Source organism: Streptomyces pilosus, from assembly GCF_014649835.1.
Taxonomy (GTDB): domain Bacteria; phylum Actinomycetota; class Actinomycetes; order Streptomycetales; family Streptomycetaceae; genus Streptomyces; species Streptomyces pilosus.
The window spans coordinates 55,294-109,811 of the sequence record NZ_BMTU01000020.1 but is presented as its reverse complement, the minus strand read 5'-3'; the positions used below and the strand labels follow the sequence as shown (position 1 = coordinate 109,811).

The 54,518-nt window shown below is 72.4% G+C and carries 50 protein-coding genes and 1 tRNA gene (1 of these 51 running past the window's edge); 21 read left to right on the top strand and 30 right to left on the bottom strand.

Features of this window, described 5'->3' with window-relative positions; all coding sequences use genetic code 11:
* The 4 genes from IE118_RS32080 to IE118_RS32065 all read right to left on the bottom strand — a co-directional run.
* Nucleotides 1-256: thiolase family protein (locus IE118_RS32080; RefSeq protein ID WP_506417152.1), on the bottom strand; the 256-nt coding region annotated here is incomplete at its 3' end.
* A 41-nt stretch (nt 257-297) separates the two neighbouring features.
* Nucleotides 298-1,440: an acyl-CoA dehydrogenase family protein gene (locus tag IE118_RS32075; RefSeq protein ID WP_189561619.1), complete on the bottom strand. Its 1,143-nt coding sequence runs from the start codon at nt 1,438-1,440 to the stop codon at nt 298-300.
* Between the two features lie 43 nt (nt 1,441-1,483).
* Complete coding sequence (locus IE118_RS32070) at nt 1,484-2,509, bottom strand: LLM class F420-dependent oxidoreductase (RefSeq protein ID WP_189561618.1); 1,026 nt, start codon at nt 2,507-2,509, stop codon at nt 1,484-1,486.
* Nucleotides 2,509-3,726 carry a CaiB/BaiF CoA transferase family protein gene (locus IE118_RS32065; RefSeq protein WP_189561617.1) on the bottom strand — a complete coding sequence of 406 codons (1,218 nt, stop codon included), beginning with the start codon at nt 3,724-3,726 and terminating at the stop codon, nt 2,509-2,511. The genes IE118_RS32070 and IE118_RS32065 overlap by 1 nt, the downstream gene beginning before the upstream one ends.
* Nucleotides 3,727-4,025: 299 nt before the next feature.
* On the opposite strand from IE118_RS32065, the gene IE118_RS32060 reads away from it, so the two are divergent.
* Nucleotides 4,026-4,739 carry a TetR/AcrR family transcriptional regulator gene (locus IE118_RS32060; protein ID WP_229847041.1) on the top strand — a complete coding sequence of 238 codons (714 nt, stop codon included), beginning with the start codon at nt 4,026-4,028 and terminating at the stop codon, nt 4,737-4,739.
* Between the two features lie 370 nt (nt 4,740-5,109).
* Here IE118_RS32060 and IE118_RS32055 read toward each other — a convergent pair whose 3' ends face one another.
* Nucleotides 5,110-5,529, bottom strand: a complete 420-nt coding sequence (locus IE118_RS32055; RefSeq protein ID WP_189561616.1) for an SRPBCC family protein — start codon at nt 5,527-5,529, stop codon at nt 5,110-5,112.
* A 136-nt stretch (nt 5,530-5,665) separates the two neighbouring features.
* Nucleotides 5,666-5,908, bottom strand: coding sequence for a DUF5133 domain-containing protein (locus IE118_RS32050; protein ID WP_189561615.1), 243 nt, complete (start codon nt 5,906-5,908; stop codon nt 5,666-5,668).
* Nucleotides 5,909-6,464: 556 nt separating this feature from the next.
* On the opposite strand from IE118_RS32050, the gene IE118_RS32045 reads away from it, so the two are divergent.
* Nucleotides 6,465-9,461, top strand: a complete 2,997-nt coding sequence (locus IE118_RS32045; RefSeq protein WP_189561614.1) for a carbohydrate binding domain-containing protein — start codon at nt 6,465-6,467, stop codon at nt 9,459-9,461.
* A 169-nt stretch (nt 9,462-9,630) separates the two neighbouring features.
* Here IE118_RS32045 and IE118_RS32040 read toward each other — a convergent pair whose 3' ends face one another.
* From IE118_RS32040 to IE118_RS32025, 4 genes are read right to left on the bottom strand one after another with little or no spacing between them, the layout of a single operon-like run.
* Nucleotides 9,631-12,012, bottom strand: coding sequence for a beta-xylosidase/alpha-l-arabinosidase (locus IE118_RS32040; RefSeq protein WP_189561613.1), 2,382 nt, complete (start codon nt 12,010-12,012; stop codon nt 9,631-9,633).
* Complete coding sequence (locus IE118_RS32035; RefSeq protein WP_189561612.1) at nt 12,009-12,827, bottom strand: carbohydrate ABC transporter permease; 819 nt, start codon at nt 12,825-12,827, stop codon at nt 12,009-12,011. Before IE118_RS32035 ends, IE118_RS32040 begins: the two co-directional genes overlap by 4 nt.
* Nucleotides 12,824-13,780, bottom strand: coding sequence for a carbohydrate ABC transporter permease (locus tag IE118_RS32030; RefSeq protein WP_189561611.1), 957 nt, complete (start codon nt 13,778-13,780; stop codon nt 12,824-12,826). The genes IE118_RS32035 and IE118_RS32030 overlap by 4 nt, the downstream gene beginning before the upstream one ends.
* Before the next feature lie 10 nt (nt 13,781-13,790).
* Nucleotides 13,791-15,095 carry an ABC transporter substrate-binding protein gene (locus IE118_RS32025; RefSeq protein WP_189561610.1) on the bottom strand — a complete coding sequence of 435 codons (1,305 nt, stop codon included), beginning with the start codon at nt 15,093-15,095 and terminating at the stop codon, nt 13,791-13,793.
* Nucleotides 15,096-15,233: 138 nt separating this feature from the next.
* On the opposite strand from IE118_RS32025, the gene IE118_RS32020 reads away from it, so the two are divergent.
* Nucleotides 15,234-16,265, top strand: a complete 1,032-nt coding sequence (locus tag IE118_RS32020; RefSeq protein ID WP_189561609.1) for a LacI family DNA-binding transcriptional regulator — start codon at nt 15,234-15,236, stop codon at nt 16,263-16,265.
* 214 nt (nt 16,266-16,479) lie between these two features.
* Entirely contained in the window at nt 16,480-17,025 is a 546-nt protein-coding gene (locus IE118_RS32015) for a hypothetical protein (protein ID WP_189561608.1), read from the top strand.
* 153 nt (nt 17,026-17,178) lie between these two features.
* Here the strand turns inward: IE118_RS32015 and IE118_RS32010 are convergent, their stop codons facing one another.
* The gene (locus tag IE118_RS32010) at nt 17,179-17,523 is read right to left on the bottom strand and encodes a deoxyxylulose-5-phosphate synthase (RefSeq protein WP_189561607.1); all 345 of its coding nucleotides are present in this window, start codon (nt 17,521-17,523) and stop codon (nt 17,179-17,181) included.
* A 149-nt stretch (nt 17,524-17,672) separates the two neighbouring features.
* Between IE118_RS32010 and IE118_RS32005 the strand changes: the two genes are divergently transcribed.
* Entirely contained in the window at nt 17,673-18,410 is a 738-nt protein-coding gene (locus tag IE118_RS32005) for a nitroreductase family protein (protein WP_189561606.1), read from the top strand.
* 47 nt (nt 18,411-18,457) lie between these two features.
* On the opposite strand, the gene IE118_RS32000 is transcribed toward IE118_RS32005, so the two are convergent.
* Entirely contained in the window at nt 18,458-18,802 is a 345-nt protein-coding gene (locus IE118_RS32000) for a DUF6343 family protein (RefSeq protein WP_189561605.1), read from the bottom strand.
* A gap of 151 nt (nt 18,803-18,953) precedes the next feature.
* On the opposite strand from IE118_RS32000, the gene IE118_RS31995 reads away from it, so the two are divergent.
* Nucleotides 18,954-19,358, top strand: a complete 405-nt coding sequence (locus IE118_RS31995; protein ID WP_189561604.1) for a DUF2267 domain-containing protein — start codon at nt 18,954-18,956, stop codon at nt 19,356-19,358.
* A 13-nt stretch (nt 19,359-19,371) separates the two neighbouring features.
* The gene (locus IE118_RS31990; protein ID WP_189561603.1) at nt 19,372-20,013 is read left to right on the top strand and encodes a dienelactone hydrolase family protein; all 642 of its coding nucleotides are present in this window, start codon (nt 19,372-19,374) and stop codon (nt 20,011-20,013) included.
* 62 nt (nt 20,014-20,075) lie between these two features.
* Here IE118_RS31990 and IE118_RS31985 read toward each other — a convergent pair whose 3' ends face one another.
* The 6 genes from IE118_RS31985 to IE118_RS31960 all read right to left on the bottom strand — a co-directional run bounded on the left by IE118_RS31985 (nt 20,076) and on the right by IE118_RS31960 (nt 24,614).
* A complete protein-coding gene (locus IE118_RS31985) occupies nt 20,076-21,080 on the bottom strand; it encodes a polysaccharide deacetylase family protein (protein WP_189561602.1) in 1,005 nt (334 codons plus the stop codon).
* Nucleotides 21,081-21,105: 25 nt separating this feature from the next.
* Entirely contained in the window at nt 21,106-22,122 is a 1,017-nt protein-coding gene (xynA, locus tag IE118_RS31980; protein ID WP_189561601.1) for an endo-1,4-beta-xylanase XynA, read from the bottom strand.
* Between the two features lie 291 nt (nt 22,123-22,413).
* Nucleotides 22,414-23,037 carry an Rv1733c family protein gene (locus IE118_RS31975; protein WP_189561600.1) on the bottom strand — a complete coding sequence of 208 codons (624 nt, stop codon included), beginning with the start codon at nt 23,035-23,037 and terminating at the stop codon, nt 22,414-22,416.
* A 43-nt stretch (nt 23,038-23,080) separates the two neighbouring features.
* Nucleotides 23,081-23,881 (bottom strand): rod shape-determining protein, encoded by an 801-nt coding sequence (locus tag IE118_RS31970; protein WP_189561599.1) that lies wholly within the window; start codon nt 23,879-23,881, stop codon nt 23,081-23,083.
* Complete coding sequence (locus tag IE118_RS31965; protein ID WP_189561598.1) at nt 23,878-24,246, bottom strand: TraR/DksA family transcriptional regulator; 369 nt, start codon at nt 24,244-24,246, stop codon at nt 23,878-23,880. Before IE118_RS31965 ends, IE118_RS31970 begins: the two co-directional genes overlap by 4 nt.
* A gap of 41 nt (nt 24,247-24,287) precedes the next feature.
* A complete protein-coding gene (locus IE118_RS31960) occupies nt 24,288-24,614 on the bottom strand; it encodes a TraR/DksA family transcriptional regulator (protein ID WP_189561597.1) in 327 nt (108 codons plus the stop codon).
* Nucleotides 24,615-24,887: 273 nt separating this feature from the next.
* Here IE118_RS31960 and IE118_RS31955 point away from each other — a divergent pair, with 273 nt between their 5' ends.
* From IE118_RS31955 to secD, 4 genes are read left to right on the top strand one after another with little or no spacing between them, the layout of a single operon-like run.
* Nucleotides 24,888-25,883, top strand: a complete 996-nt coding sequence (locus tag IE118_RS31955; RefSeq protein ID WP_189561596.1) for a HAMP domain-containing sensor histidine kinase — start codon at nt 24,888-24,890, stop codon at nt 25,881-25,883.
* A complete protein-coding gene (locus IE118_RS31950) occupies nt 25,880-26,566 on the top strand; it encodes a response regulator (RefSeq protein ID WP_189561595.1) in 687 nt (228 codons plus the stop codon). Before IE118_RS31955 ends, IE118_RS31950 begins: the two co-directional genes overlap by 4 nt.
* Nucleotides 26,563-26,985: a hypothetical protein gene (locus IE118_RS31945; RefSeq protein WP_189561594.1), complete on the top strand. Its 423-nt coding sequence runs from the start codon at nt 26,563-26,565 to the stop codon at nt 26,983-26,985. The genes IE118_RS31950 and IE118_RS31945 overlap by 4 nt, the downstream gene beginning before the upstream one ends.
* 43 nt (nt 26,986-27,028) lie before the next feature.
* Nucleotides 27,029-29,353, top strand: coding sequence for a protein translocase subunit SecD (secD, locus tag IE118_RS31940; protein ID WP_189561593.1), 2,325 nt, complete (start codon nt 27,029-27,031; stop codon nt 29,351-29,353).
* Nucleotides 29,354-29,468: 115 nt separating this feature from the next.
* Here the strand turns inward: secD and IE118_RS31935 are convergent, their stop codons facing one another.
* Nucleotides 29,469-31,373, bottom strand: a complete 1,905-nt coding sequence (locus IE118_RS31935; protein ID WP_189561627.1) for an ABC transporter ATP-binding protein — start codon at nt 31,371-31,373, stop codon at nt 29,469-29,471.
* A 282-nt stretch (nt 31,374-31,655) separates the two neighbouring features.
* Between IE118_RS31935 and IE118_RS31930 the strand changes: the two genes are divergently transcribed.
* From IE118_RS31930 to IE118_RS31920, 3 genes are all read left to right on the top strand, one after another.
* A complete protein-coding gene (locus tag IE118_RS31930; protein WP_189561592.1) occupies nt 31,656-32,753 on the top strand; it encodes a mechanosensitive ion channel family protein in 1,098 nt (365 codons plus the stop codon).
* 145 nt (nt 32,754-32,898) lie between these two features.
* Nucleotides 32,899-35,118: an NADP-dependent isocitrate dehydrogenase gene (locus IE118_RS31925; protein WP_189561591.1), complete on the top strand. Its 2,220-nt coding sequence runs from the start codon at nt 32,899-32,901 to the stop codon at nt 35,116-35,118.
* 213 nt (nt 35,119-35,331) lie between these two features.
* A complete protein-coding gene (locus IE118_RS31920) occupies nt 35,332-36,129 on the top strand; it encodes an N-formylglutamate amidohydrolase (protein ID WP_189561590.1) in 798 nt (265 codons plus the stop codon).
* 174 nt (nt 36,130-36,303) lie between these two features.
* Here the strand turns inward: IE118_RS31920 and IE118_RS31915 are convergent, their stop codons facing one another.
* Genes IE118_RS31915 through IE118_RS31905 form a run of 3 tightly spaced genes read right to left on the bottom strand, consistent with a single transcriptional unit; the run spans nt 36,304 to nt 38,899 of the window.
* Complete coding sequence (locus tag IE118_RS31915) at nt 36,304-36,819, bottom strand: hypothetical protein (protein ID WP_189561589.1); 516 nt, start codon at nt 36,817-36,819, stop codon at nt 36,304-36,306.
* A gap of 14 nt (nt 36,820-36,833) precedes the next feature.
* The gene (locus IE118_RS31910; protein WP_189561588.1) at nt 36,834-37,409 is read right to left on the bottom strand and encodes an RNA polymerase sigma factor; all 576 of its coding nucleotides are present in this window, start codon (nt 37,407-37,409) and stop codon (nt 36,834-36,836) included.
* A 59-nt stretch (nt 37,410-37,468) separates the two neighbouring features.
* The gene (locus IE118_RS31905; RefSeq protein WP_189561587.1) at nt 37,469-38,899 is read right to left on the bottom strand and encodes a S8/S53 family peptidase; all 1,431 of its coding nucleotides are present in this window, start codon (nt 38,897-38,899) and stop codon (nt 37,469-37,471) included.
* A 165-nt stretch (nt 38,900-39,064) separates the two neighbouring features.
* Here IE118_RS31905 and IE118_RS31900 point away from each other — a divergent pair, with 165 nt between their 5' ends.
* Nucleotides 39,065-41,632 (top strand): CHAT domain-containing protein, encoded by a 2,568-nt coding sequence (locus tag IE118_RS31900; protein WP_229847043.1) that lies wholly within the window; start codon nt 39,065-39,067, stop codon nt 41,630-41,632.
* 88 nt (nt 41,633-41,720) lie between these two features.
* Here the strand turns inward: IE118_RS31900 and IE118_RS31895 are convergent.
* Nucleotides 41,721-41,794: transfer RNA gene (locus IE118_RS31895), tRNA-Pro, on the bottom strand.
* Nucleotides 41,795-42,011: 217 nt separating this feature from the next.
* Between IE118_RS31895 and IE118_RS31890 the strand changes: the two genes are divergently transcribed.
* Entirely contained in the window at nt 42,012-43,181 is a 1,170-nt protein-coding gene (locus IE118_RS31890) for a Gfo/Idh/MocA family protein (protein WP_189561585.1), read from the top strand.
* Nucleotides 43,182-43,275: 94 nt separating this feature from the next.
* On the opposite strand, the gene IE118_RS31885 is transcribed toward IE118_RS31890, so the two are convergent.
* Complete coding sequence (locus tag IE118_RS31885) at nt 43,276-43,881, bottom strand: TMEM175 family protein (RefSeq protein ID WP_189561584.1); 606 nt, start codon at nt 43,879-43,881, stop codon at nt 43,276-43,278.
* A gap of 54 nt (nt 43,882-43,935) precedes the next feature.
* A complete protein-coding gene (locus tag IE118_RS31880) occupies nt 43,936-44,970 on the bottom strand; it encodes a LacI family DNA-binding transcriptional regulator (protein ID WP_189561583.1) in 1,035 nt (344 codons plus the stop codon).
* Between the two features lie 109 nt (nt 44,971-45,079).
* Here IE118_RS31880 and IE118_RS31875 point away from each other — a divergent pair, with 109 nt between their 5' ends.
* From IE118_RS31875 to IE118_RS31865, 3 genes are all read left to right on the top strand, one after another.
* Nucleotides 45,080-46,258: a phytanoyl-CoA dioxygenase family protein gene (locus IE118_RS31875; RefSeq protein ID WP_189561582.1), complete on the top strand. Its 1,179-nt coding sequence runs from the start codon at nt 45,080-45,082 to the stop codon at nt 46,256-46,258.
* Between the two features lie 19 nt (nt 46,259-46,277).
* A complete protein-coding gene (locus tag IE118_RS31870; protein ID WP_189561581.1) occupies nt 46,278-47,054 on the top strand; it encodes an SDR family oxidoreductase in 777 nt (258 codons plus the stop codon).
* Nucleotides 47,055-47,145: 91 nt separating this feature from the next.
* Complete coding sequence (locus tag IE118_RS31865; protein WP_189561580.1) at nt 47,146-48,150, top strand: Gfo/Idh/MocA family protein; 1,005 nt, start codon at nt 47,146-47,148, stop codon at nt 48,148-48,150.
* A gap of 76 nt (nt 48,151-48,226) precedes the next feature.
* Here the strand turns inward: IE118_RS31865 and IE118_RS31860 are convergent, their stop codons facing one another.
* From IE118_RS31860 to IE118_RS31840, 5 genes are read right to left on the bottom strand one after another with little or no spacing between them, the layout of a single operon-like run.
* Nucleotides 48,227-49,246: a Gfo/Idh/MocA family protein gene (locus IE118_RS31860; RefSeq protein ID WP_189561579.1), complete on the bottom strand. Its 1,020-nt coding sequence runs from the start codon at nt 49,244-49,246 to the stop codon at nt 48,227-48,229.
* Nucleotides 49,247-49,272: 26 nt separating this feature from the next.
* Nucleotides 49,273-50,175, bottom strand: a complete 903-nt coding sequence (locus IE118_RS31855; RefSeq protein ID WP_189561578.1) for a sugar phosphate isomerase/epimerase family protein — start codon at nt 50,173-50,175, stop codon at nt 49,273-49,275.
* Between the two features lies 1 nt (nt 50,176).
* Nucleotides 50,177-51,088 (bottom strand): ATP-binding cassette domain-containing protein, encoded by a 912-nt coding sequence (locus IE118_RS31850; RefSeq protein ID WP_189561577.1) that lies wholly within the window; start codon nt 51,086-51,088, stop codon nt 50,177-50,179.
* A 5-nt stretch (nt 51,089-51,093) separates the two neighbouring features.
* Nucleotides 51,094-52,173: an ABC transporter permease gene (locus IE118_RS31845; protein ID WP_189561576.1), complete on the bottom strand. Its 1,080-nt coding sequence runs from the start codon at nt 52,171-52,173 to the stop codon at nt 51,094-51,096.
* Nucleotides 52,173-53,192 (bottom strand): sugar ABC transporter substrate-binding protein, encoded by a 1,020-nt coding sequence (locus IE118_RS31840; RefSeq protein WP_189561575.1) that lies wholly within the window; start codon nt 53,190-53,192, stop codon nt 52,173-52,175. The genes IE118_RS31845 and IE118_RS31840 overlap by 1 nt, the downstream gene beginning before the upstream one ends.
* Before the next feature lie 316 nt (nt 53,193-53,508).
* Here IE118_RS31840 and iolC point away from each other — a divergent pair, with 316 nt between their 5' ends.
* Nucleotides 53,509-54,501: a 5-dehydro-2-deoxygluconokinase gene (iolC, locus tag IE118_RS31835; protein ID WP_189561574.1), complete on the top strand. Its 993-nt coding sequence runs from the start codon at nt 53,509-53,511 to the stop codon at nt 54,499-54,501.
* A gap of 14 nt (nt 54,502-54,515) precedes the next feature.
* On the top strand, nt 54,516-54,518 hold the 5' portion of the coding sequence (locus IE118_RS31830) for a Cgl0159 family (beta/alpha)8-fold protein (RefSeq protein ID WP_189561573.1). The gene runs 873 nt beyond the window's last position; the window shows 3 of its 876 coding nt (coding positions 1-3); the start codon lies at nt 54,516-54,518; its stop codon lies beyond the right edge, outside the window.

Genomic DNA, 54,518 nt, shown 5'->3' with positions numbered 1-54,518 from the left:
CCGCCACCGTGTCCGGCAGTCCGGCCGCGATGGCGGCGATGCGGGCGATGTCGGAGCCCTGGTCGCCGACCGGACCCACCACACCCAGGACGATGTCGTCCACGGCGGCCGGGTCCAGGCCGGGGAAGCGGTCACGGATCTCGTGGATCAGCCCGACGACCAGGTCGATGGGCTTGGTCCCGTGCAGGGCGCCGTTCGCCTTGCCGCGCCCGCGCGGGGTGCGGATCGCGTCGTACACGTACGCTTCGGTGCTCACAGATACGCCTTTCGGCCGGAGGGAGGGCGTGCGGGAAGGACTCAGCCGAGAACCGAGCGGCCGATGATCTCCTTCATGATTTCCGTGGTGCCGCCGTAGATCGTCTGGATGCGGCCGTCGAGGAAGGCCCGGGCCACCCGGTACTCCGTCATGTAGCCGTAGCCGCCGTGCAGTTGCAGGCAGCGGTCGACGACCCGCTTCTGCAGTTCGGTGGCCCACCACTTGGCCATCGAGGCGTGCGCGGCGTCCAGCCGTCCCGCGCCGTGCTCGGTGACGCAGCGGTCGACGAAGCTGCGCGTGACCGCGCACTCGGTGGCCATCTCGGCGATCTCGAACCGGATGTGCTGGAGCCGGGCGAGCGGACGGCCGAACGCCTCGCGCTCCTTCACGTACGCCACGGTGAGTCCGAGGACGTGCTCGGCGGCCGCGGCGGCGCCCACCGCGATGGCCAGCCGCTCCTGTGCGAGGTTGGCCATCAGCGCGGCGAAGGCCTGGTGCTCCCCGCCGAGCAGGTTCTCCTTGGGCACCCGCACGTCGTCGAAGAACAACTCGGCGGTGTCCTGCGCCTTCTGGCCGATCTTGTCGAGGTTGCGGCCCCGCTGGAAACCGTCCATGCCCCGCTCGACGACGAGCAGGCTCTGCCCGGAGCTGCCGCCCTCGGGGGTGGTCCGGGCCACCACGACGACGAGGTCCGCCAGGATGCCGTTGGAGATGAACGTCTTGGCGCCGTTGAGGAGGTAGTGGTCGCCCCGGTCGGTGGCGGTGGTCCGGATGCCCTGGAGGTCGGAGCCCGCCCCCGGTTCGGTCATGGCGATGGCGGTGACCGTCTCCCCGGAGGTGAAGCCGGGAAGCCAGCGACGCCTCTGTTCCTCCGTGGCGAGGCGGGTGAGGTAGGGGCCGACGATGTCGTTGTGCAGGCTCAGCGCCAGGCCGGACGCGCCGGCCCGGGCGAACTCCTCGATGAGGACGGCGCTGTAGCGGAAGTCGTCGGTGCCTCCGCCGCCGTACTCCGGGTCGACCGCGAGCCCCAGCAGTCCCTGCCGGCCGGCCGCGCGCCACACCTCGCGGCTCACCACGCCTTCCCGCTCCCAGCGTTCGTGGTGGGGCAGCACCTCCTTCTCCAGGAAGGTGCGCACGGTGTCGCGGAACGCCTCGTGGTCCGCGGTGTAGATGTCTCGCTGCATGTCGTCTCCGCGTCGGTGGATGTGCCGGGCAACGGGCCGCGCGTCAGAGCCAGTCACGGACCCGTTCGACGAGCCGGGCCGGGTCGGGGCCGACGGGGGTGACGTTGAGCATCGTCACGCCCGCCTCGCGGAAGACCTCGACGCGGTCCCGTACGTAGCCCTCGGGGCCGGCCAGGCAGAGGAGTTCGCAGAGTTCGGCCGGGACGGCGGCCTCGGCCTCCCGCTTGCGGCCGGCCAGGTAGTGCTCCTGGACGGCGGCTGCCTCGGCCTCGTAGCCGTACTGGCAGACCAGGTCGTGGTAGAAGTTGCGGCCGGGGGCGCCCATGCCGCCCACGTACAGGGCGATGGTCGGCCGCATCAGGTCGCGGACCGCCTCCGCGCCGTCGCCGACGGCGAGCAGCCCGCCCGCCACGACGGACAGCGGGCCGAGGGAGGGGTCGCGGCGGGCGGTGCCCTCGGCGAGGGGACCGCTCCAGACCTTGGCCGCGTGCTCGGGCACGTACAGGAACGGCAGCCAGCCGTCGGCGAGTTCCGCGGTCATCCGCACGTTCGCGGGGCCGAGGGCCGCGACGTACACGGGGATGGTGTCGCGCACCGGGCGGGTGAGCAGCTTGAGCGGTTTGCCGAGGGTGCCCCCCTTGTCCGGGGGCAGCGGCATGTCGGTGATCCCGTGGTGTTCGATGACCTCGCGGCGCCAGATGCGCCGGGCGAGGCCGATGGTCTCGCGGGTGCGGCCGAGGGGTTTGTCGTAGCGCCGGCCGTGCCAGCCCTCGACGACCTGCGGGCCGGAGGCGCCGATGCCGAGGAGGGCGCGTCCGCCGGTGACGGCGTCGAGTCCGGCGGCGGTCTGCGCGATCAGGGCCGGGGTGCGGGAGTAGACGTTGAGGATGGCGGAGCCGATGCGCAGCCGCTCGGTGCGGGCGGCGAGGTATCCCATGACGGTCGGCGAGTCGAAGCCGTAGGCCTCGGCGACCCAGATCGCGTCGAGTCCCGCCGACTCCAGTGCGGCGGCCTCGTCGGCGGCCTTGCGGGGGTCACCGGCGTACCGCAGGGGGGTGGACAGTTCCATCAGTGTCCGTCCTCGGGGTGGGTGCCGGCCGGGCCGTCGGCGGTGAGGGTGGGGATCCGCCAGTCCTCGGCCACCTGGTGCTGGTGGGCTCCGGGCAGGGCGGGCGGCAGGCGCAGGGCGCCGGGGGTCGCCGAGAAGCGGGGGGCCACGCCGGGCTGCACGATGCCGTGGTCCTCGGTGAAGGTGCGGCGGTGGCCGAGGTGGGGGTGGCGGGCGGCCTCGCGCAGGGAGAGGACGGGGGCGACGCAGGCGTCGGTGCCTTCGAAGACGGCGGTCCACTCGTCGCGGTCCCCCGTTCTGAAGCGCGCGGCGAGCCGGGCGCGAAGCTCCGGCCAGCCGCGCGGGTCGGTGCGGTCGGGCAGGTCGTCGGCGTCCAGGCCCAGGAGCTTCACGAACTCGGCGTAGAACTGCGGTTCCAGTGCGCCGACCGCCATCCAGCCGCCGTCCCGGGTCTCGTAGACGGCGTAGTAGGGGCAGCCGCCGTCGAGGAGGTTGCGGCCGCGGCCGTCCTGCCAGGCCCCGGCGGCGAGCATGCCCTGGATCATGGCGGTGAGGTGGGCCGTGCCGTCGACGATCGCCGCGTCCACCACCTGTCCCCGGCCCGTGGCGCGCGCGGTCAGCAGCGCGGCGAGCACGCCGGCGACGAGGTAGAGGGAACCGCCCGCGTAGTCGCCGAGAAGGTTGGCGGGGATCACGGGCGGGCCGTCCGGGGCGCCGATCATGCCGAGGGCGCCCGCGGTGGCGATGTAGCCGATGTCGTGTCCGGCGCGGGGCGCGAGCGGCCCGTCCTGGCCCCAGCCGGTCATCCGCCCGTACACCAGGGCCGGGTTGGCCTCCAGGCACTCCGTGGGGCCGATGCCCAGCCGCTCGGTGACGCCCGGCCGGTAGCCCTCGATCAGGATGTCGGCGCGGGCGGCGAGGTCCCGCACGGTGCCCGGTCCGCCGGCCGACTTGAGGTCCACGAGGACGGACCGCTTGTTGCGGTTGGTGACGTCGCGGCCCGGTTCGATGCCGAGGGGCGGCACCCCGGGACGGTCGACGCGCACGACGTCGGCACCCAGGTCGCCGAGGAGCATGGCGGCGAAGGGGGCGGGGCCGATCCCGGCGAGTTCGACCACCCGCACCCCGGTCAGCGGTCCCGCGCGCAGGGGCGGCGCGGTGGTCGGGCGGCCGGCCGCCACCTCGTGGTGGCCGGCGGTGTCGCTGGTCGGGCTCATGGGTCCCTCTCTCACGGCAGGGGCGGGCAGCCGTCCTCCGAACGAGGCTCTACTTAGCGCTCGCTAAGAAGGTAGAGGGGGGTGGGAGGGTGGTCAATGACCGCGACACAACATCCCACCCGAAAGCGGTGTGCCGCTCTGGTCATGTCTTTCGCTCAGGGCGTCCACACACGCAGGCGTTTCCGTCCGCAGGGCAGCCGGAAAGTCACTGATCGGTCGCTAAGCAAGGTTCCGGGGGGTGCGCCGAGGGGCGGGCGACGTACCATGGCGCTCGCCGCCATTCCACCGGAGGAGCACCGTTGAGCGCGCAGTCACGCCAGGAGACCACGGCCCCGCCCCACTGGAGCACCTACGGCCCGCTCGATCTGCACCCCATCCTCGTGCACGCCATGGAAGCCTTCAACGAGCACGGCTATCACGGCACTTCGGTGCGGGACATCGCCGGCCGGGTGGGGGTGACCGTACCGGCCCTCTACTACCACTACGAGAACAAGCAGGCCCTGCTCGCCACCCTGCTCGAGACGTCGATGAAGGACGTCCTCGACCGGTGCCGGGCCGCCGCGGCCGAAGCCGGTGACGAGCCCCTCCCCCGCTTCTGCGCGATGATCGAATCCATCGTGCTGTACATGGCCCACCGCAAGGGGCTGGCCTTCCTCGACACGGAGATCCGCAGCCTGGAACCGGACAACCGTGCCCGGTACGTGGCGCTGCGGGACTACCTCGAACACATGCTGCTCGACACGGTAGAGGCCGGCATCGAACGGGGCGTCTTCACCACTCCCATCCCGGCCGACGCGGTCCGCGGCGTGCTCATCATGTGCCAGGGAGTGGCCAACTGGTACCGGGCCGACGGTCCGCTCGGCCCGGCGGAGGTCGCCGAGCGGCACGTGCTGCTCAGCCTCGGCACGGTGGGGCACCCGGGCACGGTGGACGGCCTGGCGGGGCTCTCGCCGGGCCGCAGGACGACGGCGGCGGCGCCCAGGCCGCGGGCGAACCCGAAGGGCCGCCGCTGAGTGTGGTTCCCCGAGCAGTGCAACGGTCCGGGTCCCGGGGCGCCGGGACCCGCGGTCGGCGCGACGGCCGGAGGAGGGAGACCACCGGAGCGGAGACGACACACCCTGGCGCACCGCACACCGCGCCGCCCGCCGAGACCCCCGCTCATCGGGCACCGCCCTGGGGACCGACGTGCCTGCCGGCACCGGTCCGCAGGACGCGGGACGCTCGCCGGGCGGCCGAGGAACCGGCGGCCCATCACCTGGCCGGCCCCGCCTTCGCAGGCCGGCGCCCCCACGGCCCGCGTTCCGCACGGGCCGTGGGGGCGGCCTGGCCCGGCCGCTGCACCGCGGCCGCCTCGACGGCGTCAGGGCGGGCACACCGCCCGGCTCAGACCGAGGACTCGGCCAGCTTCTGGAACTCGCCCAGGTCGTAGTTGGCGAGCGTGGAGTCCAGGTTCGTCAGGGCGCCCAGGTGCTCCATGAAGCCCTTGGGGTCGTACTCGATCTGCAGCGTCACCCGGCTCGACGTGTCGCTGAGACGGTGGAACGTCACGACGCCCGCGTGCTGGACGCCCTCCGTCGTCCGCCAGGCGATCCGGTTCTCGGGCACCACCTCGGTCAGTTCGGCGACGAAGTTCTTGTCCGCGCCCGGCAGGGACAGTTGCCACGCGAAGCGGCGGTCGTCGAGCGGCTGCACGATGCGTACGTGGCTGAGGAAGGACGGCCACTTGGTGACGTCACTCCACAGTGCCCACGTCACGGACACGGGGGCGTCGATGTCGACGGTTTCTACCAGGGAGGCTGACACGCCGTACCTCTCTCGCTGGGACCGGTGGCCGCGTCGCGGCGGCCGGTGAAACGGTTGGGTGTCCTGCTGCCCGCGGTGTGCCGGTGCACACGGGGAACGCCGGCGCGTCCGCGTGCCGCGGACGTCCGGCGTCGGCTCAGGCGGCCAAAGTCTCGTCCCGCACGGAGACGGCGGAGCGGCCGGCGTACTGTTCGAGCAGCGCGTCCGCCGTGCGGAGCGCCTCCTCGGCGGTGCGGGCCCCGGTCATCACGCACAGCGTGTACGTGGTGTCCTCGAGGAGCCTGCTGGTGTAGCCGGTGGGACGCACGTCGTGGTCCATGCGCGCCTGAGCGAATCGGGCCAGCACGGCGCGCAGTTCCTTCTCCGCCGGAAGGATCATGAATGACTACCCTCTCCCGTCACAAGCCCTCCCCGCGCACGTCCGAGCGCACCGCGGCGAGTGACTCTCCCCTGACACCTGACGCCTGACGATCACGGCCACGGACGGGCCGCGTCAGGCAGAACACCGTGTGCCCCGCATCCGCGCGTCCACGCCACCCTTCTCCCCCTCCGGCGCTTCCTGCCGCCGGGGCGGCCTTCACGGTCGCCACGGAGCCGGCCACCACGGAGTCGTGCCGCCCCCTGCAATGGATTGCAGCAAATTTCCGGCCGACCGCCGCTCCACGGGCCGCCGGAGCGCCTCCCCAACCACCGACCGGGTCTGCGTCACCCCCACACCCACGAGCTGACGGGCCGTCAGAGTGCTCCGTGGGCCGGCGGTTCATCCTGCCCACGGCGAGAAGTTGAAGCGCGACCCCTTTACGGCGCCGTCACGCGCGGGTAACTTCCGGCTGCCGTAAGGGTTTTCTGCAAGTTTCCGTTCGGACTTTCATCATCCGGTCCGGGATCCCCGACTCCCCGCCCGGTTCCGTCCCGCCCCCTCGTCTGGAGACCGCATGAGACGCAGTCGCACCCGACCGCCCGGACGGCCGACGGCCGCCGTGGTGGCCGTCGGTGCCGTTCTGGGGCTGATGTCCGCCCCCTCGGCCACCCCCACCTCCCCTGCCACCACTCCCGTCGCCGCCACCGCCGACCACACGGCGACCGTCTTCTACTACACGAAGACGAGGAACTGGGACCGCTACCACCTGCACTACGCGCCCGACGGCGGCTCCTGGACCGCGGTCCCCGGCGCGGCCATGGAATCCGCCTGCACCGACTGGGTGAAGAAGACCGTCACCCTGGGGACCGCCGAGGGCCTGCGGGCCACCTTCACCAACGGCTCGGGGACCTGGGACAACAACTCCGGCAAGAACTACGCCCTCGGCACGGGCACCATCACGGTCAAGGACGGAGTGGTCGCCCACTCCGACCCCTGCGCCGGGAGTGAGGACCCGGACCCGGCGCCGGGCGACGGCAACCGCACCACGGTCTACTACTCCACCCGGACCCTCGGCTGGACCACCGCCAACCTCCACTACCAGCCGGCGGGCGGCTCGTGGACCACCGTGCCGGGAATCGGCATGCGGGCCGCCTGCACCGGCTGGTGGAAGCAGGACGTCGACCTGGGCACGGCCGGCTCGATGAAGGCCGCGTTCAACAACGGCAACGGCGTGTGGGACAACAACGGCGGCGCCGACTACACCCTGCCCGCCGGCATCACCACCGTCAGCGACAGGACGGTCACCTCGGACGCCGACGACCCGTGCGCGGACGAGGCCCCCGACACGCAGGCGCCGACCGTTCCCGGCCGGGTGACCGCTCAGGCCGACGGGGTGTCCGTCGTCCTCACCTGGGAGCCGTCCACCGACGACACGGGCGTCACCCGCTACCAGGTCACCCGCACCGGCGGCACCCGGGGCGGTGCCGTGACCGACGTCGGCTCCACCGTCTTCTCCGACGCGAACCTCGAGGAGAGGACCACCTACACCTACACCGTCAGGGCCGTGGACGCGGCAGGCAACCTCTCCCCCGCCTCGGCCGCCGTACGGGCGACCACCGGCAGCAGACCGCCGGCTCCCGCCGCCGGCAGACCCCTCGGCACCGACCCCCGCAAGGACCCGATCTACTTCGTCCTCACCGCCCGCTTCAACGACGGCGACGGCTCCAACAACCGCGGCGGCAGCCAGCACGAGAAATCCGGCAACGCGGCCCACGACGACCCCATGTTCCGGGGCGACTTCAAGGGACTGGTCAACAAGCTCGACTACATCAAGGGACTCGGCTTCTCCGCCGTGTGGATCACCCCGGTGGTCCTCAACCGCTCGGACTACGACCACCACGGCTACCACGGCTGGGACTTCTACAAGGTCGATCCGCGCCTGGAGTCCGCCGGGGCCTCCTACCAGGACCTGATCAACGCGGCCCACGCCAAGGGCATGAAGATCTACCAGGACGTCGTCTACAACCACTCCTCCCGCTGGGGCGCCAAGGGCCTCTTCACGCCGACCGTGTACGGCGTGCGGGACTCCCAGTGGAGCTGGTACTACGACGAGAAGCAGCCCGGCTTCGAGTACGACGGCCTGACCGTCGACCCGAAGAGCGGCAAGTCCTATTACAACGGCGACCTCTGGTCCACGGCCGAACCCGCGGGCAACACCTGCGTCAACTGGGGCAGGCCCACCGGCGGCAAGAGCCCCGAGGGCTACACCCTCTACAACTGCCAGTGGCCCAGCCCGACGTCCGGCATGTTCCCCAAGGCGCTCTACCACAACTGCTGGATCGGCAACTGGGAGGGCGAGGACTCCCGTTCCTGCTGGCTGCACGAGGACCTCGCCGACTTCGACACCGAGAACGCCCAGGTGCAGAACTACCTGATCGGCGCCTACAACAAGTACATCGACATGGGCGTCGACGGCTTCCGCGTCGACACGGCCGTCCACATCCCCCGCACCACCTGGAACCGCCGCTTCCTTCCCGCCATCCAGGAACGCGTCACCCAGCAGCACGGCGCCGGGGCGGCGAAGAACTTCTTCGTCTTCGGCGAGGTCGCCGCCTTCGTCAACGACAAGTGGAACCGCGGCTCGGTCAACCACTCGGCGCAGTTCTACACCTGGAAGGAGCGCAAGGAGTACAGCGCCGACGACGAGAAGGCCGCCCTGGAGATGTACGACCACGAACAGCAGCAGGGCACCGGCAACCAGCCGGCCTCCACCAACGCCTTCCTCGACGGCAACACCTACCACGCCCCCGACCACAGCCGCTTCTCCGGCATGCACGTCATCGACATGCGCATGCACATGAACTTCGGTGACGCGAGCAACGCCTTCCACAACGGCAAGGACTCCGACGACAGCTACAACGACGCCACGTACAACGTCGTCTACGTCGACAGCCACGACTACGGCCCCAACAAGAGCAGCGAACGCTACACGGGCGGCACCGACGCCTGGGCCGAGAACATGTCCCTGATGTGGACGTTCCGCGGCATCCCCACCCTCTACTACGGCTCGGAGATCGAGTTCCAGAAAGGCAAGAAGATCGACTGCGGCCCGAGTTGTCCCCTGGCCACGACCGGCCGGGCGTACTACGGCGACCACCTCGCGGGCACGGTGACGTCCTCCGACTTCTCCAGGGTCGACTCCGCCACCGGCACCGTCGCCACGACGCTGCAACAGCCCCTGGTCAAGCACGTACAGCGCCTGAACCAGATCCGCCGGGCCGTCCCGGCCCTCCAGATGGGCCAGTACTCCACCACCGGCATCTCCGGCGACATGGCCTTCAAGCGCCGCTACACCGCGGGCGGCACCGACAGCTTCGCCCTGGTCACCGTCTCGGGCGGCGCGACCTTCACGGGCGTGCCGAACGGCACCTACCGGGACGCCGTCACCGGCGACGTCCGCACGGTGTCCAACGGCACCCTCTCCGTCGCGGCCCCGGGCAAGGGCAACCTCCGGGTCTACGTCCTGAACGGCACCGGGAAGATCGGGACGGACGGTCCCTACCTGAAGTGAGGCAGGCCGGGCATCGCGGCCACGCATGGTCCGGCACGCGCGACAGCCCCGGGCGGGCCCACCCCGCCCGGGGCTGTCGCGTCCCGGACCCCGCCGGGCCGCACCGGGGCACGGCCGGCCCGGACCGCGGGTGCGGTACGGGCCGGCCGTGCTCAGGGACGGATCCGGCTCACCCCTCCGGGGCCGGCTCCAGGCTGAACGCCGCGTGGAAGCGGCGGGTGTGGTCCACCCGGCGTGCCGGGCCGGTCAGGGTGACCGTCGCGGTGAGGCGGGTGTCGGTGCTGGAGGCGGCCAGGCGCAGTTCCAGGTCACCGGGTTCGACGATCCGGTGGCCGTCGCGGCCGGTGAAGGAGGCCACGTCGGCCGGGACCGTGACGCGGACCCGGCGGGCCTCGCCGGGCTCCAGGTCCACCCGGGTGTAGCCGACGAGCCGTTGCACCGGCTGGACGACGGAGGCGACCGGGTCGTGGAGGTAGAGCTGGACGACCTCGGTGCCGGTCCGGTCCCCGGTGTTGCGGACGGTGAGGGCGAGGGTGAACTCGCCGTCGGTGGGCGCCTGATCGGCGTCGACGGCGAGGCCGTCCCAGGCGAACGAGGTGTACGTCAGGCCGTGCCCGAAACCGAACGCCGGGGTGGGGTCGATGTTGGACACCTCGCTGGCCTGGGCGAGCCGGGCACCGAGGTAGGTGGTCGGCTGGGAGCCCGGTGCGCGGGGCACGCTGACCGGGAGCCGGCCGGAGGGGTTGGTGCGGCCGCTGATCACGCCGGCGATCGCCTGGGTGCCGGCGACCCCGGGGAAGAAGGACTGCACGATCGCCGCCGACTCGGCGGCGGCGCGGCCGAGCGCGTACGGGCGGCCCGCGAGGAGGACGGTCACCACCGGCGTGCCGGAGTCCAGCAGCGCGTCGAGCAGCTGCTGCTGGGCGCCGGGCAGGGCGAGGGACTCCGTGTCGCAGCCCTCCCCGCTGGTGCCGCGGCCGAAGAGGCCGGCGCGGTCGCCGAGGACGGCGACGACGACGTCCGCGTGCGCGGCCGCGTCCACCGCCGCGCCGATGCCGGTGAGGTCCCCGTCGTCGACGCCGGTGCCGCGGGCGACGGTGATGTCCGCGTCGGGGAACTCGGCGGCCAGGGTGTCCCGCAGGGTGGGCAGGTCGATGCCGACCGGAACGTCCGGGTGCTGCACGCCCACGTGCTGCGGGAAGGAGTAGCAGCCCAGCACGGCGGTGCCCTCGGTGGCGTTGGGGCCGACCAGGGCGATGCGGCGGGGCCGGGCCAGCGGCAGGGTGCCGTCGTTACTGAGGAGGACGACGGCCTTCTCGGCGATCTCCCGGGCCAGGGCGCGGTTCTCGGGCCCGTCCAGGTCGACCGTGCCGCGCAGGGCGTCGGGGTCGTCCAGGTCGGCGCCGTCCAGCGCGGGCGGCACGGGGTTCCAGTCCGGGTCGAGCAGGCCCAGCATCGCCTTCTGGCCGAGGACGCGGCGCAGGGCGCGGTCGATCAGCGACTCCGGGACGCGGCCGTCGGTGACGGCCGCGGCGAGCGGCGCGCCGAACGTCTTGACGGTGGGCAGTTCGATGTCGACGCCCGCCTTCAGGGCGGCGCCCGCGGCCTCGGCCCAGTCGCCCGCGATGCCGTGCAGGATCCTGAGGAAGGCGATGCCGAAGTAGTCGGCGACGACGGTGCCGTCGAAGCCCCAGGTGTCGCGGAGCAGCCCGGTCAGCAGGCTCTCGTCGGCGGCGGCGGGCACGCCGTCGGTGTCGGTGTAGGAGTGCATGACGGAGCGGGCGCCGCCCTCGCGGATCGCCATCTCGAAGGGCGGCAGCAGGACGTCGGCGCGTTCGCGGGGGCCCATGGGTGAGGGGGCGAGGTTGCGTCCGGCGCGGGAGGCCGAGTAGCCCACGAAGTGCTTGAGGGTGGCGACGATCCCGGCGGACTCCAGGCCGCGGACGTAGGCGGTGCCGATGGTGCCGACGAGGTAGGGGTCCTCGCCGATGGTCTCCTCCACGCGTCCCCAGCGGGCGTCGCGGACCACGTCGAGGACGGGCGCGAGACCCTGGTGGACGCCGACGGCACGCATGTCGCGGCCGATGGCGGCGGCCATCCGGCGCACCACGTCCGGGTCGAAGGTGGCGCCCCAGGACAGCGGGACGGGGTAGGCGGTGGCACGCCAGGCGGCGAAGCCGGCCAGGCACTCCTCGTGCGCGACGGCGGGGATGCCGAAGCGGCTGGCGGCGGTGATGCGGTTCTGGGTGCGCAGCAGGGACAGGGCGCCCAGCGCCGGGTCGACGGGTGCGGTGCCGAAGGGGCGGGTCAACTGGCCCAGACCGTGGGGCAGGAGGGCGTCGAGGTCGACGGCCTCCTCCATGTCGTGCTGGTGCGGGGCGACTTCGCCGCCGTTGGCGGACGCGCCGACCCACACGCCGTACAGCTGGGCGATCTTCTCGTCCAGGGTCATCGCGCCGATGAGCGCGTCGACGCGGGCGGCGACGGGGCGGTCGGGGTCGTTCCAGAGGGGGGCTTCGGGGGTGGTCTCTACGGCCACGTTGGCGGTCACTTTCCTCCGACACCCATCAGCCCCTGGACCAGGGCGCGACGGGCGAACAGGTAGACGAGCAGGATGGGCACCATGGACAGGACCACGGCTCCCAGCAGACCGGGGATGTCGATGCCGTGTTCGGTCTGGAAGTTGTACAGGCCCAGGGTGACGACCTTGCTGGAGTCGGACTGGGTCAGGACGAGGGGGAACAGGAAGCCGTTCCAGGCCTGGAGCGCGGAGAAGACCACGATCGTGGACAGTCCGCCCCGGGACAGCGGCAGGACGAGCTGGAAGAACATGCGCCGCGGGCCGGCGCCGTCCATGGCCATGGCCTCGTACAGCTCCGGGGAGATGTCGCGCATCGCGCCGCTGAGGATCAGCGCCGACATGGGCAGGCAGAACGCGGCCGTGGGCAGGATGACGCCCAGCAGGTTGTCGTACAGCCCGGCTTCGCTGATCAGGTAGAACATCGGGACGATGACGGCCTGGGCGGGGATGGCGAGACCGAGCAGGAACAGCCGGAAGATCGCCGACGTGGTCCGGCCGCGGCTGCGCACGATCGCGTAGGCGAGCGGCGGGACGAGCAGCAGCACGATGCCGATCACGCAGGCGGTGACGACGAGCGTGTTGACGAAGTACTGGCCGAAGCCGGAGTCGAAGGCGCCGGTGTAGTTGTCCAGGGTGAAGCTGTCCGGGACCGACACCGGGCCGTTCTCGGCGTAGTCCTGGCGGGTGCGCAGGGTGGCGGCGAGCAGTACGTACAGCGGCAGGCCGACGACGAAGAGCCAGAGGAGCGAGCCCGCGCCGGCCACGTAGTTCGGTCGGCGCCTCATGACACACCCTCCATGGAGCTGCGCATCTTGTCGTAGCCGGAGACCCGGACGACGATCAGCGAGATGATCGTGGCGGCGACGACCAGGACCAGGGCGATCGCGGAGCCGGTGCCGTAGTCGAAGCTCTTGAACGCCTTGTCGTACATGTAGTAGGCGCTGATGGTGGTGTCGGTGCCGGGGCCGCCCTGCGTCAGGATGAGGACCGTCTCGAACGTGGTCAGGCCGCCGACGATCATCAGGATCATCGAGGTGATCATCGCGTTGCGCAGCTGCGGCAGGGTGATGTGGAAGAACTGCCGGTAGCGGCCCGCGCCGTCGATCTCCGCGGCCTGGTAGAGCACGTGCGGGATCGCGCGGGCGGCGCCCTGGTAGATCAAGGTGTGGAACGGGGTGAACTGCCAGGTGCTGACGAACGCCAGCACGCCGATGGCGGTGGCCTGTTCACCGAACAGGTTGCCGTCGCCGAACAGCCAGGCGGCGTCGGCCGGGATGCCGAAGTTCGGGTCGAGCAGCGCCCGCCACAGCACGGAGACGGCCGTCGCGGACAGCAGCAGCGGAATGAAGTAGATGACGGACAGCACGGCCCGGTTGCGCTGGTGGCCGGCGGCCCAGACACCGAGCACGATGCTCAGCGGCGTCTGGATGACCACGCCGAGCACGGTCAGCAGCAGGGTCAGCCAGATGCTCTTGAGCATCACCGGGTCGTCCATGAGGCGCGACCAGTTGTCCATGCCGACGAACTGGGGCGAGCTGAGCCCGTCCCAGGTCATGAAGGACAGCACCGCGACCATGATCAGCGGGGTGATGGCGAAGAGGGCGAAGAACACCGCGGCGGGCAGGGCCCAGGCGAAGCCGGGGCGGCCCACCTGCGTGGCGGAGGGGGCGGGCGGCCGCCGCCGCGACCCCTTGCGGGGTCCGGCGGCGGGCGGCGCGCTCGTGGTCTTTGTGGTCATGAGCCGTTCGTCACTCGGTGGGGAGGGCCTGCATGGCCTTGATGAAGCCGTCCGCGTCGAGCTGTCCGTTGAAGAACTGCTGGATGGCCTTGTGCAAGTCCGAGCTGGCCTTCTGCGGGTACGCCTGGTCCCAGGAGAGCTGGAAGGAGGGGGAGTCGGCGACCAGGTCGTACTGGAAGCGGGCGTACTCGGGGTTGGCGGCGGTCTCGATGAACTGGTCGGTGTTGGTGGTGGTCGGCAGGTTGCCGATCTCCAGCTGCGCCTTGACGAACTGGTCGGAGTACATGAGCTTGAGGAACTCGGCGACGGCCTCGGGGTGCTTGGTCTTCTTCATCACCGAGTAGTAGTTGTTGGTGTTGCCGGCGACGTTGGCCGGGTCGCCCTTGCCGCCCTCGACCGCCGGGAAGGTGGTGTAGCCGAGGCCCTTCTCGGCGAAGTCCTTGTGGTCCGTCAGCTGCTGGGAGTAGTACCAGGAGCCCATCAGCTCGAAGCCGGCCTTGCCCGAGGCCAGCAGCTGGACCGAGCCGCCGTTGGTGTACTTGACGGAGTCGTAGTTCTTGCCGAAGGCGCCGGCGTCGACGAGCTCCCTGGTCATGGTCAGGGCCTTCTTGGCGTCCGGGCTCTCCCAGGCGCTCTTGTCGCCCTTCAGGGCCTTCGCGAGCAGCTCCGGTCCGGCGATGCGGTCGAAGAGGTACTGGAACCACATCTGCGTCGGCCAGATGTCGCCGCCGCCGAGCGCGATCGGCGTGACGCCCTTGTCCTTCAGCTTGCCCACCGCGTCGAGCAGCTCGTCCCATGTCTTCGGCGGCTCGACGCCCGCGTCGGCGAGGACCTCCTTGTTGTGGAAGAGCAGGACCGGCTGGGTGCCGCGCATCGGTATGCCGTACGGCTTGCCGTCGACGACGGCGTTGTTGAACACGGACGGCAGGAACTTGTTCTCCAGGTCGGGGTTCTTCGCGATGAAGTCGTCCAGCGGCATCAGCAGGTCGGCCTTGACGAAGGGCTTGATGCTGCCGCCGCCCCAGTTGAAGAAGACGTCCGGCGCCTGCGGGGTGCTGATGATCGTCTGCAGCTTCTTCTGGTAGTCCGCACCGGGGATGGTGTCGAGGACGACCTTGACGTCGGACGTCTTGTTGAACGTGTCGACGAGCTGCTTCTCGACCTTGTTGGTGGCGTCCCCGTAGACCAGGACATGGATCTTGCCGTCGTCCGCCGACGCCCCGCCGCCGTCGCCCCCGCAGGCCGAGAGGGTCAGTGCGAGGGCGAGCGTCGCACCGCAGGCGACCAGTCTGGGCAAGCGCGCACGTGTCTTCATCGTTCGCCTTTCGAAAGTTTCGGCGTCATCGCCGAAAGTCCATGCCGTGGGACAGTAGGTCAGACGGGACTTTCGGTCAACGGTCGGATCGGCACTCGTCCAAACCGTTATCCGAAGGTGGTGCCGTATCCTGCGCCTATGCGCGAAGACGACGAGGTGAGCGGCAGGGTCACCCTGGCGACGGTGGCGAAAGAGGCCGGCGTTTCGATGCCGACAGTTTCGAAGGTCCTCAACGGCCGATCGGATGTCTCACGCGCCACCCGCGCCAAGGTGGAACGCCTGCTGGACGCCCACGGCTACCGCCGTCGCGCCCAGCAGTCGTCCCGTTCCCCGCTCATCGAGATCGTCTTCCACGAGCTGGAGAGCGTCTGGGCGATGGAGCTGATCCGGGGCGTGGAGAACGTCGCCAAGGAGAACCGGGCGACGGTCGTCCTCACCGAGAGCGGCACCCGGCACACCCCCGCGCCGGAGTGGCTCCCGGGCGTGCTCCAGCGCCGGCCGCTGGGTGTCGTCCTGGTCTTCTCCACTCTCCCGGGAGACATCAAGGCGCAGCTCAGGGCGGCGGCCATCCCCTTCGTCGTCATCGACCCGGCGGGCGACCCGGACCCCGACGTCCCCTCGGTCGGCTCCGCGAACTGGGCCGGCGGCCTCGCCGCCACCCGCCACCTCACCGACCTCGGCCACGAGCGGGTCGCCATCATCACGGGGCCCGGGGACATGATGTGCTCCCTGGCCCGCCTCGACGGCTACCGCTCCGCCATGGCGATGGCGGGACTGGAGGCCGATCCGCGCCTGATGCGCTTCGGCGACTTCCACGTCCAGAGCGGTTTCGAGCACGCCATGGACCTGCTCGACGGCCCGGACCGCCCGACGGCGGTCTTCGCGGGCAGCGACCTCCAGGCCCTCGGCGTCCTGGAGGCGGCCCGCGTCCGGGGCCTGCGCGTCCCGGAGGACCTGTCGGTGGTGGGCTACGACGACGTCCCCCTGGCCCAGTGGTCGAGCCCGCCCCTCACCACCGTCCACCAGCCCCTGCGCCACATGGCGGAGGAAGCCTCCCGCATGCTCCTCCGCCCGGACGCCCCGGACACCCCCGGCACGGCGGCCCAGCGCATCGAGCTGGCGACCCACCTGGTGGTACGGCAGAGCACGGCGCGGTTCGAGAGGGCATGAGGCCGGGGCGTGCGGCCGGGGCGTGCGGGCATCGCGCTGCCTGGCGTTCCCTCGCACGTCTCCGCATGCGCCATCGCATCGCCGCGCAGGGAGACCGTGGGTCCGCCGTGACGAACGGGATGCTCGCGCCGAGCGCGCGGAAAACCGCTCGACCCGCAGGTGGGGATGCGTCGTAGGGTGCGGGGCGACACGGTCGGCGGAGAGGGAACGGTGGATGGCGGGACTGTACGAGATCTGGCAGCGGGCCGAAGTGTGGCGCAGGCTCGACGTGTTGTCGGGCTTCGTCGCCATGTGCGTGGCGCGGGACGACCACGCGCGACGCCGCCTCGCCCGGCTGGTCGCCGGCGCGGACGCGGCACTCGCCGCCTCGCCCCCGGATCTGGGAGTCGCCTCGGACCACCTGGACGAACTCGTCCGCTGGGCCGACGCGGAATGGGCCGATCACCCCCACCGCCCCGTGGAAGCCCGGCCCGACGAGGCGGACCGGCAGACGCGTGACTACGCCAAGGATCTGCGCAACGCCACGCTTCCGGTCCGCGTCCGGGACGAGATGGGACGCATCGAACTCAGCCTCGAAGTGCGGTTTCTGGCTCTGTGCCGCACAGCGCACCTGGACTGCCGGGCCCGCCAGGACATCTTCTACCTCGCCGGACGTTCCGCGATGGCCCTCGACCTCGGGCACTTGGAGGCGGCGGAGCGGGAGCTCCGGCGCATGGAACAAGCGGGTTCCGTGGAGACTCCGGAGAGTTGCCGCGGTTGATGCGCGGGTTCGCGGGCTGCACGGCCACGCACCGCTCTCCCCCGCGCCGTTGACCGCCCCGTTCCGCCCAGGGCCGTCCGCCGGTCCGCCGGCGGCCGTACCGCGCCGAGCGGCTCCGGACCGCCGGCGGTACGCAGCCCGCCGGGTCACCCGTCACGGCACCTCGGGGCGTACGAGCGCCCGGGCGACGGGCTCACCGGTGCGGCGGGCGTACGCCATGCGCTCGCGCACCTCCCTCAGCGTGCGCGGACGGTACCCGGGCCCGCCGCAGCAGCTCTTGTGGAAGCGGACCCCCGCGTGCAGCAGGACGGACAGCACCCGCCACGCCCGGGTGTCCCGGCGCGGCGGCGCGGCGAAGGCCGACCCCACGTGCACCAGCGGCCCGGCGCAGCGCGGACAGGGCCGCCGGTCCCCGCCGTGCGGCTCGCGCGAGGGGTACGGCTGCTTGTACGCGGCCCGGCAGGGCAGGCAGACGTAGGACGTCTTCGAGGGAGGCATGCCACCAGGGTAGGCAGCCGTCCCGGCCCGCCTCGACGGGTTTTTCCGCGGGCAGGGGCCACGGGGAAGGCGTCCACCTCCCATCAACCTCCCTTTCCTTGAAGGCAGATGGCCTTGCCCGGACACCCCGAGTTCCTACACTCGCGATCATGCATACTCCAGACACCCCCGCCGGGTCCGCCGTCGGCGGGGCCGCCGAGCCCGGTCTCTTCAGCACCATGTCCACCGCGCGGGCCATGCGGCGCCTGCTGCCCGACCCGGTTCCCGACGAGCTGCTCGACCGGCTGATACAGGCCGCCGTGTGGGGGCCCAGCGGGGGCAACATGCAGCGGTACGAGTACGTCGTCGTCACCGACCGGGCGGTCATGGCCGAGCTCGCGCCGCTGTGGAAGCGGTGTGTGGACGCCTATCTGGCCACGACCGGAAAGTACGCGCCCGCCGGCATGGACGAGGCCGCGTACGGGCGCATGGTCGCCGCCATCGAGTACCAGCGTGACCACTTCGCCGAGACGCCGGCGCTGATCATTCCCTGCTACCGGTTCCCGGAGCCGAGGATCGAGGAGGAGGGCCTGCGGCGCTACGCCGAGGCTCTCGGCCCGGACGCGACGGCACGCATGGGACGGATCCAGGAGCGGTTCTCCGCCCTCGCGGAGGGCTCCTGCGTCTACCCGGGCGTGCAGAACCTGCTGCTCGCGGCGCGAGGGCTGGGCCTGGCCGCCAACATCACCCTCTGGCACGTGTTCCTGGAGGAGGAGTGGAAGGCGGCACTCGGCATCCCCGAGGAGATGAACACGTTCGCGGCGATCCCGGTGGGGTGGCCGCGCGGCCGGTTCGGTCCGGTGAGCCGGCGCCCGGTGGCGGAGGTCGTGCACCGCGACCGCTGGTAGGCCGCGGCTGCCGGGCGGGTACGGGAGCGTGACCGCCCGGCGGTGGGTCAGTGGCCGGTGCCGCGTTCGCGGCGCAGGCGCCGCCGGACCACGACCAGGTCCAGCAGAGCCGTCAGCGCGAGGAACGCGCAGACGGCGGAGAGGAAGATCAGCGGCCCTCTGCCCGGGCTGTCGTCCGGCCCGGCGTCGGTGGCCCGGACGCCGAAGAGGACGCAGCCCGCGAGGAGGAGCGGCAGGAACACGCCGGCGAGCAGCAGGCGCAGGCGGAGCGGGCTGCGGGCGGTGACCGGTTCGGTGCCGGTCCTGGGGAAGCGGCGGCCGACCGCCCCGGAGCGGGCACGGGGGACCGGCCTTCCGCCCTCGTCGGTCCGTTCGGTCCGTTCGTCGCGCATGCCGCACCCCTCCTCGGCCTGGTACGGGGCGCGGGCCGGGTAGCCGCCCGCGGCCGGGGTAAACCGGTGTCGCCCGCCCGTACCGGGTACTCGTGTGTGACCACCGCACCGTCTCGTGCGGGACGCGCACCATGAGGAAGGACGTCACCTCATGCAGCACGACGAGATCATCGGAAAAGTGCAGGCCCTCACGCGGTTGCCGGACCGGGGATCGGCCGAGACGGCGACCCGTGCCGTGCTGACCACACTGGCCGAAAGGCTGCCGTCCGGGCTCACCAACCATGTGGCCGCCCAGCTGCCCCCGACCCTGGCGGCTCCCATGCGGCAGGCCGGGGACGCCGCCCCGGAAGCCGAGCGCTTCGACCTGACGACGTTCGCCGGGCGGATCGCCGGCCGTGCGGAGACGGACGAGGACGCCGCGGTGCGGGAGGCCGCCGCCGTCATGGAGGTGCTGGACGCCGCCCTCGCTCCGGAGCTGACCGAGAAGATGGTCGCGGCGTTGCCCAGGGACATCGGCGGCCTGCTGCCCGCCGGGCGGGCCGGGGACTCCCCGTGAGGAGGGAACGGGCATGCTGTCCGCGACCGTGACGGTCCCCTCCGGCGGCGCGGACCTGGCCGGCGACCTCGAGATTCCCGCCGGTGTGCGCGCGATGGTGTTGTTCGCGCACGGCAGCGGCAGCTCCCGGCACAGTCCCCGCAACCGGGCCGTCGCCGCCGCCCTGCGGGCGGCGGGGTTCGGCACGCTGCTGCTCGATCTGCTGACCGCGGAGGAGGAACGCGAGGACGCCGGGACGGGTGAGCACCGGTTCGACATCGGGTTGCTGTCCCGGCGGCTGGCGCACGCGATCGACTGGCTGGAGCAGCGTCCGGACACCGCGGATCTTCCGGTGGGCCTGTTCGGGGCCAGCACGGGTGCGGCGGCCGCGCTGGTGGCGGCGACGGAGCGGCCCGGTCGGGTGTCGGCCGTCGTGTCGCGGGGCGGTCGGCCGGACCTGGCGGGTGACGCGCTGGCGCTGGTCGGCTCTCCGGTGCTGCTCGTCGTCGGGGGCGACGACGGGACGGTCCTCGCCCTCAACCGCCGGGCCGCCGAGCGGTTGCCCGGTGAGCACCGCGTCCACGTGGTGCCCGGCGCGACGCATCTCTTCCCCGAACCGGGGGCGCTGGAGGAGGTCGCCCGGCTCGCCGCCGCGTGGTTCGGCGAGCATCTGTGACGGGGCGTGCGGCGAGCCGCAGCGCGGGGTGCGTGCTGCGGCTCGCCCTCGGTCCGGCGGGTTCAGCTCGTGCTGCAGGAGACGGTCGGCCAGGTCCAGTTGCCGTTGGCCTGGATCGTCACCCCCCACCTGTTGCCGCTGCCGTTGGACCTGGCGACGAGCGTCTGGCTGTCGGGGTAGGACGTGCTGACGTTCCAGGTCGCCGAGACCTTCGCCGGTGACGGGACCTTCATGGTCACGGTCCAGTTGTCCGCGCCGGCCACCGCGACGTCGAGGTTGTAGCGGTCGCCCCAGCGACTGCCGGCCGACACGGTCGCGGTGCACGCGGTACCGCCGCCACCGCCGTCCCCTCCCCCGCCGCCGGAGCCGTCCGGGGCCACCGCACGGCCGGTCTGCGGGGAGATCATGCCGGCGCACAGGCCGCGGGAGGCGAGGTTCTGCGCGATGCGCGGGATGGCGGCGACGGTGTTGGCCGGCCAGTCGTGCATCAGGATCACCTGGCCGTTGGTGAGCCGGGACGCCGCCTGCACGATGGCGTCGGTGCTCGCGTTGTTCCAGTCCTGCGAGTCGACGTCCCAGATGACCTCGGTCAGGCCGTACTTGGCCTGCACCGAGCGCAACGTGGAGTTGGTCTCGCCGTAGGGCGGCCGGAACAGTTTGGGTGTGCCGCCGCCGGCGTTCGCGATCGCCTGCTGGGTGCGGGCGATCTCCGAGTCCATCTGGGACTGGCTCAGCTGGGTCATGTGGGGGTGGGTGTAACTGTGGTTGGCGATCCACATGCCCGCGTCGGCCTGGGCCCTGACCAGGGCGGGGTTGGCCGCGGCGTACTGGCCCTGGTTGAACATCGTGGCCCGCAGCCCGTTCTGCCTGAGCGCGTTGAGCAGGTTCGGGGTGCTGCCGGCCTGGGGGCCGTCGTCGAAGGTGAGTCCGACGTAGCCGTTGCAGGCGGCCGCGTGCGACCCGGGTGCGTTGACGGTCGACGTCACGGTTCCCGCCACGGTCAGTGCGGCGACGGTCAGGCCCGGGACCAAGTACCGGGTGAGTGCACGCCGTTGTCCGGTTCTCATGGGTGGGGTCCTCCTCGGACGGGGGTCAGCCGGCACTGCAGGAGACCGTCGGCCAGGTCCAGTTGCCGTTGGCCTGGATGGTGGCACCCCAGTTGTTGCCGCTGCCGTTGGACCTGGCGACGAGGGTCTGGCTGTCGGGGTAGGAGGCGCTGACGTTCCAGGTCGAGGAGACCTTCGCCGGAGACGGGACCCGCATCGTCACGGTCCAGTTGCTGGAGCCGCTCACCGAGACGTTGAGGTTGTAGCGGTCGCCGAACTTCTCGCCGGCCGACAGGGTCGCGTTGCAGCCGCCGTTGCCGCCACCACCGCCGCCGCCGTTGCCGCCGCCGTTGCCGCCGCCACCGCCGGAGCCCTCGCTCACCGTGATGTTGGAGCTGCCGCTGCTCTGGTAGCCCTCGGTGGCCATGATCATGTAGTTGTGGCTGCCCAGGTTCATGCCCTTGCTCGCCCAGGCGTCGAAGTGGTTGCCGCTGGTGATGGTGCCGCCCGTGCGCTTGGACTGCCGGACACTCCAGTACTGGTCGAAGGTCCTGGTGCCCTCGATCGAGGGGGCGTTGTACCGGGTGGTCTTGTAGATGTCGTACGTGCCGCCGTCGGTGGTGACGGTGCCCTTGTACTCGCCGGTGGGCCGGTAGGTGCCCCAGTTGTCGACGATGTAGTACTCGATGAGCGGGCCGGTGGTCCATCCGTAGAGCGTCAGGTACGCGTTGCCGGAGGGGTTGAAGCTGCCGGAGTAGTTGACGGTCTTGCGGCCGCCGGTGCTCCAGCCCTTGCCGGCGACGAAGTTGCCGGTGTTGCGCCACTGGGTGCTGTAGTTGCCGCCGGAGCCCAGGTCCATGGAGACGGTTCCCTGGGCGTCGGTCCAGAACGAGTACCACCAGCCGTTGTTGGTGCCGGTCTGGTTCGTGGTGACGGCGGCGGTGGCGGTGGTGGCGGTCAGGAGCAGCGCGGTGACGGCGGCCAGCGCGACGGTCCAGACGCTTCTGACGCTGAGCAGCAGGCGGCCGCGTCGGCGGCCATCGGGGCGGACGGACACGTTCATGGTGGTGCGCCTCCTGTGACGGCTCGATGGGGAGGTCGATGCCGGACAGTGTTGGCCTGTGCGCGTCAAGCGTCAACAGTTTCGGTCCATGTTTCGAAATCTTCGCTCGGTCAGGAAAGGGCGCTACCTCAAAGAAGACGCATGTCAACGCGCTTACTGAACCGGTCAATCACAAGCACGACGCGGCGCGAGGGAGAAACTCCTCGAAGCCTCAAGGAAGGTCATCGAATGTTTCGAAGCCCGGCATGGGTGAGCTCTCGCGTGGCGTGGTCCCGTGCGGAGCTCGCCGGCTCAGGTGGGTGACGTCCAGCGCGGTGCGGTCTCCGCCCATGCCGTGTCCCAGCGGGCCAGGTCGCGGCGGCGCAGCACCAGGGCGGTCAGGGCGTGGACGGCCGCGCCGGTGAGGGCGACGCCCAGGGCGGAGAGAAGCGCCCATCCCACGGTGCGGCTGCGGACCTCCTGGGGCGTCAGCGGCGGCTCCGTCGCCTCGCCGTCCTCGGTGATCCAGATGCGTACGGTGTGGCTGGCGGACAGCCCCGGCCGGACCTCGGCGCGGGTGGTGCGGGTGCGGCCCTCCCGGGTGACGACACGGACCTCGACCGGGTAGCGGGTGTGCTTCTCCTCGTCCGAACCCGGCTCCGGATGACGGGGCGCGTCCCGGGTGAGCGTCGCGTCCGTCTCGTACCGGGTCTGCGTCTGGTGGCGCGCGGTCTCCTCGTAGTGGCCGCGGGCGGCGTCGCCGACGAGGACGGCGGTCACGGGCGCCACGGCCAGGACGGCGATCAGCACCCCGAGGCCGATCCAGCTGCGGAGCCGGTCCGTGCGGCGGCGCAGGGGGTTGCGTCGGTGGCGCCACAGAAGGGGGCGCGGGGGCGGGCCGGGGGGCGGCTGCGCCGGAGGGATCTCGCCCGCCACGTCGTCTCTCCCTTCGTGCGGGGTCGCAGGCAACCGGGGTGGCTCAGAGATCGCTGACGGAGGGGTGGTGGTGGGCCGCGGCGAGGAGACCGGCGGCGCCGCGGACGGCGGCGGTGTGCGGGGACGGCACCGGCTGCACCGCGCAGCCGAGGCCGTCGGGCAGGTCGCGGGTGATGTCGGGGCGCAGCGCGCCGCCGCCGGCCAGCAATACGCCGCGGCGCAGGGCGGTGCGGGTGAGGGAGGTGCGGTCCTGCCGCAGCATCGCCGTCACCATGCCGGTCACCGCCTCGGTGATCAGCTCGGGTTCCGTGCCGTCGCAGAGGTCGCCGGTGCCCAGCGCGGTGCGGCGGGCGTCGGTCACCGCGCCGTCCGCGAGCAGCACCACCTCGGTGAGGTGGGCGCCGATGTCCACCACCAGCAGCGGACGGACGTGGTCGGCTCCGGCGGCCAGCGCCACCGCCCGCGCGCCGGGCACCGTCAGCACGGCGCGCGGCCGGAGGATCTCCACGGCCGCCCGGGCCGCGGTCCGGAAGGCGAGCCCGTCCAGCACGGGGGCCGCGAGGACGACCAGGGGGCGGCCGATCCTGGGCATCCGGTGTCCGAGCAGCCGGTCCAGCATGCGGGCCGTGCCGTCGGTGTCGACGATGGTGCCGCGCTGGATGGGGTGGACGGCTCCGGTGCCCGGGAAGGTGACGGTGGGGACGTCGAGGACCATGCCCCGTCCCGCGATCCACGCGCGAGTGCGGGCGCTGCCCAGGTCGAGAGCGATACCTGAGCAGCGCCGGCACAGCGGCCAGTGCCGGTGACGTACGGGAGCCGGCCGGGGGTGCCGGATCACGGTCACCGGCCGGCCTCCCTCACCTGCTGGCAGCGCCCGCAATAGCGGGCCTGGGGGACGATCAGCAGGCGGTGGCGTTCGACCGGGCGGCGGCACAGATGACAGGTGCCGTAGTCCCCGGCGTCCATCCGGGCGAGTGCCGCCTCGACGTCGGCGAGCACCATGCGGGCGGAGGCGGCGAGTTTGACGCCGACCTCGAGCTGGGCGGCGTCCGCCTGCCGGCGACGGTCGTCGGCACGGGTCGTGGAGGCGAACTGCCGCAGCTGCTCCTGCCGGAACAGCCGCTGCTCGTGCAGGATCTCGCGCAGCGCGGCGAGGTCCTCCGGGGTGAGGACCGTGTCGGGCTCGTCGATGGTCTGGTGGGTCACCACTGCACCCCTCGGGCAGAGCGGATGGACGGAACGAAGGGGGGTCAGGCGGCGCGGCTCTGGCAGGCGACGCAGTACCGGGTGTGCGGGAGGATCTCCAGGCGCTCCGGCGGCACGGACTTCGAACAGCCCAGGCAGGTGCCGTAGGTGCCGTCCTCGACCCGCGCGAAGGCCTCGTCGATCTCCGTGAGGACGCGCTTGATCGCGTCCTTCTGGTTGGACATCAGGTGGTCACCGGGGTTCTGCCCGGTGTCGTCCAGGGCCTTGAGCTGTGCGAGGCGGGTCGTTCGGGCGTGTTCGAGCCGCTGACGGACCTCGTCCGCGGCCGGGTTGAGGGAGCGCGGTTCGGTGCGGGGCAGGTCGAGCGACACGGAGGGGCCTCCTCATGACGTACGGATGTTGTCCTCACCCTCGCCCGTTTTCCGCTTGGCGCCCATTGGGCGCGGTACCCATCTCCGACGGGTCCGAGGACCCACCCCGTACGGGATGGGTCCGGTGGGCCGCGTGAAATGGGGCGTGGGGCCCATCGACCCGGGCGGTGCGGGCCGTGCACGCTGTGCGCTGTCCGCCGGGACCGATGGGGGCCGCCGCCGCGGGAGAACGAGCGGTGACCGACAGTAGAGGCAGACGAGAAAGAGGAAGGCGTGACCTCCGTGTCCCTGTACTGGCGGATCTTCGGGCTGAATGCCGTGGTGCTCGGCAGTGCCACGGCGCTGCTGCTGTGGGCTCCGGTGACCGTGTCCGTTCCGGTGCTGCTCACCGAGGCGATCATCCTGGTGGGCGGGCTCGGCGTGATGCTCGTGGCCAACGCGGCCCTGCTGCGCATCGGGCTGGCGCCGCTGGACCGGGTGACCCGGCTGATGTCCACCGTCGACCTGCTGCGTCCGGGTCAGCGGCTGCCCGAGCGCGGTGGCGGGGAGGTGGCCGAGCTGGTCAGCTCCTTCAACGCGATGCTGGAGCGGCTGGAGGGGGAACGCGTGGCGAGCAGCGCCCGCGCCATCCTGGCCCAGGAGGGCGAGCGGCGGCGTATCGCCCAGGAGCTGCACGACGAGGTCGGGCAGAGCATGACCGCCGTGCTGCTGGCGCTGAAACGGGCCGCGGACGAGGCGTCCGAGCCGCTGCGCGGTGAGCTGCAGCAGGCGCAGGAGATCACCCGGGAGAGTCTGGACGAGGTCCGCCGGCTGGTGCGCCGGCTGCGTCCGGGCGTCCTGGACGACCTCGGCCTGGTCAGTGCCGTGACCTCGCTGGCGACGGAGTTCGCCACGCACACCGGACTGCGCGTACGGCGCCGCTTCGACTCCGATCTGCCCGCACTGGACCACGAGACGGAGTTGGTGATCTACCGTGTGGCGCAGGAGAGTCTGACCAACGCCGCCCGGCACGCGGAGGCGCGGAACGTGGAGCTGAGCCTGCGCGCCGTGGACGGTCGTGTCGTCCTGGAGGTGACCGACGACGGGCGCGGCATCGGAGCCGCGCAGGAGGGTGCCGGTCTTCGCGGGATGCGGGAACGGGCCCTGCTGATCGGGGCCATGCTGGACATCTCGAGCCCGGCCGGGAACAGCCCGGCCCGCACCGCCCTCGGCCCAGGAACCGGGACACGGGTCCGGCTCACCGTGCCCACCGTCAGGAAGCAGTCATGACCCCTCAGGAAACGCCCGCCGACCACCGGACGCAGCCCAGGATCCGGATCCTGCTCGCCGACGACCACGCCCTGGTGCGGCGCGGGGTGCGGCTCATCCTCGACCGGGAGCCGGACCTGGAGGTGGTGGCCGAGGCCGGTGACGGCGCGGAGGCGATCGCCATGGCCCGCACCCATGACGTCGACCTGGCGGTCCTGGACATCGCCATGCCGCGGCTGACCGGTCTGCAGGCCGCGCGTGAGCTGACCGCGCTGAAGCCGGGGCTGCGCATCCTGATGCTGACGATGCACGACAACGAGCAGTACCTGTTCCAGGCGCTGAAGGCGGGCGCGGGCGGCTACGTGCTGAAGTCCGTCGCCGACCGTGATCTCGTGGCCGCCTGCCGGGCCGCGATGCGGGACGAGCCGTTCCTGTACCCGGGAGCGGTGACGGCCCTGATCCGCAACTACCTCGACCGGGTGCGGCACGGGGAGGAGGCGCCCGAGCAGCTGCTGACGCCCCGCGAGGAGGAGGTGCTGAAACTCGTCGCCGAGGGGCACTCGTCGAAGGAGATCGCCGAGCTGCTGTTCATCAGCGTCAAGACGGTGCAGCGGCACCGCGAGAACCTGCTGCACAAACTGGGGCTGCGGGACCGCCTCGAACTGACCCGCTACGCCATCCGCGCCGGACTCGTCGAGCCTTGACCACCGACCCGCGGGGACGTGCTCCCCGCCTACCGTTCCGTGCGGCCGCGGCGGCCTTCGCCGCCTTCGCGGCCGTGCTGCTGGCGCTCGGCGTCACCGGCGGCGCCGAGTCCGTGCCCGGTGCCGCCTCCCGCGCGCCCCTGACTCCGGCGTCCCCCGCCCCGACGTCGTACTCCTCCGACACCCGTCCCTACAGCGACGACGCCTACGTGGGTGTCCGGGCGCTGCTCACCCGGCTGGAACGGGACGCCGGTGAGCGGACGGTGTTCGACGGGCACCTGCTCTTCACCCCGGCCTACGCGCCGCTGATGACGCCCCGGCCCGCGCGGCCGGCTCCGGCCGCGGGACACGCTCCGCCCGCGGCCGCCCACGTCCCCTCCGACCTGGGGCGGGCTCCGCCCGTCGCCTCCAGCACCTGAGATTCCCTCTTCCCTCTCATTTGCGTGCCTGCTGGAGGCATCTGTGAAACGTCCCGCCCGCGTCAGGGCGTTGTTCGCGCTCGCCGTGATCGCCGCATCCGTGTTCATCGCCGTCACCGTTCCGGTCCGTCTGGGCCTGGACCTGCGGGGCGGCACCCAGATCGTGCTGGAGACCCGTGACTCCGAGACCGTGAAGGCCGACGGCGAGGCCACCGACCGCACCCTGGAGGTGCTGCGCGGCCGCGTCGACGCGCTCGGGGTGGCCGAACCGGGCATCGTCCGCTCCGGTGAGAACCGGATCATCGTCGAGCTGCCCGGCCTGCAGGATCCGCGCCAGGCCGCCGACGTACTGGGCCGTACCGCCCAGCTCTCCGTCCATCCGGTGCTCGGCGCCGCCACCGGGGCGGAGCAGCCGCAGGAGAAGGGCGAGGAGGTGCTGCCCGACGAGTCGGGTGAGCGGCTCCGGCTGGGCCCGGCGGCCCTGCGCGGCCAGGACGTCGAGGACGCCGAGGCCCTCATCGACCAGCAGACCGGCGCGGGCTGGCACGTCACCGTGGACTTCGAGGACGACAAGGGCTGGGCCGAACTGACCGGCGAGGCCGCCTGCCACCCCGCGGGTGACCCGCAGCGCCGGGTCGCGATCGTCCTGGACAAGAAGATCATCTCCTCGCCGCAGGTCGACCCGTCCGTGTCCTGCGGGGCCGGCATCACCGGTGGGTCCACCCAGATCACCGGTTCCTTCACCAGCGAGGAGGCCAAGGAGCTCGCGCTGCTGGTCAAGGGCGGCGCCCTGCCGGTGCCGGTCGAGACCGTCGAGCAGCGGACCGTCGGCCCCACGCTGGGCGCCGAGGCCATCGAGGCGAGCGCCTGGGCGGCGGTCGTCGGCACCGCCCTCACCGCGATCTTCATCATCGTCGTCTACCGGCTGATGGGTGTCCTGGCCACGCTGGCCCTGCTCTGCTACGGCCTGATCTCCTACGCCGGTCTTGCGGCACTCGGTGCGACGCTGACCCTGCCCGGTCTGGCCGGTTTCGTCCTGGCCATCGGCATGGCGGTGGACGCCAACGTGCTGGTCTTCGAACGGGCCCGGGAGGAGTACGGCAAGCGCAACCGGCCCAGCAGCCGGTCCGCGCTGACCGCCGGTTTCAAGGGCGCGTTCAGCGCCATCGCGGACTCCAACGTCACGACGCTGATCGCGGCGGTGCTGCTGTTCCTGCTGGCGTCCGGCCCGGTCAAGGGCTTCGGTGTCACCCTGGGCATCGGTGTCGTCGCGTCCATGATCAGCGCCCTGGTGATCACCCGGGTACTGGCCGAGTTCGCCGTGGCCCGCAACTGGGTGCACCGCCGGCCGGGGATCACCGGCCTGTCGTCCATCGGCCGGGTCCGCGCGTACCTCACCCGCCGCAACCCGCAGCTGATGCGGCGCCCGCGCCGCTGGCTGGCGGTGTCCGCCGTCGTGCTGGCCGTCGCCGGCGCGGGCATCGTGGTGCGCGGCCTGAACTTCGGCGTGGAGTTCACCGGCGGCCGGCTGATCGAGTACTCCACCGGCACCACCGTCGACCCGGACCGGGCCCGCGACGCCCTGGCCGACGCCGGTTTCCCGCAGGCCGTCGTGCAGTCCTCCGGTGACGACAAGATCACGGTGCGCACCGAGGAGCTGACCAACGCGGAGGCGGTCCGGGTCGCCGACGCCGTCGCCGGGGTCGGCGACGGGGCGGAGAAGGTCCGTGACGAGCTGATCGGTCCGAGCCTCGGTGACGAACTGCGCCGCAATGCGCTGATCGCGCTCGGCCTGGCGCTCGGCGCCCAGCTGCTGTACCTGGCGTTCCGGTTCCGCTGGATGTTCGGTACCGGCGCGGTGGCGGCCCTGGCGCACGACGTGGTCATCCTCACGGGCATCTTCGCCTGGCTGGGCAAGCCGATCGACGGGGTGTTCCTGGCGGCGCTGCTCACCGTGATCGGTTACTCGGTCAACGACTCCGTCGTGGTCTTCGACCGGATCCGCGAGCTGTGGCGCAAGGACAGCAAGGAGCCGTTGGCCCAGGTCACCAATCAGGCGATCCTGCAGACGGTGCCGCGTACGGTCAACACCGGTATCGGTGTGATCTTCATCCTGGCCGCGCTGGCGGTGCTGGGCGGCGACTCGCTCACCGACTTCGCGCTCGCCCTGCTGATCGGCATGCTGGTGGGCACGTACTCGTCGGTCCTGACCGCCTCGCCGCTCGCCATCGAGCTCGAGGCGTACGCGGGCGGCGGTAGGGACGGCGGGCGGCGGGGCCGTGGTCGCGGCCGCGGTGGTTCCGGCCGTGCCAGGTCCGGCGCCGCGAAGGACACGGGCCGGGCGGAGGCGGCCGGCAAGGGGAAGTGACCCACCCGGTGCCGCCGCCGGTCCCGGTTCCGGGGCCGGCGGCGGCCTGCGCGGCGGCGGCCCCCGCCGGCCGCGTGAGGATCCGCTACGCCCCCGCCGGCCGCGTGAGGGTCCGCTACGCCGCCGCCGGTGCGCCGCGCCCGTCGCCCGGGCCGTCGGTGGCCGGCCGGTCGCCGAACTGGGTGCGGTACAGCTCGGCGTAGCGGCCGCCGGCGGCCAGCAGCTGCCGGTGCGTGCCGCGCTCCACGATCCGGCCGGCCTCGACGACGAGGATGAGATCGGCCGCGCGGACGGTGGACAGCCGGTGGGCGATCACCACCGCCGTCCTGCCCTCCAGCGCCTCGGTGAGTGCCTCCTGCACGGCGGCCTCGGAGGTGTTGTCCAGGTGGGCGGTGGCCTCGTCGAGGACGACGACCCGCTGGCGGGCCAGCAGCAGCCGCGCGATGGTCATGCGCTGGCGTTCCCCGCCGGAGAGCCGGTAGCCGCGCTCCCCGACCACCGTGTCGAGGCCGTCGGGCAGGGTCCGTACGAGGGTGTCCAGGCGGGCCCGGCGCAGGGCGTCCCACAGGTCGGGTTCGCTCGCGTCCGGCCGGGCGAGCAGCAGGTTGGCACGGACGGTGTCGTGGAAGAGGTGGCCGTCCTGGGTGACCATGCCGAGGGTGGCGCGCAGGGAGGCGGCGGTCAGGTCGCGGACGTCGACGCCGCCCACGCGCACGGCGCCCGAGTCGACGTCGTACAGCCGCGGCAGCAGGGCCGCGACGGTCGACTTGCCGGCGCCGGAGGAACCGACGAGGGCGACGGTCTGCCCCGGTTCGGCGCGGAAGGAGATGCCGTGCAGGACCTCCTCGCCGCCGCGCGGGTCGAGGACGGCGACCTCCTCCAGGGAGGCGAGGGAGACCTTGTCGGCGGAGGGGTAGCCGAAGCGGACGTCGTCGAACTCGACGGCGACCGGGCCCTCGGGCACCTCACGCGCGTCCGGCTTCTCCCGGACGATCGGCTCCAGGTCGAGGATCTCGAAGACCCGCTCGAAGCTGACCAGCGCGCTCATCAGCTCCACCCGGGCCCCGGCCAGCGAGGTGAGCGGCGCGTAGAGCCGGGTCAGCAGCAGGGCCAGCGCCACCACCGCGCCCGGTTCGAGGACGCCGCTGAGCGCGAGCCGGCCGCCGAGGCCGTAGACCAGCGCGAGGGCCAGGGCGGAGACGAGGGTCAGGGCGGTGATGAACACCGTCTGCGCGGTGGCCGTGCGGACGCCGATGTCGCGGACCCGGCGGGCGCGCGCCGCGAACTCCTCGGACTCCTCCTCCGGGCGGCCGAACAGTTTGACCAGGGTGGCGCCGGGGGCGGAGAACCGCTCGGTCATCCGGGTGCCCATGGCCGCGTTCAGGGCGGCGGCCTCGCGCTGCATGGCGGCCATGCGGCGGCCCATCCGCCGGGCCGGGACGACGAACACCGGCAGCAGCACCAGCGCCAGCAGGGTGATCTGCCACGACAGGGTGAGCATCACCGCGAGGGCGAGCACCAGGGTCACCACGTTGCCGACCACCGTCGACAGGGTGTTGCTGAAGGCCCGCTGGGCGCCGATGACGTCGTTGTTGAGACGGGAGACCAGCGCTCCCGTGCGGGTGCGGGTGAAGAACGCGACGGGCATGCGCTGCACGTGGTCGAAGACCGCTGTCCGCAGGTCGAGGATGAGCTCCTCGCCGAGCGCCGCCGACAGTCTCCGGCCGAGGACCCCGAGGCCGGCCTCCACGATCGCGATCAGCGCGATGAGCAGCGCCAGGCGGACGACGGCGGCCCCGTCGCCGCCGGAGACGATCGTGTCCACCACCTGTCCGGCGAGCACCGGGGTGGCGACGGCGAGTGCCGCGGTCGCCGTGCCGAGCAGCACGAACAGGGTGAGCCGGCGGCGGTGCGGGCGGGCGAAGGCGGCGATGCGGCGCAGCGTCCCGCGCGTCACGGGACGGTGCTCGTCCTCGGCGGTCATGACGCTGCGCAGCTGTGTCCACGCTGTGGTCTCCATGCTCATGACCGCGAAGGTAGGACCTCGACCTTGGTTGAGGTCAAGAACGGTCGGTGACGGGTCGCCACGTCCCGGGACGGGGGCGGCGGATCATGGCTCGTTCACGGGCCCGGGCCGCCCGCCGCGGTACGAACAGCCCCTCGGCATACGGCAGGATGAGCGATCGTGCCGGCCGCGGGTCAGGGTGGCCGGCCCGCCGTACATCCCGTTGAATCGAGCAGGTGACCACGTGACACGACTTCACACAGCCCCGTCCGACCGGGTAGGGCCCGGAGGTGAGCGGTGACCCGCTCGCTGACCATGGACGACCTGGTGCTCGCCGGCATCGCCCTCGCCGCCGGCCTGCTGGCCGCGTTCCTGCTCCGCATGCTGCTGCGCTGGCTCGGCCGGCACGCCGAGCGCACCAACTGGCGCGGGGACGACGTCCTGGTGGACGCCCTGCGCATGATCGTGCCGTGGGCGGCGGTCGCGGGCGGCATGGCCTCCGCGGCGGCGGCGCTGCCGCTGACCCGGACCGTCCAGCACAACGTCAACCAGGTGCTGACGCTGCTGGTGATCTTCGCCGCCACGGTGTCGGCCGCCCGGGTGGTGGCGGGCCTCGTGCGCTCGGTCACCCAGGCCCGCTCCGGTGTCGCCGGGTCGGCGACCATCTTCATGAACATCACCAGGATCCTGGTCCTCGCGATCGGCTTCCTGGTCGGCCTGCAGACGATCGGCATCTCCATCGCCCCGCTGCTCACCGCCCTGGGCGTCGGCGGTCTGGCGGTCGCGCTGGCGCTGCAGGACACCCTCGCCAACCTCTTCGCGGGCATCCACATCCTCGCCTCCAAGACCGTGCAGCCCGGGGACTACATCCAGCTCAGCAGCGGCGAGGAGGGCTACGTCGAGGACATCAACTGGCGCCAGACGACCGTCCGCAACCTGTCCAACAACCTGGTGGTCATCCCGAACGCGCAGCTCGCCAAGACGAACATGACCAACTTCATGCGTCCGGAGCAGCAGCTGACCATCCTGGTGCAGGCCGGGGTGTCGTACGACAGTGACCTGGAGCAGGTGGAGCGGGTGACGAAGGAGGTCGTCGCCGAGGTGATGACCGAGATCACCGGCGCGGTGCCGGAGCACGAGCCCGCGGTGCGCTTCCACACCTTCGGCGACTCCCGCATCGGGTTCACCGTGATCCTGGGCGTGGGCGAGTTCAGCGACCAGTACCGGATCAAGCACGAGTTCATCAAGCGGCTGCACCGCCGCTACCGCGAGGAGGGCATCCGCATCCCCTCCCCCGCGCGCACGGTGGCGATCCAGCAGGGCGCGGTGCTCTTCCCCCAGCAGCGCGCCGGGGAGTCCGCGCCGGACGACATGACCGTCACCCGGCCGATCTGAGGACCGTACCGGCGTCTCCCGCCACGGCCGCTCGGCCGCGTGGCGGGAGATCGCCCGGAACGCGGCGTGGACCCCTGTCGAGCCGGAGGCCGTCACAAGATATCTTGATGTCGAGCAATGTTGCAGACGTGGAGCGGAGCACCCGGTGACTGACTCGACCATCATCTATACGCACACTGACGAGGCCCCGGCCCTGGCGACGTATTCCTTCCTGCCGGTGGTCCGGGCGTACGCCTCGCAGGCGGGTGTCCCCGTGGAGACGCGGGACATCTCGCTGGCCGGGCGGATCATCGCCGTGTTCCCGGAGTACCTGTCCGAGGACCAGCGCATCCCGGACGCCCTCGCCGAGCTCGGTGAGCTGGCGAAGACGCCCGCGGCCAACATCATCAAGCTGCCGAACATCTCGGCGTCGATCCCGCAGCTCAAGGCCGCGGTCGCCGAGCTCCAGGGCCAGGGCTACGCGCTGCCGGACTACCCGGACGACCCGAAGACCGACGAGGAGCGCGAGATCCGCGCCCGCTACGACAAGGTCAAGGGTTCGGCCGTGAACCCGGTCCTGCGTGAGGGCAACTCCGACCGCCGCGCCCCCGCCTCGGTGAAGAACTACGCCAAGAACCACCCGCACCGCATGGGCGCCTGGACCGCCGAGTCCAAGACCGACGTCGCCACCATGGGGGCGGACGACTTCCGCTCCACCGAGAAGTCGGTCGTCATCGCCGAGGACGGCGCGCTGCGCATCGAGCTCAAGGGCGACGACGGCTCCACGACCGTGCTGCGCGAGTCCGTACCGGTCCTCGCCGGCGAGGTCGTCGACGCCTCCGTGATGCGCGTCGGCGCGCTGCGCGAGTTCCTCACCGCGCAGGTCGCCCGTGCCAAGCAGGAGGGCGTGCTGTTCTCCGTGCACCTCAAGGCCACGATGATGAAGGTCTCCGACCCGATCGTCTTCGGTCACGTGGTGCGCGCCTTCTTCCCGAAGACGTTCGCCGAGTACGGCGACAAGCTCGCCGCGGCCGGCCTCTCCCCGAACGACGGTCTGGGCGGCATCTACAAGGGCCTGGAGTCCCTGCCCGAGGGCGCCGAGATCAAGGCGTCCTTCGACGCGGAGCTCGCCGAGGGCCCCGCGCTGGCGATGGTCGACTCCGACAAGGGCATCACCAACCTGCACGTCCCCTCGGACGTCATCGTCGACGCCTCGATGCCGGCGATGATCCGCACCTCCGGCCACATGTGGGGCCCGGACGGCCAGGAGGCCGACACCCTCGCCGTCCTGCCGGACTCCAGCTACGCGGGTGTCTACCAGGCCGTCATCGAGGACTGCCGGGCCAACGGCGCCTACGACCCGTCCACCATGGGCTCGGTGCCGAACGTCGGCCTGATGGCGCAGAAGGCCGAGGAGTACGGCAGCCACGACAAGACCTTCGAGATCCCCGTCACGGGCACGGTCCGGCTGGTCGACGCGGAGGGCAACGCCGTCATCGAGCAGGCCGTCTCCGCCGGTGACATCTTCCGCGCCTGCCAGACCAAGGACGCCCCGATCCGCGACTGGGTGAAGCTGGCCGTCACGCGTGCCCGCGCCACCGGCGACCCGGCGGTGTTCTGGCTGGACGCCACCCGCGCCCACGACGCCAACCTGATCGCCAAGGTCGAGCAGTACCTCGCGGAGCACGACACCGAGGGCCTGGACATCCGCGTCCTCGCCCCCGTCGAGGCGACCAAGCTGTCGGTGGAGCGCATCCGCCGCGGTGAGAACACCATCTCGGTGACCGGCAACGTGCTGCGTGACTACCTCACCGACCTGTTCCCCATCCTGGAGCTGGGCACCAGCGCCAAGATGCTGTCGGTCGTCCCGCTGATGGCGGGCGGCGGTCTCTTCGAGACGGGCGCGGGTGGCTCGGCGCCCAAGCACGTGCAGCAGCTGGTCAAGGAGAACTACCTGCGCTGGGACTCGCTCGGTGAGTTCTTCGCCCTGGTGCCGTCGCTGGAGCAGTACGCCGAGGCCACGGGCAACGCCCGCGCCAAGGTCCTGGCCGACACCCTCGACCGGGCCACGGCGACGTTCCTCAACGAGGACAAGTCCCCGACCCGTCGCGTCGGCGGCATCGACAACCGCGGCAGCCACTTCTACCTGTCCCTGTACTGGGCGCAGGAGCTGGCCGCGCAGACCGACGACGCGGACCTGGCGAAGGCCTTCGCCCCGCTCGCCGAGACGCTCACCGCCAACGAGGCGAAGATCGTCGAGGAGCTGAACGCCGTCCAGGGCAAGCCGGCCGAGATCGGCGGCTACTACCAGCCCGACCCGGCCAGGGCCGCCGAGGTCATGCGCCCGTCCGCCACCTGGAACGAGGCGCTGGCGTCCCTGAGCTGACGCTCGCCATCGAACGGGTCCGCCCCGGCCGGCACCACGCCCGGCCGGGGCGGACCCGTCTCTCCGGCGTCCCCGCGCCGGGTCACCGCCCGGGCGGGGCCCCGGCGCGGCCGGACCGCGGCGGCCCGGGTGTCCCGCGTCGGCGGCGTTGTCAGTGGGATGTGGCACCTTGATCCTTCCGCGCACCACCGACCACGCTCCTGGAGCAGCCGCATGACCGACGTCCCGCCGTCCTTCGCGTTCCTTCCCGGTGACGCCGACTCCCCCGTGATCCTCCACGTCCCGCACTCGTCGCGGGAGATACCCGCCGACGTGCGGTCCGGGATCGTGCTCGACGACGCCGCGCTGGAGCGGGAACTGGACCACATCACGGACGCGCACACCGCGTCGGTCGCCGAGGCGGCGGCCCGGGCGGCCGGGGTCGCGCCGTGGCGGTTCGAGAACCGGCTGTCGCGGCTGGTCGTCGATCCGGAGCGGTTCCCGGACGGGCGCGAGGAGATGCTGTCCGTCGGGATGGGCGCGGTCTACACCCGGACCACGCACAAGGACGTGCTGCGGCCCGGCGGGTTCAACGGGGAGCCGCTGATCGAGCGGTACTTCCGGCCGTACGCGCGGGCGATGACGGAGGCGGTCGCCGGGCGGCTCGCGGCGACCGGACGGGCCGTGATCATCGACGTGCACTCGTACCCGAGCGCCCCGCTGCCCTACGAACTGCACGGGGACGGGCCGCGGCCGGAGATCTGCCTGGGCACCGACTCCTTCCACACCCCGCCCGCGCTCCTGGACGCGGCCCGGGAGGCCTTCGCCCCGTGCGGTGGGACGGGGCTGGACAGCCCGTTCGCGGGGACGTACGTGCCGCTGGAGTTCTTCGGCAAGCGGGCCGAGGTGTCCGCGCTGATGGTGGAGATCCGCCGGGACACCTACATGACCGAACCGGGCGGCGCCCCGCACCAGGGCCTCCCCCGCCTCGCCGCGGCGCTCGCCGCCCTGGTCGACGCGGTCTCCGGCTGACGCCCGGCACCTCGCCCGGATACCCGCGGGCATCCGGCCGGCCCTGACCGCGCCGGGCGGCCTTCCCCCGCGCCCCGCGCGCAGGGGCCGGGCTCACGGCCACGCGCCACCGGCGCGGGCGCGGGCGCGCGACCGGACGCCCCGGTCACCGGCGCCTCCCTCTCCCCCGGAGGGTCAGGCGCGGAGCCACTCCGTGGTGACCACCTCGTCGCCGGTGCGCAGGCGCAGGGCGAACGGACCGGCGGGGGCGGTGCCGGCGCTGAAGCGTCCCATGTCGTCGGCGGTGAGTGCCACGCTCGCGCGGGGGCCGCCGAGTACCTCGATGCGGACCGGCCGGGGCGGCAGTACCTGGCCCATCAGGCCCTGCGCGCTCACCTCCACGTCCAGCGTCACCTCGCCCGCGCTGAACGTCAGCATGCGCGGCACGTCCGTCGCCCCCCTGACCGGGAGGGCGTCGACCAGCGAGTCGAAGGTCAGCTCGGCGACACGGGCGTCGAGGTCGTGCAGCGCGTAGGCGTCGACGGCGACCTGCAGCAGGGCGGGAGGCAGCGGGTCCAGGACGGCCGCCGCCTGCCGCAGTTCCTCCTCCAGCAGCCCGGTGCCCACGCCGTCGTCGCGTCCCGCGTCGTCGGTCGCGTCGGTCGCGTCGTCCACGGCATGCACGTCGTCCATGGCGTTCCGGTCGTTCATGTCGCTCGTCCCGCTCACGTCGCCCCCCGGGCCTCGAGCCGGGCCCGCAGCCGGCGCAGACAGCGCTGGCGCAGTGGCCCGATGCTGCCCACCGCGATGTCGAGCGCGGCGGACACCTCCTGATAACTGGGCGGCGGCGAGGCGATCAGCACACGCAGCAACTGCCTGCACCGCTCGCCGAGTTCCTCGAACTCCTGCCACAGCCGCCGTACGCTCTCGCTCCGCGCGGCCGCCTCCTCCGCGTCCAGCAGCGACTGCTCCGGCGTACCGTCCTCACTGACCCGGTCCAGCAGGTTCGGATCGTCCGTCAGCATCAGCCGGCGCGCGTTCCTGTGCACCTTCAGGCACTCGTGCCGGGCGGTACTGGCCAGCCAGGAGCCCGCCTTCTCCGGTTCCCGGATCCGCCCCAGATGCTGGGCGAACCGGAACCACACGGTCTGGTAGACCTCGTGCGCGTCGGCGTCGGAGAGCCGGTGCGCGCGCACCACGGACCACACCAGCGGGCCCAGCCCTTCCACGATCGCCTTCCAGGCCGCCGCGTCACCGTCGACAGCGGACCGGACCAACACGCCGACTTCCCTGTGCTCCACGGTCCCACCCCTCGTGTACGGCACGTCATGGTACGCCGCGGAGGGGACGACTCCGGTCCTCATGCCCGGGCCGCGGGCGGTGAGACCCGGACCGGGCGCCAGGTGGGCGGCAGGAGGGCGGGCACGTGCGACCCGCGCACCTCGGCGAACTCCGTCGTGTCCTCCATGAGTTGCCGGCGCGCCTTGCGCGGGTCGGTCTGGGCCCGGGCGGTCATGTGGGCGGCGATCATGCCGACGGCGACGGGGGTGGCGAACGAGGTCCCGCTCCACTGGGCGAGTCCTTCGAACATCACCTGGTCCGGCTTGGCGGGGCCGCCGTCCTCGCTCAGGAGGCCGTTGTGCCGCGGGTGCAGGCAGGTGCAGGGGTAGGTGAAGCCGTAGCGGCAGGCGTCGTACGTGGAGTGCTGGTAGACGTAGGGGACGGGGGTGTCGAAGCCGGTGAGGGCGCTGGTGAGGCGCTCGCCGGGTGCGTACGCCTTCACCCAGCCACCGTGGTTGCTGAAGCAGGCGCCGTACTCGCCGTCTCCGCGCAGGGCACCGACGGACAGCACGGCGTGCTCGTAGCCGGGCAGGTCGGCGTAGGCGGCGGGCCAGAAGGGCGTGGCACTGCCGTTGTTCCCGGCGGCGGCGACCAACAGGGTGCGCTGCTTGCGCAGTTCCCGCATGAAGGCGTCGACACCGAGGAGCCCGTCGGTGCGGCCGTTGGAGGTTCCGGCGGAGAGGCTGATGACGTCGGGCCAGCCGCCCTCGTCGACGGCCTCGAAGAGCTTCTCGCCGAACTCGGACTCCAGGACGGCTCCGGCGTCGTTGAGCGTGCCGCGCACGGTGATGTCGGTGTTGGGGGCGACGGCGGCGACCAGACCGGCGATGAACGTGCCGTGTCCGCAGTACTGCTGCAGGATGCCGTCGCCGTCGCACTCGGCGACCTGGGCGTCGCCCCGGGTGTGGGCGAGCAGCGGGTAGGAGCGGTGGTCGTGCATGAGGCCGGTGTCGATGACGAGGACGCCGACGGCGCTGTCCGGGTCGTGGGCACCCTCGGCGGCGCCCGGGTTGGGCGGTGTGCCGGGCGCCACGGGCACGGGCTCGTCGCCGGGACAGGCGTTGACGGCGATCGACACCACGTGGTTGCGGCTGACCATCCGGTGTCCCGCGCGTGCCTCCGCCGCCGAGAGGGCGCGCAGTGCGCCCGCCACCGCCGGGTCGCCGCTGCCGTCGCCCCGGCCCGGGTCGGCGACCTGGATGCGGGTGATGCCGGAGCGGTTGGTCTCGGGGCCGGCCCGGCGCACGTGGTCCGGTGCGAGCCCGGCGAAGGTGGTGAAGTGCTGCCGCACCGTGTCCTCGACGACGCGGGCCTCCTCCCCGTCGCGGGCGAGGACGACACCCTTCTCGTAGAGGAACTCGCCCGCGTCGTCCGGGCCGATCGCCAGGGGGACGTCGGGCATGGAACGCTGGATCTGCGCGAACTGCTCACGGAATCGCTGTGGTGCCATGGCGGGTCCTCCACTCGGGTGGCGGCGGCCGGGGCCGCGGAGCTCTCGTGATGGGGAGTCGGTGAGCGCTCTTTTGATACAACATCACATCTGTGGGGCGTGGTTGCGGAGCACTACCATCGTGGGGTGACAGCCGGAAGCGACTCGGTGCTGGAACTGCTGCCGATGGTGTTCGCCGCCCCGGGTGAGGCGCTGGCGAGGGCGGAGGAGGTCCTGAGCGGCCGTCCCGTGCCGCTGCACGCCTCCGTCGCCCATCAGGTGATCGGCATCTGGCAGCGGGACTTCGGCGACATGCGGCTCGCCCTGCACCATCTGCGGCGGGCGCGGGCCTGGGCGGCTCGCGCGGAGTCGGCCGACCGGGAGGCGGACGTCCTCGGCACCCTGGGGGTGGCGCTGGTGCACGCGGGGCGCACCCGGCAGGGCATGGACGCCCTGCGCCGGGGCGTCGAGCGCGGCAGCGGGCACACGCGCGCCCGGGTGCTGTTCCGGCTGGCGTACTCGTGGTGGGTGCTGGGCCACCACAGGGAGGCGCTGGAGGACGTGCGGCGGGCGATTCCCGTGCTGCGGCAGGCCGATGACGTGATCTGGACGGCGCGTGCGCTGACGCTGCGCGCGACGGTGCACCTGGCGCTCGGCTCGGTGGACCGGGCGGACTCCGACTTCGGCGCCGCGGAGGCCCTGTGGGAGACCACCGGCCAGGAGCACGACAAGGCGGACGCCGTGGAGAGCAGGGGCCTGGCCGCCTTCCGCGCGGGCGACGTCCCGGTCGCCCTGCGGCTGCTCGACGAGGCGGAGGAGCGGTACGCCAAGCTGGGCACGCCCACGTTCATGCTGAGCATCCGGCGCTGCGAGGTGCTGATGGCCGCGGGGCTGGCGGCGGAGGCGCTGGCCGAGGCGGACACCGCGCTGGGTGCGCTGGACGGGATCGGCGGGCAGTCGACGCGCAGGGCGGAGCTGCTGCTGGCCGCCGCGCGGGCGGCCCGGCTGGCGGACGAGCCGCAGACGGCGATCGCGCGGGCGGCGCTGGCCGTGCGGCTGTTCGCGGGGCAGCGGCGCACCTGGTGGGAGGCGCACGCCCGGCTGGTGCTGACCGGGGCCCGGCACGCGGCGGGACGGCGTTCGGGGCGGCTGGTCGCGGACGCGGCCAAGGTGGCGGAGCAGCTGGTCGCGCTGGGTGCTCCGGCGGCGCCCGAGGCGTCGCTGCTGGCGGGCCGGATCGCGCTGGACCTCGGCTGGACGGCGGACGCGGAGCGGCATCTGGCGGCCGCCGCGCGCAGCCGGCGCGGCGGGCCACCGCTCGCGCGGATGACGGGCTGGGCGGCCCAGGCGCTGCGCGCGCAGGCCGCCGGTTCCCCGCGCGGGGTGCTGGAGGCCTGCCGGCGCGGCCTGGACGTGCTCGACGACCACCGGATGACCCTGGGCGCCTCCGAGCTGCGGGCCCGGGCCACCGCGCAGGGCGCCGAGCTGGCCGCCCTCGCGCAGAAGGCCGGCATGGTCTCCGGCGGGCCCCGGCGGCTGCTGGTGTGGAGCGAACGCTGGCGGGCCACCGCCCTGTCCGCGCCGCCCAACCGTCCCCCGGCCGACCCGGCGCTGCTCAGCGACCTGACGGCCTACCGGGAGATCGCCGCCCGCGCGGAGGAGGCGCGGAGGGAGGGCAGGCCCGTGCCGGCCCTGGAACGCGAACAGCGGCGCCTGGAGCGGGAGATCCGGTCCCGGACCCTGCACATGCGGGGTGCGGCGCCGGACGGCGGGGACCGCTTCGACGCCGGCCGGCTGCTGGCGCGGCTGGGCGAGGACGTACGGCTGGTGGAGCTGGCCGTGCTCGACGGGCGGGTGCAGGTCCTGCTGTGCGGGCGGGGCAGGGTGCGCAGGTTCGAGGCGGGGCTGCTCGCGGCGGCCGAGACGGAGGCCGAGCACGTGCAGGCGGGGCTGCGGCGGCTGGCCCACCCGGGGGCGCAGGCGCGGCTGCCGTTGGTGGAGGCGGCCGGCCGGCGGCTGGAGGAGCTGCTGCTGGGCCCGGCCGCGGCGCACCTCGGGGACGGGCCGGTGGTGATCGTGCCGCCCGGGCGGCTGCACCGGGTGCCGTGGGCGCTGCTGCCCTCGCTGCGGGAGCGGGTGCTGAGCGTGTCGCCGTCGGCGAGCAGCTGGCTGCGGGCGAAGGAGACGGCGCCGCCGGACGGGGGCCGCCCGGTGCTGGTGCGCGGCCCGGGCCTGGCGACGGGTGGCGCGGAGGTGCCGGAACTGGCGGGCCGCTACGGCGGTGCGACGGTCCTGGAGCACGAGGACGCGACGGTTCCGCGGGTGCTGGCCGAGCTGGACGGGGCGGCGCTGGCCCACATGGCCGCGCACGGCGCGTTCCGCGCGGACGGGCCGCTGTTCTCGTCGCTGCGGATGGCCGACGGTCCGCTGATCGTGCACGACTTCGAGCGGCTGGACCGCAGTCCGTACCGGATCATCCTGTCGTGCTGCGACACGGCCCGCTTCGCCTCGGTCGGCGCGGACGAACTCCTCGGTCTGGTCACGGCGTTGCTGCCGCTGGGCACGGCGGGGGTGGTCGCGTGCAGCGCGCCGGTCAACGACGCGGCGGTCGTGCCGCTGATGCTCGCCCTGCACGAGGGCCTGGACCGGGGGCTCTCGCTGGCGGAGGCGTTGCGCGACGCCCGCGGCGCACTGCCCCCGGACGCGTTGCACCGGGCGACGGGGTGGGCGTTCACCGCGTTCGGGGCGGCGTGAGCCCGGCGGACGCCGGTGGCCCGCGCGTGACGGTACGACGCGGGGAGCCGCACCGGATCATTCCGGTGCGGCTCCCCGTCGACTTCCGTCGGGACGACAGGATTTGAACCTGCGACCCCTTGACCCCCAGTCAAGTGCGCTACCAAGCTGCGCCACGTCCCGATGCGCCGTACGCGGTGGACCGCGTGATCACGCAGGTCAACCCTACCGCATGTGAGCGGTGGCGCCGATCCGTCCCGATCGGCCGCCCCGGCCGCCGCCGGGCCCCGGCGAGGCGACCGGAAAGCCGCATGTTTGTCCTGTCAAAAGGTTGACATGATCCCGGGTGCGCGCAGAGGGTGAGCGGGCAGGACACGGACCGGGCCGGAGAGAGGCTTTCATGGTGGATGCGCTGGGTGTCGCCGTCGTGGGATTCGGCTGGATGGGGCGGGTGCACACCCAGGCGTACGCGCGGGTGCGGCACCACTACCCGCAGCTCGCGCTCCGTCCGGAGCTGGTCACCGTCGCCGAGGAGGTCCCGGGCCGGGCCGAGGAGGCCGCCGCCCGGTTCGGGTTCGCCTCGGCCGCCCGCGACTGGCGCGAGGTGGCCGCCGATCCCCGTGTCCGGGCGGTCAGCATCACCGCCCCGAACTTCCTGCACCGTGAGATCGGTGTGGCGATGGCGGAGGCCGGCAAGCACATCTGGATCGAGAAGCCGGTGGGCCTCGGCCCGGGGGACGCCCGCGCGGTGGCCGACGCGGTCGCCGGGGCGGGGGTGCAGGGCGCGGTCGGCTTCAACTACCGCAACGCGCCCGCCGTGGAGGCGGCACGGGAGCTGATCGCCTCCGGCGGGATCGGCACCGTCACCCATGTGCGCATCCGGCTGTTCAGCGACTACGCCGCCCACCCGGAAGGCGCACTGACCTGGCGGTACGAGCGGGAGCGCGGGGGCAGCGGGGTGCTGGGCGACCTGGCGTCGCACGGCGCCGACCTGGCCCGTTTCCTGCTCGGCGACATCGCCTCGCTGACCGCCGACACGGCGGTCTTCCTGCCCGAGCGGGCCCGTCCGGCGGGTGCCACGGCCGGCCACTCCCGCGCCACCGGCGGCGAGCTCGGCCCGGTGGAGAACGAGGACTACGTCAGCTGCCTGCTGCGGTTCGCCTCCGGGGCACGCGGGGTGCTGGAGGCCTGCCGGGTGTCGGTGGGCGAGCAGAACAACTACGGCTTCGAGGTGCACGGCACCGAGGGGGCGGTGTTCTGGGACTTCCGCCGGATGAACGAACTCGGGGTCGGCCGGGGCACGTCCTACCAGGACCAGCCCGTCAGCACGGTGTACGTCGGGCCGGGCGACGGGGAGTTCGGCGCCTTCCAGCCGGGGGCGGCGAACGCCATGGGGTACGACGACCTGAAGGTGATCGAGGCCTACCGGTTCCTGCGGTCCGTCGCCGAGGGGGTCCCGTACGGGGCGACCCTGGAGGACGCGGTGCACAGCGCGGTGGTGCTGGACGCGATGGCGCGGTCCGCGGAGAGCGGGGCGTGGGTGACGGTGGGCGGGCCGGCGGCGCTCTGACGGTGTGCCACGCCCCCCGCCGCCCCTTACCGGCTGCGGGGCTGCGCCCCAGCCCCCCTCGCGCACGGGGTGGCAGGGGCAGCGCCCCCGACTCTCAGGCGTTCTCCCTCCGGCCCAGCCAGACCTTGACCGGCAGCAGCACCAGCCACCACCACATGGCGGCGGGCCCGATGAGCAGGGCCAGCGGGACGGTCACCAGGAACACCACCACCGTCGCGCCCAGGTCGACGGCGTAGAGCGCCTCGTCGCGCACGGGCGCCGCCGCTCCGCGCAGCCAGGGACGGCGGACGACGAGGGCGGCCAGCGCGAGGTGGACCGCGCCGAGCGAGGCGACCGCCACCGAGTAGACGATCACCGAGACGGGTTCGTCGCCGTACTCGGAGACCAGCGTGGTCGGGAACGGCAGCAGCGCCGCGAGCCCCAGGCCGAGCATGGTCAGCGCGATCACGCCCCCGTCCACCTGCTCGACACTGCGGAAGATCGCCCGGTGGTCGCGCCAGAAGCCGGCCAGCACCGCCAGGCTGATCGCGTAGGCACCCAGGTTGGGCAGCGTGTCGCTCAGGGCCCGCCGGTACTCCTCCGGGTCCAGCCCCTGCGGCACGCCGATGTCCAGGACCAGCAGGGTGATGGCGATGGCGAACACACCGTCGGCGAGCGCGACGAGCCGTTCGGGCCCGCCGTCGGGGGTCGGTTTCCTCATGCGCACGACGGTAGGCAGGGCCGTCCCGCAGCCGCGGCTTACACGCCTGGGCCGTCACCCGGCCAACGCCGGGGAGGGCATGTTGTAGGGGGTGACCACCTGGACGGCGGAGGGCAGGGTGGGCCCGGCGGGCGGCAGGGCGCCGTGGGCGCGCATCACGAGGTGGCAGGCCTCCCGCAGGTCGTGCCGCAGGTCGTGGTGGAGCACGGCGGACAGCCGGTGCTCCCGCAGCAGCCGGGTGTTGTCCTGGTCGAGGTCGTGGGCGACGAACACGGCGCACTCGCGTCCGGCGTCCTCGAAGGCGCGCAGGGTCGCGATGTTGCCCCCGCCGATCGAGTAGACCGCGCGGATCGCCGGGTCGCGCTCCAGGGCGGCGCGGACCAGGTCGTACTGGGTGGCGTCCAGGCCCTGCCCCTCGGCGATCTCGACGAGCGCCCGGCCGGGCCCGCGGACGCGCATGGCGCTGCGGAAGCCCATCTCGCGCTCCTCCTCGTTGCGGAAGAAGCCGCTGGAGAGGCTGGTGAGCACGTTGCCCGGCCGGTCTCCCAGCCACTGCTGGACGAGGTAGGCGGCGGTGGCGCCGGCCGCCCGGTTGTCGCTGCCCACATGGCCGATCCGGGCGCTCGCGGGCAGGTCCGTCACCAGGGTGACCACCGGGATCCCGGCCGCCGCGAGCCGGCCGACGGCGGCGGTGATCCCGGGAACGTCGGGCGCCTTGAGGAGCACGCCCTGCGAGCCGCGCCGGCCGATCCGGTCCAGGACGGCGACCAGTTCCTCCGCCGGGCCGGTCTCGCGGAAGTGGAAGCGGGAGCGGATCACCGCCGGGTGCAGGGAGGGGAGTTCGGCCTCCAGCGCGGTGCGGACCGCGGTGGAGAACCGGTCCGGCGACTGCATCACGATGTCCACCATGAACGTGGCGCCGACGAGCCGGACCTGGGTGCGCTGCCGGTCGAGGTCGGCGATCGCCCGGCGCACCTCCTGCGCGGTGCTCTCCCGCACTCCTCCCCGGCCGTTGAGGACGCGGTCCACGGTGGCCTCGCTCAACCCTGCCTGACGTGCGATTTCCCTGATCGGGAAGGGATGGCCCATGCGGCTGCTCCTGAGGGGTTTTTGATGGCTTCCTGCTGGTTGTTCGAAGGGTTTGTACTGACAAGAATGGCACCAGCCGCGTCGCTCCGTGACCCGAAGGGACGACCCCATGTCCGCCTCCTCCTCCGTGCAGACCCCCGCACCGGCCGCCGCCTGGCTGTCCGAGCGGGACTGCGACCTGGACACGCTGCGCGCCCTGGTCGAGCAGCAGACCGATCTCGCCGCCCATCCGCACGCCTCCGCCGTCGAGCGGAACGTGCTGCTCTACGACGCCGAGCGGCTCGCCCTCGCCGACCGCCGTACCGTGCAGGCCGAGCTGGTGCGGGCCCTCGCCGACGGCCCCGGCATCGTGGTGGTCCGCGGTGCCTTCCCCGACCCGTCGGTGGTCGACCGCACCACCGCCGTGTTCGACGCCCTGATCGCCGAGCAGCGCGCCACGGGGGCCGCGGCCGGTGACCACTTCGCCGAGCCGGGCGCGAACGACCGGGTGTGGAACGCCCTGGAGAAGGCGGCCCTGTACGACCCGCAGGCGTTCGCCGACTACTACGCCAACGACGTGGTCGCCCTGGTCTCCTCGGCCTGGCTGGGCCCCGGCTACCAGATCACCTCCCAGGTCAACGTGGTCAACCCGGGCGGGGCCGCGCAGACCGTGCACCGCGACTACCACCTCGGCTTCCTCTCGAACGAGACCGCCGCCCGCTACCCCGCGCACGTGCACCGCCTCTCCCCCGTGCTCACCCTCCAGGGCGCGGTGGCGCACTGCGACATGCCCGTCGAGTCCGGCCCCACCCTGTACCTCCCGCACTCGCAGAAGTACGGGCCCGGCTATCTCGCCTGGCGGCTCCCGGAGTTCCACGCGTACTTCGAGGAGCACCACGTCCAGTTGCCGCTCGCCAAGGGCGACACGGTGTTCTTCAACCCGGCGCTCTTCCACGCGGCCGGCGCCAACCACTCGGCGGACATCCGGCGCATGGCCAACCTGCTCCAGGTGTCGTCCGCCTTCGGGCGGGCCATGGAGAGCGTGGACCGCGAAGCGGTCGCGGGCGCCGTGTACCCGGTGCTGCTGGGCCGCAAGGCGGAGGGCGCCGGGGAGCGGTGGCTGGAGAACGTGATCGCCGCGAGCGCCGAGGGCTACCCGTTCCCGACCAACCTCGACAACGACCCGCCGGCCGAGGGCCTTGCCCCGCCCTCGCAGGCCGATGTCGTACGCCGGGCGCTGCGCGAGGGGTGGACCCCGCGGACGCTGCGGGAGGAACTGCGGGCCGGCGTCAAGCGGCGCGCGAGCTGAAGGGAACCCGGATCACGTCATGGGACTTCTCGACGACAAGGTCGTCCTCGTCAACGGCGGCAGCCAGGGCGTCGGTGCCGCCGTCGCACGGGCCGCCGTCCGTGAGGGGGCGGTGGTGGCCGTGAGCGGGCGCCGCCCGGAGCCCGGTGAGGCGCTGGTCGCCGAGCTGACCGACCGGGGCGGCACGGCGCTGTTCGTGCGGGCGGACCTGGCGGACGCGGAGCAGGCCAGGGCCTCGGTCATCCGGGTGGTGGAGGCGTACGGCCGGGTCGACTGCCTGGTCAACTCCGCCGGTCTGACCTCGCGCGGCACGCTCCTCGACACCACGCCCGAGCTGTTCGACCAGCACATCGCGGTCAATCTGAGGGGCCCGTTCTTCGCCATGCAGGCCGCCGTGGCGGACATGGTGCGGCGCGCGGAACCCGGCACGATCGTCAACGTCATCACCTCGTCGGCGCACGGCGGGCAGCCGTTCCTCGCGCCGTACGTGGCGGCGAAGGCCGGACTCGCCGGCCTGACCCGTAACGCGGCGCACGCCCACCGCTGGGACCGGATCCGGATCAACGGCCTGAACATCGGGTGGACCGCCACGGAGGGCGAGGACGCCACCCAGCGCACCTTCCACGCCGCCGGGGACGACTGGCGCGAGCGGGCGGCCGCGCGGCTGCCGATGGGAAGGCTCGGCCAACCGGACGAGATCGCGGACTTCGTGGTCCTGCTGCTCTCCGACCGCTCCGGAGTGGTCACCGGCTCCGTGATCGACTGGGACCAGAACGTGCTCGGCGGCCTCGACTGACCCCTGCGCCCCCTCCCCCCTGCCCCGGCCCCTCCGCACCTCAGTACCTCCGCAGCACTTCCGCACTTCCGCACCGAAGGAGCACCGTCCCATGCGCATCGGAATCCTCGGCCTCGGCCGTATCGGCGCCTTCCACGCCGAGACCCTGTCCGGGCTGGACGCCGTCGAGTCCCTGGTCGTCAGCGACCCGTTCGCGGAGGCGGCGAAGGCCGCCGCCGAGCGGTTCGGCGCGGAGGTCGCGGACTCCCCCGAGGCGCTGCTCGCGGCCGGGGTGGACGGGGTGGTGGTCGCCGCCGCGACCGACGCCCACCCGGCGCTGATCGTGGCCTGTGCGGAGGCGGGGGTGCCCGTCTTCTGCGAGAAGCCCGTGGCGCGCACCATGGCCGAGGGCGTGGAGGTGCTGAAGGCCGTCGGCGGGCGGGACGTGCCGGTGCAGATCGGCTTCAACCGCCGCTTCGACGCGGGCTTCGTCGCCGCGCGGGCCGCCGTGCGGAGCGGGGAGCTGGGCCCGCTGCACACCGTGCGCTCGACCACGCTGGACCCGGCGCCGCCGCCGGCCGCGTACATCGCCGCCTCCGGGGGCATCTTCCGCGACTGCTCGGTGCACGACTTCGACGTCATCCGCTGGGTGACCGGCCGTGAGGTGACCGAGGTGTACGCCGCCGGCGGCAACCGGGGCGCCGAGTACATCAAGGCGGCCGGGGACGCCGACACCACCGGTGCGGTCCTCACCCTGGACGACGGCACGCTCGCGGTGGTCTCCAACAGCCGTCACAACGCCCGGGGTTACGACGTCCGGATGGAGATCCACGGCTTCGCGGACTCGATCGCGGTCGGTCTGGAGGACAAGCTGCCGCTGCGGTCGGTGGAGCCGGGCACGACCTTCCCCGCGGGCACCCCGCACGACTTCTTCATGGACCGGTTCACGGCCGCCTACCGTGCCGAACTGGAGGCCTTCACCGAGGTCGTGGCGGGCTCCTGCCCCTCGCCGTGCACCATCCAGGATGCCCTGGAGGCGGGCTGGATCGCCGAGGCCTGCACCCTCTCCCTGCGCGAGCACCGTCCCGTCACCGTCGCGGAGGTGCGGCGGGTTTGAACGGGCCGGTCCGTGCCCGCGGACCGTGCCGGGACGACCGCGGCCGCCCCTTCGGAGGGCGGCCGCGGTCGTGGTGTCAGCGGTAGAGCGGTGGTTTCTCCACCATGTGGACCTCCACCCGGCCGCCCTCCCGCAGCGCGCGGACGCCGGCCTCGCAGACGGCGGCGGCGGCGTAGCCGTCCCAGGTGCTCGGGCCGGTGACCTCGCCGCGCCGGGTGGCGTCGACCCAGGTCTGGATCTCGTCGTCGTAGGCCTGGGCGAAGCGGTCGGTCCAGTCCTGCGTGATGGTGCCGCCCCAACGGCCGGCCGTGTGGGTGACCAGGGAGTGGCCGTCGCCGATGCGGGCGGTGCCCCGTTCGCAGACCACCTCGGCCTGGACCTGGTAGCCGAAGCCGCAGTTGACGAAGATCTCGACGTCGGACAGAGCTCCGCCGTCGGTCTCCAGGACGACGAACTGGGGATCGCTCACTCCCTCGGGGGCGGCCGCCGACGGCCTGGGGCGCAGCACCGTGACGGCACTGATCTCGTGGCCCAGGAGCCAGCGGGTGGCGTCCACCTCGTGGGCCACGGAGTCGGTGATGAGCATCGCGCTGGTGAAGAAGGGCGGACCGGCCACGTTGCGGTGGCGGTTGTGCAGCATCAGCGGGCGGCCGAGCCGGCCGTCGGCCAGCAGCGCCTTCAGTTTCACGTACTCGCTGTCGTAGCGGCGCATGAAGCCGACCTGCACCCGGCGGTGGCCGAGGGCCAGTTCGGCTTCCATGACGCGCAGGGCGGAGGCCGCGTCGGGGGTGAGCGGCTTCTCGCACAGGACGGGCAGATCGTGCTCGAACGCGGTGAGCAGGGCGGCTTCGTGGGCCGGTCCGGAGGAGGCGATCAGCACGGCGTCGACGTCGGCCGCCGCCATCGCGGCGGCCGCGTCGGTGTGGGCGGTGCAGCCGTCGATGCCCGCGGCGGCGGCTTCGGCCCGTTCGGCGTCGAGGTCCACGACGGCGGTGACCCGCGCGCCGCTGACGACCCGGTCGATCCGGCGTACGTGGTCGGTGCCCATCCGGCCGGTGCCGATGACGGCGACGCCCAGCGGTGTGCGCCGGTCCATCTCTTCTCGCCTCCCCGTCCGGGTCGTCAGGCGCCGCAGGAGCGGAGGAACTTGCGGGTGCGCACCGCGATCGGGAGCGGTTTGCCGGGCTCGCAGGGGTACATGTCCTGCTCGACGATCGCGAACAGGTCGACGCCGAGCTTCTGGGCGGCGGTGAGGACCGGGCCCAGCTCGGGGACGCCGGCGGGCGGTTCGCACATCACTCCGCGCTGGACGGCGGGCCCGAACGGGATCTGGTTCGCGACCACGTCGGCGAGGATCTCCGGGTCGACCTGCTTGAGGTGCAGGTAGCCGATGCGCTCGCCGTAGGTCTCGATCAGCTTGACGCTGTCGCCGCCGCAGTAGGCGTAGTGACCGGTGTCCAGGCAGAGGTTGACGAGGCCGGAGTCGGTGGAGTCGAGGAAGCGCTCGACGTGCTCCTCGGTGTCGATGTGGGTGTCGGCGTGCGGGTGGACGACGATGTCGAGTCCGTACGTCTCCTTCACCTCGCGGCCGAGGCGTTCCATGCCCCGGGTGAGGTGGCCCCACTGCTCGGTGGTGAGCTCCGCGGGTTCGAGGATCTCGGCGGTCTTGTCGTCGCGCCAGAAGGACGGGATGACGACGAGGTGCCCCGCGCCCATGTCCCGGGTGAGCGCGGCGACGCGGCTGACCTGCTCCCAGGTGGACTCCCACTCGGAGGGGCCGCGGTGCAGTCCGCAGAAGATGGTGCCGGCGGAGACCCTCAGGCCCCTCCGGTCCACCTCGTCGGCGAGGCGGGCCGGGTCGGTGGGGAGGTAGCCGTAGGGGCCGAGTTCGATCCAGGAGTAGCCGGCCTCGGCGACCTCGTCGAGGAAGCGCTGCCAGGGCACCTGCTGCGGGTCGTCGGGGAACCAGACGCCCCAGGAGTCGGGGGCGGAACCGACCCGGATGCGGTCGAGCGCGACTGCCATGTCAGGACTTTCCTTCCTCGGGTGCCGCGGCGGGGGCGCGGATGTCGCCCTCCTCGGGGAGCTCCTCGGTGTCGACGCCGCGGACCTGCGCCAGCTCGTGCTTGAGGGCGGCCAGTTCGGCGCCGCCGGCCATGTGGTTGGTCAGCTCGTCGAGGCCGACCTCGCTGCGGTCGGCGCTGAGTTCCAGGGTGCCCAGGCGCAGCACGCTGAAGTGGTCGCCGACCATGTAGGCGTGGTGCGGGTTGTGGGTGATGAAGATGACGCCGAGACCTCGGTCGCGGGCCATGGCGATGTACTTGAGGACCACGCCGGACTGCTTGACGCCGAGGGCGGCGGTCGGCTCGTCGAGGATGAGGACGCGGGCGCCGAAGTGGACGGCGCGGGCGATGGCGACGCACTGGCGCTGGCCGCCGGAGAGCGTGCCGATGGGCTGTTCCATGTCGTCCAGGACGATGCCCATGTTGCGCAGTTCCTCGTCGGCCGTCTTCTTCATCCGGTCGATGTCGAGGCGCCGGAAGGGCCAGGGGCCCTTCGTCAGTTCGGAGCCGAGGAAGAAGTTCCGCCACACGGGCATCAGCGGGACGACCGCGAGGTCCTGGTAGACGGTGGCGATGCCCTTGTCGAGTGCCTCGCGCGGGCTGGAGAACCGTACGGGGCCGCCGTCGACGAGGAACTCGCCCTCGGTGTGCTGGTGCAGCCCGGAGACGATCTTGATGAGGGTGGACTTGCCGGCACCGTTGTCGCCCAGGACGCAGCTCACCTTGCCGGCGCGGACGGTGAGGTCGACGCCGTGCAGGGCGCGGATGTTGCCGTAAGACTTGCCGGCGTCGCGGAGTTCGACCAGGGGGCGGTCCCCGTCGGAGGGGGTGTCCTCGAGGACGGCGCCGTGGACGGAGGTCTTCTTGTCGGTCATTGCGGTCACCTCCGGGTCGCCGTGCGCTGGACCCACAGATTGATGAGGACGGCGCCGAGGAGCATCACGCCGAGGAAGGCCTTGAACCAGTCGGGGTTCCAGCCGGCGTAGACGATGCCCTGCTGCACCATGCCGAACATGAAGGCGCCGAAGACCGGGCCGATCGCGGAGCCGTAGCCGCCGGTCAGCAGGCAGCCGCCGATGACCGCCGCGGCGATGTAGATGAGCTCCTGGCCCACGCCCTCGCCGGACTGCACGGTGTTGAAGGAGAACAGGTTGTGCATGCCGACGAACCAGGCGCCGAAGCCGACCAGCATGAACAGCGAGATCTTGGTGAAGGTGACGGGGACGCCGACCGCGCGGGCGCTCTCCTTGTTGCCGCCGACCGCGAAGATCCAGTTGCCGTACTTGGTGCGCAGCAGGACCCAGGTGGCCAGGGCGGCGAAGACCAGCCACCACACCACGGTGATCTTCACCTGGACGCCGCCGACCTCGAAGCTGGAGGCGAAGAGCGCCTTGGCCTGGTCGAAGCCGTCCATGTCGCTGATGTCGTCGGTGGCAACGTTGCCGGTGACCAGTTTGGTCACGGCGAGGTTGACGCCCTGGAGGATCAGGAAGGTGCCGAGGGTCACGAGGAAGCTGGGCAGCCCCGTCTTGACCAGCATCCATCCGTTGAACATGCCGACGGCGAGGGAGACCACCAGGGCGACCACGACGCCCACCCAGACGTTGAGGGTGAGCTGGTAGCTGAGCATGCTCGCGGTGAGCGCCGAGGTGATGACGGCGACACCGGCCGAGAGGTCGAACTCGCCGCCGATCATCAGCAGCGCCACCGGCAGCGCCATGATCCCGATGGTCGACGACTGGTACAGGATGTTCGCCATCGAGCTGCCGTCCCGCACGGGCGGGGCGGTGACGAGGAAGAACACGAGGACGGCGACGGCGCCGAGGAACACGCCGACCTCGGGCCGGGCGAGCAGCCGCAGCGCCAGCGGGCGCCGCACCGTGCGCCCGTCGCTCTCCTTCGGGCCGGGAGCCGGCGGCGGCGTGACCGCCGCCGGCTCAGCCTGTCGCGCCATGCTCATCACCGAGTGCCCTTCGCGGCGTACTCGGAGACCGCGTCGACGTTGGACTTGTCGACGAACGCCGGACCGGTGAGGACCGGCTGCTCACCGCCACCGCTGTAGTTGCCGTTGTTCTTGTAGAGCCACAGGCCGTCGACGGCGAGGTAGCCCTGGAGGTAGGGCTGCTGGTCCACGGCGAACTCGATGTCACCGGCCTGGATCGCCTTGGTCAGGTCCTTGTTGAGGTCGAAGGTGGCGACCTTCGCCTTGCTGCCGGCGTCGCCCACCGACTGCACCGCGGTCGGCGCGAAGGGCGCGCCGAGGGTGACGACGTAGTCGATGGAGGAGTCCTGCTTGAGCTTGGCGGTGACGGTCGACTTCACGGACGGCATGTCGGTGCCGTTGACGTTGACGACCTGGGTCTCGCCCTCGAAGGTCTTCTTCACGCCGTCGCAGCGCTGGGTCAGGCCGACGTTGCCCTGCTCGTGGACGACGCAGAGGGCGCTCTTGGCTCCGACCTCGTTGAGCTTCTTGCCGAACGCCTCACCCGCGACGGACTCGTCCTGGCCGAAGAACTCCAGCAGGCCGAGGTCCTTCCAGTCGGACAGGCCGGAGTTGAGGCCGACGACGGGTATGCCGGCCGCCGAGGCCTTGTTGATGACGTCCTTGAGGGCGTCCGGCTTGGCCAGGGTGACGGCGATGCCGTCGACCTTCTGGTCGATCGCGTTCTGCACCAGGTTGGCCTGGCTGCCCGCGTTCGGGTCCGCGGAGTAGACGAGGTCGACGTTGTCCTTGGCGGCCGCGGCCTCGGCCCCCTTGCGGACGATGTCCCAGAAGGTGTCGCCGGGTGCCTGGTGGGTGACGAGGGCGACCTTCATGCGGGGCGTGGAGGCCTTGCCCGCCGAGGCGTCGGCGCCGCCCTCCTCGGACTTCTTGCCGCCGGAACCGCTGGAACAGCCGGCGAGGGTCAGGGCGGCTGCCGCCGCGACCGCGACGAGCGGCGCGATTCTGCGGGAGCGGGTGTGAGAAGAGCGGTCCATCTGTCCTGCACCTCACTGTGCTACGCGGGGAAAGGGCGGGAGTCCGGGGCCCGGGGGCCCGGGACTCCGGGAGTCCGGGTGTGTGCCGTGGCACACGGCTGTCGTGCTGGGACGCGATCCAATCCCCAGATACGGCTGCTGTCAATACTTTGTTAAGACATCATTTCACGCGCTCGTCCGAATGTAAGTACAAACTATTGACATCGCCGCCCCCGGAGACCTACACCTGAGAGGCGGCGGGTCCCGGGAATCCACGTCCCACCGTGGCAGGGCGCCTCGGGACCCGCATCCCCAGCAGCTTCAGGAGCATCGCTTCATGGCCGACTCACCACAGTATTTCGACCTCATCACCATGGGTCGCATCGGGGTCGATCTTTATCCCCTGCAGACCGGTGTGCCGCTGTCGCAGGTGGAGACATTCGGGAAGTTCCTGGGCGGATCGGCCGCGAACGTCGCGGTCGCGGCCGCCCGGCTGGGCCGCTCGACGGCCCTGATCACCCGCACCGGGGCGGACCCCTTCGGCACCTACCTGCACGAGGCGCTGAACGACTTCGGCGTGGACGACCGCTGGGTCACCCCGGTGCCGGCCCACCCCACCCCCGTCACGTTCTGCGAGATCTTCCCGCCGGACGACTTCCCGCTCTACTTCTACCGCCGCCCCAAGGCCCCCGACCTGGAGATCCACACCCACGAGCTGGACCTGCCCGCGGTGCGCGCCGCGGGGATCTTCTGGGTCACCGGCACGGGGCTCAGCGAGGAGCCGAGCCGCTCGGCCACCCTGGACGCCCTCGCGGCCCGCGACAAGTCCGGCACCACCGTCTTCGACCTGGACTGGCGCCCCATGTTCTGGCGGGACCCGGACCAGGCCCGCCCGTACTACCGCGAGGCGCTGCGGCACGCGACGGTCGCGGTCGGCAACCTCGACGAGTGCGAGGTCGCCACGGGCGTGCGCGAGCCCGAGGCCTGCGCGCGGGCGCTGCTCGCGGCCGGGGTGGAGCTGGCCGTGGTCAAGCAGGGCCCGAAGGGTGTGCTCGCCGTGCACCGCGACGGCACCCGGGCCGAGGTGCCCCCGGTGCCGGTCGAGGTGGTCAACGGTCTCGGCGCGGGCGACGCCTTCGGCGGCTCGCTCTGCCACGGTCTGCTCGCCGGCTGGGACCTGGAGCGGACCTTGCGCCACGCCAACGCCGCCGGCGCCCTCGTCGCCTCGCGCCTCGCCTGCTCGTCCGCCATGCCGACACCGTTGGAAGTGGCGGACCTTCTCGCGCGGGCCGCGTCGCAGGACGCGGCGGGCCTGCCGAGCCAGTCCTGAACGGAGCCCTTTCCTTG

Excerpts from the sequence above, each read along its gene's own strand:
- IE118_RS32075 (WP_189561619.1), bottom strand. The coding sequence starts at position 1,440 with ATGCAGCGAGACATCTACACCGCGGACCACGAGGCGTTCCGCGACACC.
- IE118_RS32070 (WP_189561618.1), bottom strand. The coding sequence starts at position 2,509 with ATGGAACTGTCCACCCCCCTGCGGTACGCCGGTGACCCCCGCAAGGCC.
- IE118_RS32065 (WP_189561617.1), bottom strand. The coding sequence starts at position 3,726 with ATGAGCCCGACCAGCGACACCGCCGGCCACCACGAGGTGGCGGCCGGC.
- IE118_RS32050 (WP_189561615.1), bottom strand. The coding sequence starts at position 5,908 with ATGATCCTTCCGGCGGAGAAGGAACTGCGCGCCGTGCTGGCCCGATTC.
- IE118_RS32045 (WP_189561614.1), top strand. The coding sequence starts at position 6,465 with ATGAGACGCAGTCGCACCCGACCGCCCGGACGGCCGACGGCCGCCGTG.
- IE118_RS32035 (WP_189561612.1), bottom strand. The coding sequence starts at position 12,827 with ATGAGGCGCCGACCGAACTACGTGGCCGGCGCGGGCTCGCTCCTCTGG.
- IE118_RS32030 (WP_189561611.1), bottom strand. The coding sequence starts at position 13,780 with ATGACCACAAAGACCACGAGCGCGCCGCCCGCCGCCGGACCCCGCAAG.
- IE118_RS32025 (WP_189561610.1), bottom strand. The coding sequence starts at position 15,095 with ATGAAGACACGTGCGCGCTTGCCCAGACTGGTCGCCTGCGGTGCGACG.
- IE118_RS32020 (WP_189561609.1), top strand. The coding sequence starts at position 15,234 with ATGCGCGAAGACGACGAGGTGAGCGGCAGGGTCACCCTGGCGACGGTG.
- IE118_RS32015 (WP_189561608.1), top strand. The coding sequence starts at position 16,480 with ATGGCGGGACTGTACGAGATCTGGCAGCGGGCCGAAGTGTGGCGCAGG.
- IE118_RS32010 (WP_189561607.1), bottom strand. The coding sequence starts at position 17,523 with ATGCCTCCCTCGAAGACGTCCTACGTCTGCCTGCCCTGCCGGGCCGCG.
- IE118_RS32005 (WP_189561606.1), top strand. The coding sequence starts at position 17,673 with ATGCATACTCCAGACACCCCCGCCGGGTCCGCCGTCGGCGGGGCCGCC.
- IE118_RS32000 (WP_189561605.1), bottom strand. The coding sequence starts at position 18,802 with ATGCGCGACGAACGGACCGAACGGACCGACGAGGGCGGAAGGCCGGTC.
- IE118_RS31995 (WP_189561604.1), top strand. The coding sequence starts at position 18,954 with ATGCAGCACGACGAGATCATCGGAAAAGTGCAGGCCCTCACGCGGTTG.
- IE118_RS31990 (WP_189561603.1), top strand. The coding sequence starts at position 19,372 with ATGCTGTCCGCGACCGTGACGGTCCCCTCCGGCGGCGCGGACCTGGCC.
- IE118_RS31985 (WP_189561602.1), bottom strand. The coding sequence starts at position 21,080 with ATGAGAACCGGACAACGGCGTGCACTCACCCGGTACTTGGTCCCGGGC.
- xynA (WP_189561601.1), bottom strand. The coding sequence starts at position 22,122 with ATGAACGTGTCCGTCCGCCCCGATGGCCGCCGACGCGGCCGCCTGCTG.
- IE118_RS31950 (WP_189561595.1), top strand. The coding sequence starts at position 25,880 with ATGACCCCTCAGGAAACGCCCGCCGACCACCGGACGCAGCCCAGGATC.
- IE118_RS31935 (WP_189561627.1), bottom strand. The coding sequence starts at position 31,373 with ATGGAGACCACAGCGTGGACACAGCTGCGCAGCGTCATGACCGCCGAG.
- IE118_RS31920 (WP_189561590.1), top strand. The coding sequence starts at position 35,332 with ATGACCGACGTCCCGCCGTCCTTCGCGTTCCTTCCCGGTGACGCCGAC.
- IE118_RS31915 (WP_189561589.1), bottom strand. The coding sequence starts at position 36,819 with ATGAACGACCGGAACGCCATGGACGACGTGCATGCCGTGGACGACGCG.
- IE118_RS31905 (WP_189561587.1), bottom strand. The coding sequence starts at position 38,899 with ATGGCACCACAGCGATTCCGTGAGCAGTTCGCGCAGATCCAGCGTTCC.
- IE118_RS31900 (WP_229847043.1), top strand. The coding sequence starts at position 39,065 with ATGGTGTTCGCCGCCCCGGGTGAGGCGCTGGCGAGGGCGGAGGAGGTC.
- IE118_RS31890 (WP_189561585.1), top strand. The coding sequence starts at position 42,012 with ATGGTGGATGCGCTGGGTGTCGCCGTCGTGGGATTCGGCTGGATGGGG.
- IE118_RS31885 (WP_189561584.1), bottom strand. The coding sequence starts at position 43,881 with ATGAGGAAACCGACCCCCGACGGCGGGCCCGAACGGCTCGTCGCGCTC.
- IE118_RS31880 (WP_189561583.1), bottom strand. The coding sequence starts at position 44,970 with ATGGGCCATCCCTTCCCGATCAGGGAAATCGCACGTCAGGCAGGGTTG.
- IE118_RS31875 (WP_189561582.1), top strand. The coding sequence starts at position 45,080 with ATGTCCGCCTCCTCCTCCGTGCAGACCCCCGCACCGGCCGCCGCCTGG.
- IE118_RS31870 (WP_189561581.1), top strand. The coding sequence starts at position 46,278 with ATGGGACTTCTCGACGACAAGGTCGTCCTCGTCAACGGCGGCAGCCAG.
- IE118_RS31865 (WP_189561580.1), top strand. The coding sequence starts at position 47,146 with ATGCGCATCGGAATCCTCGGCCTCGGCCGTATCGGCGCCTTCCACGCC.
- IE118_RS31860 (WP_189561579.1), bottom strand. The coding sequence starts at position 49,246 with ATGGACCGGCGCACACCGCTGGGCGTCGCCGTCATCGGCACCGGCCGG.
- IE118_RS31855 (WP_189561578.1), bottom strand. The coding sequence starts at position 50,175 with ATGGCAGTCGCGCTCGACCGCATCCGGGTCGGTTCCGCCCCCGACTCC.
- IE118_RS31850 (WP_189561577.1), bottom strand. The coding sequence starts at position 51,088 with ATGACCGACAAGAAGACCTCCGTCCACGGCGCCGTCCTCGAGGACACC.
- IE118_RS31845 (WP_189561576.1), bottom strand. The coding sequence starts at position 52,173 with ATGAGCATGGCGCGACAGGCTGAGCCGGCGGCGGTCACGCCGCCGCCG.
- IE118_RS31840 (WP_189561575.1), bottom strand. The coding sequence starts at position 53,192 with ATGGACCGCTCTTCTCACACCCGCTCCCGCAGAATCGCGCCGCTCGTC.
- iolC (WP_189561574.1), top strand. The coding sequence starts at position 53,509 with ATGGCCGACTCACCACAGTATTTCGACCTCATCACCATGGGTCGCATC.